Below are 49,558 nucleotides of genomic sequence, written 5' to 3' on the forward strand. Positions count from 1 at the left end.
CGGAGATGTGTATAAGAGACAGAGTCATAACAAACGACATCCAATATAGATTTCAACTGTCAATCATTTCCACTAATCGCCTCGCCAGTTAAGTTTTCACATGCACTTATTGCAGCGACCTCATTCAGCCTAATGTTTATCAGTAATACATTCATTCAGAAGCCATCGCATATCATATTTATTTACATATCTGATTGAAATGAGCTATTTTTTGGGCTTTGATAAATGAAGCTTGTCTATGACAATGCTTATTTCAACCCAAGGATCTAACGTGCAATTCAAACTACCCTTTTACTTGTCTTCTTTGGCTATCGCAGTTGCAGTGGGCGCAGGCTTGTCCACTTTCACACCTACATCGAATGCGGTGGTATCAACTCCAACGCTGTCTGGCTCATGCGGTATTGCCATGTATTTTTCTCGCAAAGGATATCCTCTTTTAGATGGTTATGCGTTGGCGGCGATTGTGTTGATTGTCGGTGGCGCTGTGTTAGGGACCCGCACACCAAAATAGACGATGCTAATTAGATTTCACCATTTCAAGTTGATGAATGACTTCGCCGAGACGGTTTTGCAGTGCGTAATTGGCTTGGTACGCTTCGGAGAGTTCTTCAAAACTGTCGCGTACCAGATTCACTAACGCCGTTTCTTGACGCTCGGTGAGTTGTAAACCGACTAAAGCCCCTTCAACGCGGTGAAGTAAAGTGTCTAATAATGCCATCGTGTTGACTTGGTGATCGCGTTGTTGACGATCAATGTCGTGCAGCATTTGGCCAAGTGAGCCCAAGGTTTGGTGGATGAGATTGCCCCGTTGTTGTGCCAGCTGTTGGTCATATAGGGCTTGTAACCGCACTTCAACGGCTTGTACTAACGTGGCAAGGTGATCGCGTAGCCGCCCACAGCGTTCTTCATCCTCAATCGGTAGATTGTTCACAATCAATTGCACATGAGGATAGTTGATGGACAACCGATTTTTGAATTGGATAATGCGGTCCATGCTGATGATGTGCTGTAACACCGAAATTTCGAGGGCGGTGGCTGGGCCGCGATGGTTAAGTGTCAGTCGTTGATTATCACCATATAACAGTTGTACCACGCCTTCTAATTCAAACAAGCGGATTGAATCAAGGGTATTTGTTGCCAGCGTTTGAATACTTGTGCATTCGTTCAACTGCTTGAGAATCTCCAACAACATACCGGTTTCGCTCATGCTGGTCATTGCCAGCATGGCGGTGTTGGTGGCCCATTGAGCTTGGCTCTTGAGTTGTTGGCGTTCTTCGGCCAGCTCCAATACCTTAGCCACTTTACTCAGCAACATTTTGGGATTGATCGGCTTATTGACGAAGTCTTCCGCCCCGACTTCAAACCCACGCAGGCGATCTTCAAGACTGTCTAGCGCCGACAGAAATAAAACTGGAATCTCTGCCAGCGCCGGATCTTGCTTGATGCGTTGACACAAGGTGTAGCCATCGATATCCGGCATTTGCACATCGGCCAAAATCAGCTGGGGTCGGTGGATTTGTGCTTGCGCTAACAGCTGTAAACCATTGTCTAAGCTAATGACTTGGTATTCTTCACTGAGGGTATCGCTGATGAATTCCAGCATAAATTCATCATCATCCACAATCATGACTAGGGGGCGATCGCCACAGGAGTCAAAAGATAGCATGCTGTTATTCTCCAATTGGGGCTAATTTATACCCTGTTGTTAAGCGCGTGTTGGCTGTGTTGGAAATGGGCCTCGATGAGGGCTAATTGGCTGTAAGCCTCGTGATGATTAGCGAGGGCAGCGGTTTCCATCTCTTGTAAGGTCTGCCCAAGCACCACCGCACCAACTGTGTTCGCAATCGATTTGAGTCGGTGACAGATTTTAGCCATCTGCATTAAGTCTTGTGCAGCACATGCCGCGGTTAACTCAACAAGGCCGTCATTCATGGCGAGGGTAAATTTAGCAATGTATTTTTTATGTCGTTCACTGTTATCACCCAACATAGTATGCAAAATCTCATGGTCTATCCACTGCTTTTCTGGACTCGGACAGCTTGATTGCGTGGCTGTTGTGGCGACCATAGCGGGTTGTGGCGGGGTGGTGATGGGATGGGTAAACCAATAAACCAAAGTCCGATACAGCAAATCAGGTTGGATAGGCTTGCCAATAAAATCGTTCATGCCCGCTTTATAGCATTGCTGTCGATCTTCGACCGAGACATTCGCGGTCATTGCCAAAATGGGGACATGGTCTAAAGCACGGTTTTGCCGCAAATACTCGGTCGCAGAAATACCATCCATCTCTGGCATCTGCATATCCATCAAAATCAAGTCAAAAGTATGTTGTGAAGTTAACATCACAGCATGTTTACCGTGATCGGCAATCACCACTTCAATCCCAACTTGTTCGAGAATTTCCGCGGCGACTTGTTGGTTAAAGGGATGGTCATCTGCTAGTAAAACTTTTTTGCCATGTAAAACGGGGGTGTATGCCTCATGCTGTTCCAAATGGCGATTGCTTTCAGTGCAATACAGGGCATCGCTGACTGTGGTAAAGACTAAAGAAAACGAGAATGTGCTGCCGTGACCAAATTCGCTGTGAACTTGTAACTCTCCCCCCATCAACTGCACCAACTGATGACTGATTGCCAGCCCTAAACCTGTCCCACCATAACGGCGTGAAATCGAACTATCGGCTTGATGGAAAGACTGAAACAAACTCAACAAAGTGCTTTCTGGCATACCAATCCCAGTGTCTTTGACCTCGAATAACAAACGCACTTGTTGTTCAAGATCTTCTGCCATCGAAACTGCCAAACAGACACTGCCTTGTTCAGTAAATTTAATGGCATTGCTCATTAAATTGAGCAACACCTGCCGCAGCCGCAGGGCATCTCCCCGCAAATAACGCGGTAAACAGGCTTGCTGTTCGATTTTCAGGAGCAGTTGTTTTTCCGCTGCTTTTTGGCTGACAAAACTGGATAAATTTTCCAACAACACATACAGATCAAACGGTTGCTGTTCAATTTCTAGTTTGCCCGCCTCGATTTTAGAGAAATCCAGGATGTCGTTAATCAACCCTAAAAGGTGGGTACCAGATAGGGTGATTTTTTGGAGATAGTCGCGTTGTTTGGGTTCTAATGGGGTTTGTAAGGCAAGATGTGCCATGCCCAACACACTGTTGAGTGGCGTGCGGATTTCATGGCTCATATTGGCTAAAAACGCGCTCTTGGCTCGATTAGCGCTTTCTGCCTGTTCGCGTGCTTCTTCTAATTGCCGTGTGCGTTCAATCACCCGTTGTTCGAGTTGGATAGCAAAACGCTTCATTTCTTCTTCGGCTGCCCGCCGTTCAGTAATGTCGCGCACCATCGCAGTGTAAATCGGTTGCCCGTAGTTATCTGAATAGGAAACCGAGACTTCAATCGGGAAGGTCGAACCATCTGAGCGGAAACCCATTACTTGCCGTCCTGGGCGGCCGCGCATCCGGCGTGGTGAGCCCCCCTCGGCAGCAAATTGCTGCATTAAAAACTGATGGTTGGGGGCTTTGGTGATGGGAATTAACCGATCAAGCGGATAACCCAGCATATCTTCGGCACGATACCCGAACATATCTTCAGCCGCAGGGTTGAAAACGATGATATTAAATGCACTATCGACGGTAATAATCGCGTCCATCGCTGTTTCGATCATACTCGACAGCCGCATCTGATTGGCAAGCAGGGCTTGTTCAGTGGCTTTGCTGCGGCTGATATCGGTATGGGTGCCGATCATACGCAAGGGGCGGCCTTGGGCATCGCGTGAAATAATCATGCCTCGGCCGGCAATCCACTTATAACTGCCATCCTGACAACGCAAGCGATATTCCACGACACAAATATCTGTTTCACCACGCAAATGGCGTTGCACTTCGACATAAGCGCGTTGCCGATCATCAGGGTGAACGCGCACAATACTTTCGTTTGCGCTTTCGTAAAGTTCGCTTTTTTGATAGCCGAGTAAACGACACCATGTCTCGGAATAGGTCACTACATTGCTGAGCAAATCCCAATCCCATACCCCGTGTCCAGCGCCTTCAATCGCAAATTTCCAGCGTTCTTCTGCCTGCTGTAGCGCCTCACGGGTATTTTGATAGGCTTCACGGGTGCGAATCGCATTGATTACTTGGCCATAGGTGACTAACACCGGCTGTAGGGTATTGGCCAGAGAAAGATCATAACCTCCCTCTCGGTTTGCTACCCCGATCAGGCCGATCATTTCTTCGCCTCGGATGACCGGAACCGACATAAAGCTATGTAATGGCCGATGCCCTGGGGGCAGGCCTTTGCTACGCGGGTCGTTGGCGGGATCGTTGGAAATCGTGACACTTTTGCTTAACAATGACACGCTAAACAAAGCATCTAGCTGATGAAACTCCATGCCGCCATTGCGGCTGGTTTGGTAAATCGCTCGTGAGGCTTCATCCCATGAAATATCGCTCAGGGCATGGATGCGGACATAGGGTTTTTGTTGTGTGTCGTATAACACCTCACCAACAAAGCCGTACTCACTCTCGGTCAGTTGTAACACCTGTTGCAAGATGGTTTGAAACGTATCTTGTGTGGAAGAACTGATAAAAGTGCTTTGAATTTGTGAGACGGCTTTCAGGTCGGCTTCTAAGAGCGCAAGGTCACTGATGTCTTGCAAGCTGACAGGCACCACTTTTGCCGTTTCGACATCTTGAGGAATCGGAAAAGAAATAATGGCGTAGATACGTTTGCCTTGTAGCGTTTTTAACTCAACTTCAGCCCGGAAAATTTTATCGCCACGCCAAAACGCCAGCAATTCTTCGCGGATTTTGGTGATACAGCCACGGCCAAACAAATGGTTAAAACCATGTAGCAGAAAATCTTCGCGTTGGCTGCCGCCAAATAAACGGACTGTGGCGGGATTGACGTCAATGACTTTAATCAGGCTCATCAGCGAGAACATCATGCCCGGGTTTTGATCGAGATATTGCTCAAGATCTGTAATGCCTTGCATTTTTAGCTGTTGCAAATGCAAAAACAGCGGGCGCATGTCCTGATTCCAAATCGACAGCTCGGCATGGTCGAATAATTGCCGATAGCTCTGTTCACGCTCAACCAAGGCTTGTTGTTGGATAAATTGATGCGTCACATCCAACATCGTGACCAAAAAAGCATTGCCACGCTCTAACGCTAATGGCGCCCGTTTGACGATAGCGATTTTGACATCACCATTTTTGCAACGAATACGGCGCTCTAAAATCGGATAGACAATGTGGTCATCTTGCCGCACTTGGCGCGATTCAATGACCCACTCGCGATAAACCGGATCGGGATAGGCTTGTTCCCACCATTTTTCTAAGGTTGGGATATCGTCTTGTGTATAACCAAAAAGCTCGGAAAACGCGGGGTTAAGGTACAGCACATCGCCTTCTGGCGTGTAAATGCCGGTGGCGACGGGTAAAGCCTCGATCACTGCTTTTAAATTGCGCGCACTGCGTTCGGTGAGGTGATTCAGACTGCGTTCGTGCTGCTGGTGCACCTTATTGCCGATAATGATGGCTGTGTCTGGCGTGGTTTTCGCCAAGGCCAAATACGATACCGGTTCGGTTAAAAAACTGACCTCGCCTGCTTCGACAATCCCGCTATACAGATCACTTTCTGGCACATACCATGCTCGAATCAGAATCGAACGGCTTTTGCTTTCGCTGATATTGATACGGCAGCGACATTCAAAATGGATGCCATGTTTGAGCGCATCTAACCAAGCGGTTAAGACGGTGGCTAACTCTTCTGGTACCACTCGATCGAGCCAAGCGTGGCCGAGGGCATACGAATCTTCCAAGCGAAATAATTTTTGCCATGCACGGTTCACATAGCGATAGTGTCCCTCTCGATCGGCAACAAACGAGGGTAGCGGTTGTGCATCGAGTAGGCTCAGTAAGGCAGCAGCATGTGAATAGGTTGACGTAGGCATGTGGCAAAGGCTTTTCGGCGAAATCAATGTCAAAAGAGAGTTTTGATAATAGAACAAAAACTTTTCAAGATAATATATGATTTATCTGGATTTTTTGATAAAAATCTGCAAATTGCCATTTGCCGTGTCAGTTTTGTGAGACAAATCGTTTCCTTGCTAAATGCACCCCATCCCCCCATTTCTGCTACATCGCTGTTGTTGGCAGCACACTGGTACTTGTCTTGAATTTTTTGGGATGTCTCTGCTATGAAATTGCACCTTAACCAAAACCTCAATCAAAACCGCTTTACGGCCTATTCAGAAACCAGCGTCAGTATCAACAAACAGGAATACACCCCACCGTTGTTGGTCAGTGCAGAACGATTAGAAACATGGCAAGTGGCGGATTTTGCTGCTTTGCAGGCCAGTGATTTTGAGGCGCTATTAGCGTGGGAGCCTGAGGTGCTCTTGCTGGGGACTGGAACAGGGCAAAAATTTCCTCATCCCCGATTGACGGCGGCGTTGTTGGCGGCTGGGGTGGGGGTTGAAGTGATGACCACACAGGCGGCTTGCCGCACATTTAATATTTTGGCCGATGAAGATCGGCGGGTGGTGGCGGCACTGTTTTAATCAGAGAGTGGTTTGAATCGCTGGGTGGTGGTTGAGCCAGACGCTACCCCAATAGGTAGCGTCTGCAACCGATTAAAGCCGGCGTGCTTCTTGGACGCCTGAGACATCGGTAATCCGTGCCAATACGCGATAAAGCTCACTGACATTACGCACCTCAACGGTAAAGCGCATCGATGCTTTGAGATCGCGGCTTTGGGTGTTGACCGCGGTGACGTTGAGTTTTTCACGGCTAAAGATATCGGAAATATCTCGCAGCAAACCATTGCGATCCCGCGCTAATACTTCGATATCGATAGGGAACACACTGCGTTCTTGTTTCCCCCACGCAGCATGAATTAAACGCTCTGGTGCATTTGCAGAGAGTCGTTTCAGGGTCAGACAGTTGGTGCGATGAATCGAAATCCCTCGTCCTCGGGTCACAAAACCGACCACTGCATCGGGCGGTGCTGGCTTGCAGCATTTCGCCAATACAGTCATCAAATTATTGACCCCCTCAATTAACACCCCTTGGCTATCAAAGCTGCCACGACTGGCGCGAATCAATGAATTTGGATCCAGATCTGGCGCGGGTGGTGGCGGATGAATGCTGTGAATCGCCTGTGCCAAGGCCTTAAGCGTGAGTTCACCATGCCCCAGTGCCGCATAGACGTCTTCAATCTTGTGAAAATCTAATTTTTCACTCAACTGCTCCAAATTCGGTTGTACGCTTAAACGCTGGATTTCTTTCTCAAATACCTGTCGTCCAGCCTCAATAGCGACATCAACATTTTGTTGCCGAATCCACTGCCGGATTTTGCTGATGGCGCGGTGGGTTTTCACCCAACCATCATGCAGCCAATCTAATGAAGGGCCGCCTTCTTTTGCCGCCAAAATTTCAACCCGTTGGCCGTTCTCCAACGGTGTAGACAGCGGCACAATTTGCCCATCAATTTTCGCCCCTCGGCAACGATGGCCTAAATCAGTGTGGAGTGAATAGGCAAAATCCAGCGGGGTGGCGCCCTGCGGCAAGGAAATAACCTTACCAGCCGGCGTCAGGACATAAATGGTGTCGGAGAACAGTGCCGTCTGAAATTCGCTGCTCAGCGCGGTGCGGTCGCTGACTTCTTCACGCCATTCTAATAATTGCCGTAACCAAGCAATTTTGGCTTCGTATTGACTGTCGCCTTGTCCGCCTTCTTTATAACGCCAATGCGCCGCCACACCATATTCGGCATGTTCGTGCATTTCAAACGTGCGGATTTGTACCTCGAGCACTTTATCCTCTGGCCCGACCACCGCTGTATGCAGGCTTTTGTAGTCATTCGGTTTTGGGTTGGAAACATAGTCATCAAATTCGCCCGGAATCGGATGCCACATGCTGTGAACTAAGCCCAAGACCGTGTAGCAATCTTTCAAACTGTGCACCAACACCCGTACTGCCCGAATATCGTACAACTCGGAAAAGTCGAGGTTCTTTTTGCGCATTTTTTTCCAGATGGAATAAATATGCTTGGGCCGACCTGTCACATCGGCTTCGATATGGGCGTGAGCCAGTTCTCGCCGCAGGTCGTTTAAGACTCGCTCGATATAATCAATCCGTTCCACCCGCCGTTCATCCAGCAAACGGGCGATTTTTTTATAACTGTCCGGTTGCAGATAGCGGAAAGCAAGATCTTCTAACTCCCACTTCACCTGCCATACCCCTAACCGATTGGCGAGTGGTGCAAACAAATCCATCGTTTCTTGTGCAATGCGCCGTCGTTCAGATTCTTGGGGCACACGGGATAAGAAATGCATGGTTTGGGTACGCCATGCCAATTTGATCAGCACAATCCGAATATCCGCCACCATCGCCAGCAACATCTTACGCATGGTTTCTGCTTGTTGTGCCCGCGCTTCTGGCGTTTCTTCACGGTCTTGCGAAGCCAACAGCGTAATCCGTCGCATCCGGCTTACCCCTTGCACCAGCTCTGCCACAGTGGGGGTAAAGTGTTTCTTCAGCCAATCAACATAATCACCACGGTAATCAGGCATGGCAAACAGCAAGGTGGCCGCAATGGCATCGGCGAGTAATTCCATATCCGCGACGATGGCGGCGGCGGCAACCGCATGGGTGAACAGACGTTCGCCAACCGGCGGCAATGTGTCATCACCGTAGTGTTCTCGTGCAGTGTGGAAAGCCCGTTCGACAAGGCTGGCCCCTTCCGGTGGCAACCCACTGATTAAACCTGCTAACCAACGGTCTGGGTTAGCTGCATGAGCAAGAGAATCCACCAATGGGCGGGTAACAGAAACCATGGCGATTTTTTCCTAAATTCTTTTTCATCAAAATAGAGACGACATCCATGTCTCTAATAAACGTCGTACTGGGGCGGCAAGGCCGATATGCGCTAATTCTGCTGCGTTAACCCAACAGGATGCGGATTCGCGACACTCTGCTTGGGTACGAACGGCAAGCGGATATGGGTAAGCGGTTAAATGAAAATGGGTAAACTGATGCGTGACAGCATGTAAAGGCGCTGGTGCTTCGGCGGCGTTTTCCGCGATCACGGCTAATTCCTGCAACCGTTGCGCTAGCGATGTGTGTTCTGCTGTCCATTCCGGCAAACTCCACAGTCCGCCCCAAATTCCAGTTGGTGGGCGCTTTTCTAAAAAGACACGACCCTCGGTGTCGTAGAGCAATAACCACTTTACCTCGCGTTGTGGTATCTCTCGTTTTGGCCGTGGGGTGGGTAGCTGGCGCTGTCTGCCCTGTTGATTGGCTAAACAATCTTGAGCAAAAGGACAACTGCCACAATCCGGCTGACCACGGCGGCAGACTAAACTGCCAAGGTCCATTAACCCTTGCGTATAGGGTTGAATCTCGGCCGCATCCGGTAACAGCGACTCGGCCAACTGCCATAGCTGTTGCTCAATCGCTTTATTCCCCGGCCAACCCTCAATCGCGAAGACACGGGTGAATACTCGGCGCACATTGCCATCGAGAATAGCCTCACGTTGGCCAAAGGCAAAAGCAGCAATGGCGGCAGCGGTTGAGCGACCGATGCCCGGGAGTTCGGCTAACAGCGCTGCGTGTTGTGGAAATTGGCCGCCATAGTGTGTCGCGATGTATTGTGCTGCACGGTGAAGATTGCGTGCGCGGCTGTAATAACCCAAGCCACTCCACAAGCTGAGCACATCATCAATATCAGCACTGGCTAAAGCCGTGACAGTAGGAAACCGCGCCATAAAACGCGGATAGTAGTTCAAGACGGTGCTGACTTGAGTTTGCTGCAACATAATTTCCGACACCCATACCGCGTAGGCATCTGAAACTTGCCACGGTAAATGATGACGACCATGAATTTTCTGCCATGTTATCAGCTGTTTGGCAAATTGTTTGGAAGAGATAGGCATATTCTTATAGAGGGAACGACAAGACAGGTACAATAGAGAAAGTTTCTTTTTTTTAAGCAAAGTTTATGTTGACTGAACAGTTTTTCGCGCCTTGTCCTCGTGGTTTAGAGCCGGTCTTGACTCAAGAATTGCATACCTTGGGTGCAAACCAGATTGTTGCACGAGATGGCGGTGTCGCCTTTAGCGGGGCATTTTCCTTGATGCGGCGTGTCAATCTACATTCGCGTGTTGCCAGTCGCGTGTTGTTGCGGTTGGCGCATGCGCCCTACCGCAATGAAAATGATGTCTATCGGCTGGCGCGGGGGGTGGATTGGACACTGTTCTTCTCCATCGCTGACACGTTCAAAGTCAAAACTGATGCCATCAAAAGCCCACTGCCAAGTTTGGATTTTGTCAGTCTTAAAGTGAAAGACGCCATCTGTGATGTCTTTCGCGAACGTACCGGTGGACAACGTCCTTCGGTTGATACCGCGCAACCACATCGCCGGATTCATGTTTTCCTCGATGCTAAATACGCCACGTTATATCTCGACACCTCCGGCGAGGCGTTGTTCAAACGCGGTTGGCGACAAAGCACCCGCGAAGCACCTTTGCGAGAAAATTTAGCCGCTGGCATTTTGGCGTTAACAGGGTGGACACCAGAACAGACATTATATGACCCGATGTGTGGAAGTGGGACTTTCTTAGTTGAAGCGGCACATATTGCCCTCAACCGTGCGCCTGGTCGTGGTCGTACCTTTGCTTTTGAACAATTCCCGGGTTTCGATGCCCAAGCGTGGCAGCGTGAAAAACAACAGGCGCAAGCGGCTGAGCTGCCGGTAAAAACATTGCCAATTTATGGCAGCGATGGAGATCGCTATGCGCTTGCTGCAGCCCAAGAAAATTTAACCGCCTGTGGTCTAAACGGTGCGGTTGCTTTGCAGCTTGGTGATATTTTAGAGATGTCGGCACCAACGGCAGAGGGGATTTTAGTGTGTAATCCACCGTATGGTGTACGCTTGGATGAACAAGAACATTTAGCGGCATTTTATCCTGAATTAGGGGCGTGGATGAAACGTGCCTTAGCCGGTTGGCGTGCTTATTTCCTGAGCGCCGATCCGCAATTGGCGAAAGGGGTACGTTTATCTGCATCCAAGCGCACTCCCTTGTTCAACGGTGCTCTAGAATGTCGTTTATTCGAATATAAGATGGTAGCGGGCAGTAACCGCAAACCGCGTTCCGCCGAGTAATTATTTTTTAGGAGCAGTGTGATGCAAGGTCATCCAGAAGTCATCCAACACTTAAACGATCTGTTGGCCGGGGAATTGATGGCGCGGGATCAGTATTTTCTGCATGCCCGCATGTATGAAAATTGGGGTTTTAGCAAGCTGTATGAGCGTATCTGGCACGAAACGCAAGAAGAAACCGAACATGCAGATCGGCTGATTGCCCGAATTTTGTTCCTTGGTGGTGTACCGGCGATGAAACCGCTGGAGGTCAAAGTCGGCCATGATGTGCCATCGATGTTAGCGCGTGACTTAGAAGTGGAATATGAAGTGGTTACCACGTTGCGTGAAGCGATGGCCTGTTGTGAAAAACAACAAGACTACATCACCCGCGATATGTTGTTAGATCTGTTGCGCGATACTGAAGAAGACCACGCGCATTGGTTGGAACAACAGCTGAATCTGATTAAACAGATTGGTTTGCAAAATTATCTGCAAAGCCAAGCTTAATTTTTTAGATAACAAAAAAACGGCCCTAAACAGGCCGTTTTTGCTTTTTTTCTATCGCTATCATACCCAACCATCGAACACCATCACCGTACCAATTGTGGTGATGGCCTCATCACTGCTGGCCAATTGAACTGCCAATGCATCTCGAGCAGCACTGCCGCCTCCTTGTAAAGCCGCTAATCCAACGGAAAGTTCGGCACTGCTGGCTGCGCGATTTAATGTGTGAGCGTACACAGCCTGAATATATTGTTCATTTCCTAAGGCCATTAAAGCCGTATTGCCTGCGTGAAACCATGACAAAATCGCTTCGGAAGATAAACGCCCTGCAAACCAAGCATTCACCGCCTCCTGTACCAAAGGCCATTCGCTAATAGAAACATCTCGATTCAAAAACGTATGGAATAATCGTGCCACAATACCTTCAACTGCGTTATGTGCGAAAAAAACATCTTTGCCTTGGTCAAAATCTAAAATTTCACCATTTCGCACCGTCACCTTCGCACCATCAGCCAAACGGGTAATCAATAACGATCCTGCTTGTTTTGCCAATGACACATCGGAAAAGGCTGCCGATATTTTCAGCTGATCCACGCCCGCTCCAGCATCAATCGTCATTCCATTGGAAAGCGAGAGATAGCCTTGATCATTGCCAGAAGTGCCAACGAATGTGCTGTTATCCGTGCCTACATCGCGAACCAAGCGAACCATATTATCAATACGAATCACATCGCCCTGTGGACCGTAGCCATAGGGGTAATCACTGGCGGAGCCACTTTTGGGATCACTGCGTTGTGAGCCTGCACCATGCACATCCATTAAAGTGTATTGACCATTTTTCTGCATCCATCCCAACGCTCTGCCAAAGGCAATATAAACAGCGTAATCGCCGGTGCCTCCCTCAACATGAGAGGTGCCTGTCCAATAGAAACCATATTCTGGCTTTTGTGTTGTGCCTATATTGGTGGTTTGAAAAATAGGATCGATCGCAGCACTGGCTGTTGTATCAGGAGAACGCGAATAATCAACCAAACTTTGTAACTCTTTCGCATTCGGTAAACGCCAATCGCTATGTCCCGCAGTGTTCATTGACTCGGCATAAGCAAGGGCTTTTTCCCACGTCATGGGTGTGGCACTGTCATTCTTTAACCACATCAAACCAGTGGCTTTGTCTGTGATGGTACCATCACCATTGTCAACAAACTGATTTTTGCCATAGTCCGGATTGCCTCGCACCAAACGAACATCCAAGGTATTGGTGGTGTTACCGATTGAAATAGGGTAGCCCTTGATCCGCCCATCAGCGAAATTCACGCCAAAAGCCGTTGGGTCGCCATTCATAGTCGTGCTGACATACGCCGTTGATGACCATTCTTGTGCATCAATGAAACGTTCGCCGCTCGAGGTGTCACCGTAACTGAAATTAAAATAAGAGGTGTTGATATAAGGTGTTGATGCCGCAGCAGTTTGCGCGGTGTTACCGGTGAATTGAATGAGAGAATAAAGTTCTTTGATCGTCGGTAGGCGCCAGTCGCTTTTCCCTGCGATGATGGCACTGTCAGCATAGCTCAATGCTTGTTGCCATGTCATTTCTTGACTGGCTACGGTTTTTTGCCACATTAAACCCGTATTCAGATCAGATACTGTGCCATCGCCATTGTCTTGGTACGCAGGCTGCAAACCCACATAGTTGGCATCTTGGCCGTAAAAGGCCTGTCCTTCTGTACGCGTCGACACGGTGTTGGTCAACCCATAAAACTGGGTCTGACCTGTATCAACAATGTTATAAGTACCCATACCCAGATCCTTGTTGTGTGTGGAGATCGCCGTGTCTCATGACGCGGTGTTGAAATTCTCCTACGCAAAAAAGTCGGGGACAAGTGAATTGCTGTGGCTATTTGAATTTTGCACGACAAGTTTTTAACTTGATAAAAAAACAAAGCTCTCAAATGCTTGAGAGCTTTGTCTGCGGCCTGAAAAAAACGGTTTTTTCGCTAAAACCGCTTAGCTACGCTTATTAGCGGCATTCGCAGCAATGCGCATCCGCAACGCATTTAAGCGGATGAAGCCATGAGCGTCTTTTTGGTTGTAGGCGCCTTGGTCATCTTCAAAAGTTGCGATAGTCGGATCAAACAGCGAATCGGTTTTCGAATCGCGGCCAACCACAATCACATTGCCCTTATACAATTTCAGGCGAACCCAACCGTTGACGGTTTGTTGTGTATGATCGATCAGCGCTTGGAGTGCCTGACGCTCTGGGCTCCACCAGTAGCCGTTATAAATCAGGCTGGCATAGCGTGGCATCAGATCATCTTTCAAGTGTGCCACTTCGCGGTCGAGGGTGATCGATTCAATCGCACGGTGAGCACGCAACAAGATGGTGCCGCCCGGGGTTTCATAACAACCACGCGATTTCATACCGACATAGCGGTTTTCCACCAAGTCCAGACGCCCGATACCATGTTTGCCGCCCAGCTCGTTCAGCTTCGCCAGCAATTCATGTGCGGCCATCGCTACCCCGTTGATAGCAACCAAATCACCTTTAGCAAATTCAAGGTCGATGTATTCAGCGGCATCGGGAGCTGCTTCTGGGCTAACAGTCCAACGCCACATATCTTCTTCGGCTTCTGCGGCTGGATTTTCCAGATGACGGCCTTCGAAGGAAATATGCAATAAGTTGGCATCCATCGAGTAAGGCGAACCGCCCTGCTTGTGTTTCATGTCGATTGGAATGCCGGCTTTTTCTGCATAGGCGAGTAATTTCTCACGCGACAGCAAATCCCACTCGCGCCATGGTGCAATCACTTTGACACCCGGCATCAAAGCGTAGTAACCCAATTCAAAGCGAACTTGGTCGTTACCTTTGCCGGTTGCGCCATGCGAGACCGCATCGGCACCTGTGGCGCGTGCAATTTCAATTTGCCGTTTGGCGATCAATGGCCGTGCAATCGATGTGCCGAGCAAGTATTCACCTTCATAAATGGTGTTAGCACGGAACATGGGGAACACGAAATCGCGGACAAATTCTTCACGCAAATCATCGATAAAGATATTTTCTGGCTTGATACCGAATTGCAACGCTTTTTTACGAGCGGGTTCCAGTTCTTCACCTTGGCCGAGGTCGGCGGTGAAAGTCACCACTTCACATTGATAGGTGTCTTGTAACCATTTGAGGATGACCGAGGTATCTAACCCACCGGAGTAAGCCAAGACCACCTTGTTCACTTGAGATTCACTCATCAGGAGATTTCCTTAAATATCGCACATAAGAACAGCAACACCGTACCCGTGCGACACGGGTACGGGTTGTTACAGGGGAATCACCCCCGTAGTAAGCGGGATTAACGCGAGACGCGGCCTAATAACAGATATTCGATGACGGCTTTTTGCACGTGCATCCGGTTTTCGGCTTCATCCCATACCACCGATTGTGCGCCATCAATAACTTCTGCGCTGACTTCTTCGCCTCGGTGGGCGGGCAGGCAATGCATAAACATCGCTTGTGGGTGAGCCAAGGCCATCAATTCGGCTGTTACGGTGAATTGTTCGAAGGCCGCAGCACGGGCAGCACTTTCTGCCTCGAACCCCATGCTGGTAAAGACATCCGTGGTCACAATGTCTGCACCCTGCGCTGCTTCGCGTGGATCGTGACAAGCGTAATAGAAACTGCTGTCGTAGATATCATGCGGCAAGGGTTTAATCTCATACCCTTCGGGTGTCGCGACACGCAGTTTGAACCCTAACAGGCGCGCGGCTTGTGCCCAAGTGCGTGCCATATTATTGCCATCACCGATCCATGCAACGGTTTTCCCTGCAATTGGGCCACGTTGTTCCACCCAAGTGAAAATATCTGCCAACACTTGGCAGGGGTGGTATTCGTTGGTCAGACCGTTGATAACAGGAACCCGAGAATGGGCGGCGAGTTGTTCGACATTCGCCTGTTCAAAAGTGCGGATCATGATGATATCGGACATGCGCGATAAAACACGCGCCGTATCAGCAATCGGTTCACCACGTCCAATTTGCGAAGTATGGCCATCTAAGAACAAGGCATGGCCGCCAAGTTGGGCCATGCCCGCTTCGAAAGAAACCCGGGTGCGGGTCGAGTTTTTTTCGAAGATCATCGACATGACTTTGCCGACAAGCGGACGATACAGTTCACCATCATAGTGACGGCGTTTCAGAATTCGCGCCCGTTCGAACAGATGCAAATACTCGTCTTGGCTGAAGTCAGTAAATTGGAGGTAATGCTTTGGCGTTTTCATCAGTTTTACGCGGGAGCATTGGCCTCGATCAGAAGCCTCAAGGTAAGCATGAACAGGGATATGACACCCTATTTTACCTTTGCTTGCTCCCCCTTTTTGTTAGGTCTAGGGTTTAGAAAAAGACCCGTGGTAACGGGTGGGCTGTCGTTGTTGGCGAGAAAAAACTGACTTCTCTCGCCAACACAGGCTAGATCAGCTTGAATGAATCTTCTGCTAATTTGCGTGCTTAGGCAAGGCTGATGCTAAATAGCCGCTTGATTGGGTGCTTTCTGTCGCAAAATTCGCAAACATTCTTCGCCTGTTGTTTGGTCTAGACCGTGTACTTCGATATGTTTTTGGGCTTTTTTTAACCGAACTAAATAGGCAATGATGTCTGCTGTAATCTCTTGTCCGGGGACAAGCACAGGAATCCCCGGTGGGTAAGGCACAATTTGATCGCAGGCAATTTGTCCGACCAACGCTGGATTTGGCGCGCCATTTTCGTCACATAACGGCACTCGCTCACCACGCTGATAAAACGCATCCCGTGGTAAACACAAAAGGCGGCTAAAGTGAGGGATTTCCGGTAGACGCAGTGGTGGCCGTGGTAGTCGTTTTTCTTTTGCTAGTCGGACAATGGCATCGTGCAGCCGTGAGACTTTGCTGCGAGTGGTGCCAAGTGTGAGTAACAGGGTGACTGTATTGAAAGTGGATTTTTCAATTTGAATATTAAAGCGTTCAAACAACACTTCCTGTAATTCATCCGCCGAGAAACCAGAATCGGAAATGTCTAGCGTCAGCTTGCAAGGGTCGAGCAAGATGCCATCTTCCCGTACCTCCTCTGGTAACAATTCTTCTAAAGACAATACCCGAAAAACCCCCGTGGCATTGATTTGCTCGCGCAGTTCAGCGGCCAAATGCAGGGTACGATGTAATAACTTATAGCCTTCCATGACAGCTTGTTTTCTTGCCACATCTAAGCTGGCAATCAAACTGTATTGCGGGCTAGTTGAAGCGTGCATGTTGAAGTTTTCACGGAAAACATGCGGATCGAAGTCGGGGTCGTTGACATGAATCATGCTGGCTTGGGAAAACGCTGACAGCACTTTATGAGTGGATTGAGTGGCATAGTCAGCCCCACATTCCAAAGCCGTGGGGCGTAGGGCAGGATGAAAGCGGGCATGGCCATACCATGCTTCATCCACCAAAACCTTAATCCCTTTCTCATGGGCGGCAGCAATAATGGGCTTGAGGTCGTAGCGCAAACCATCGTAGGTGCACGAAGTTAAAATCAGCACTTTAGCCTGAGGGTAATCTGTCATCGCTTCTAAAATCCGGTGTTTCGGGACAGGGCCAAAAACACCATAGCGGCGGTTGACGGAAGAATCTAAATAAACGGGCATCGCTCCCGACAGAATCACGCCATGATGCACCGATTTATGGCAGTTACGGTCTAACAACAAAATATCGCCCGGGGATAACAGACTTTGGAAGATGACTTTATTCGAGGTTGATGTGCCATTGGTTGCAAAATACGTTTGTTTTGCCCCAAAAGCCCGAGCAGCGCGGGCCTGTGCTTCGGCGATCACCCCTTCTGGATGCAATAAAGAATCGAGCATCGGGACTGACACAGATAAATCTGCCCGTAACACCTGCTCGCCAGCAAAATCAAAAAAATCACCAACCCACGGACTAGAACGTAAGCTATCACCGCCAGAATGACCGGGGGTGTGCCAAGCATCTTTGGCTAAAGCCACATAGCGTTTCAGTTGATCAAAAAAGGGGGTTGCGGCTTTATCTGCGATTTCTGCCTGTAAAATACGAAACCATCCGGCATAATCTTGCTCGGCACGATAAAAATAACCACTGATTCCCAGTTCAGCGAAATGTGCGATGCGTGGGCTATCTTCTTGTTCTAGCAAGACATACAGTGATAGCTCAGGACGATAGCTTGTGAGGTGTCGCAGCAAGGTGGCCGCATTCTCACCGTGACTGGATTGCAAACTGTCATCCACTAAAACAGCTTGAATATCACCATCTTGTTCAATGGCGTGTTGTGCTTGTTGTGCACTTGCCTCGCTGGAAAAAGTGAGGCCAAAAGGATTGTCATAACGCATCAACACTTGAGAAAAACCGGCCAAGGTTTGTTGGCGCCAAGCAGGATCACTGCTGACCAATAGGATACGGCTGAGGATGGGTGTCATCGTTCGTATAAATAAAGTGGGTAAAAGGACATAAGATGCTAGCGAGAACTGTGCCGAGGGTCACGCCGCAACGCACAGTAAGTTGCTCTGGAGTACAATTTAGCCATGCTCTCTGATACTGAAAAACAAGCGCTGCAAGATCTCTATCGTTTGCTGGCGCAACGACTCCCCCACTTTCGCCCGCGTGCCGCCCAACGGCAAATGCTTGCTGAAATTGCCCACACTTTTGCCATTGCCCGTGAACCGTCAACCGATAGCACGGCAGTGACCGATAAACTCAATTCGGGTCGCCATATTGCGGTGATCGAAGGCCCAACTGGCGTCGGTAAAAGTTTGGCTTATTTGTTGGCTGGTATGGTGATGGCGTTATCACGCGGCAAAAAACTGATTGTGAGCTCGGCTACCATCGCCCTACAAGAACAGTTGGTCAATCGTGATTTACCCACGCTGATTGAACACAGCGAGTTAGACGTATCCTATGCCTTAGCCAAAGGGCGAGGACGCTATCTTTGCCCTTACCGTTTACATCAAATGACGGGGCAAGACACTGCAGCGGCTGATTCACCTTTTGACAGACAGTTTGCCATGTGGGATCACAAGCCTTTACAAGGTGAATTGTCCTTACTGCGCTTGCTTGCAGAACAATTTCAAGCCCAGCAATGGTCAGGTGATCGCGATGATTGGCCTGAGGTGATTGATGATCGGTTGTGGCAAAAAATCACCAACGACCGTCATGGTTGTTTGAAAAGCCGCTGTCCACAACGGCCACAATGTCCCTTTTATCTGGCACGGGATGTGCTAGAAAAAGTGGATGTGGTGGTGACCAACCATGATTTGCTATTGGCTGATGCCAGCATGGGCGGTGGGGTGGTGTTGCCTGCACCCAATCAAAGTTTGTACTGCATTGATGAAGCCCATCATTTGGCCAAGAAGGCGGTTGGTCAATTTGCTGCTGAACATAGCCTGTTACAAGCACAATCTTGGCTTAAGAAAACCACAGAGCTGTTGAATCGTTATGTGGGTTTTTTACCATCAGCGGAGCCGGTACTGTTAACGCAAGACACCATGCAAGCCTTGCATGATGAATTAAGTCAATTACATGCCATCTTGCAAAACGAACCTCGATTTACTGAGACAGACAATCCAGCGCCGTGGTTATTTGAACAAGGTGTTTTGCCAGATGGTTTGGCTTTGGTGGCTGGCAATATGGCGTTGATGAGCGCCAGTCTGATGAAGCAGCTCACGACCTGTGGCGAGGCTTTGTTGGAAGTACGCAAACAACACCCTGATGATGAGGTGACGATTGATCACTACAGCAGTGAACTGGGTATGGTAATGGGGCAACATGAGCGTATGGCTGCTGTGTGGCAGCACATGGCACAACACGTCGAGCCGCCGACCCCGCCGATTGCAAAATGGATAACACAAAAACGCGAGGCAAAAAAAGTGGATTTTATGATTTCTGCTTCGCCCATTTCTGCTGCGAGTGCCTTAAGTCAAACCCTGTGGCAAAAAGTCTCGGCGGCGGTGTTGACTTCGGCAACCCTGCGTTCATTGGGTAAGTTTGATTTATTGCTGCAGCAAACTGGCTTGGGGTGGTTAGACGATGTGCGTTGTGTGGCGCTGCCTTCGCCTTTTGATTTTGCACAGCAGGGCGAGCTGTATCTACCGCCAATGCAGGCGAATCCACGCGATAGTGCCGCACATACGGCAGAAATCATCAGCGTATTACCGACTTTAATTGATACCGCAGAAGCCGTGGGGAGTTTGGTGCTGTTTTCTTCACGGCGACAGATGTTAGACGTTGCTGCGGGTTTACCTACTCCTTGGCGTGACTTGCTCTTGGTGCAAGGCGAGTTACCTAAGGCGGTGTTGTTGGCACAACATCAACAGCGTATTGCCACTGGACAAGCCAGTGTGATTTTTGGTTTAGATTCGTTTGCCGAAGGGCTTGATCTACCCGGCGAGCAGTGTGTGCATGTGATTATTGCCAAATTGCCATTTGCGATGCCGGATGATCCTGTTGGACAAACCTTAGCGCAATGGATCACGGCCCGTGGGGGGAATCCGTTTTTAGAAATCAGTGTGCCAGAAGCGTCGATCAAATTGGTGCAAGCGGTAGGACGTTTGATTCGTACCGAACGAGATTATGGACGAGTATCTATTTTGGATAATCGGTTATTAAAACAAGCGTATGGCCGTCAGTTATTGGCTGCACTCCCCCCATTTAGACGAATCTAAGCACCATCATTTTGCGGTAGAATACGACCTCAGAAGCCCCTTACCTTGCGGCGCTTCCATGCTGAATAACAAAGCCTTTTTGGCATCCTAAGAGACACACCATTCGCCATGATCTGCAATCCTTACGAAGTTATCATCCAAGGTATTACCTCTGATGGCCGTACTTTCCGCCCCAGTGATTGGGCCGAGCGTTTGTCCGGTATTTTGGCCAGTTTCGGTAATGATCAGAAAATGTCTTACCACCCCTATGTGCGTCCATTGATGCTGGATAATGTGCGTTGTGTGGCGGTGGATAAAAAACTTGAAAAGATCGACCCGCGTGTTTTTGCCTTTTTAATGTCGTTTGCCAAAGACAACGATTTGCGGGTGATTGACTGTCGTACCCTGATTGATGAGGTCTATCCGAACCAGTTTTTGGGTTAAACCGTATCAAAAAAACAACAATTGCTGCGTTGCAGGACGAAAATGCAACACCGACTTCATCGTTTTTATAGAAACCCTCTGTTATAGTCGGTGCGCTTTCGTCGCATGAAGCCAAACAACAACACGTTTCTACAACACACTCTGTGGAGCTCATTTCTATGAACAAAAAGCTGATCGCTGCTGCTTTAGCCGGTGCTTTCGTTGCCCCAGTCGCTATGGCTGACGTCCAAATCTACGGTTTCATCAGTGCTGGCGTTGAACACGCTAAAGCCACTGGCGCTGCTGGTAACGTTGCTGACAAAGATCAATACGAAGGTCGTATGCGTATTGCTAACGAAAACTCCCGTATCGGTTTCAAAGGCAGCGAAGACCTGGGTAACGGTCTGAAAGCTCACTGGCAAGTTGAACAAGCCATCAACGTTGATGACAGCAACTCCTCCAGCAACTGGGCAACTCGCAACAGCTTCATCGGTTTGGCTGGTGGCTTCGGTGATGTGCGTTTAGGCCGTCATGACGATGCTTACAAACTGGCTATCGATGGCGTGGGTCTGAACGTGATGACCAACACCACCGCTGATAACGGTTGGGGCAACACCACTTGGGGCCGTGCTGGTTCCCGTCGCAACAACACCGCGATCTACTTCTCGCCAAAATTCAGTGGCTTTGGCGTACAAGCCAGCTACTCTGCTGACGAAACCCGTGCTTATGATGGCAACGAGCGCACCGACGCTTCCATCTACGCTTTGGCTGCGACCTACCAATTGGAAGGTCTGAAAGCAGGTTTGGCTTATACCCGTCACAACGACACCAAGACATTGGCTAACAACGACATCGACGCATGGGCGTTGGCACTGTCGTACAAATTCGGTGACACCATGGTGGGCGCTGGTTACGAACGTCTGGACTACGATGTCAAAGGCGGTCAAGACTACGATCAAGCCAGCTGGACCATCGCTGCTGCTCAACAATTCGGTGCATTTGGCCTGAAAGCTTCCTACACCCAATTGGGCAAAGCTAAAGGCTTGGCTGATGCAGACAAATACAAAGCAAACCAATGGGTGTTGGGCGCAACTTACGACCTGTCCAAGCGCACTCAAGTGTTGGCTTACGCAACCCGTATCGACAACAAAGACAAGGCCGCTGTTAACTTCGGCGTGAACCCTGTGACTGTTAAAGCTGGCTCCAACCCACAAGCTGTTGGTGTTGCGCTGAAACACTCCTTCTAATTTCTTGCAACGCATGGCGTTGCCAAGGTTAGAAATCTAAAACGGGCTCCCCTAACGGGTGCCCGTTTTTGTATTTTTTGTTACCATCGTGCGCTTTCCCTATCCTGACTATCAAAAATCCATGACTATTCATTTGAAAACCGCTGAAGACATTGAAAAGATGCGTATTGCTGGTCGTTTAGCGGGTGAAGTATTAGATTACATTACGCCATTTGTAAAAGTAGGCGTCACCACCGCCGAACTCGATCGTTTGTGTCACGAATATATGGTGAACGAACAGGGTTGTATCCCTGCACCATTAAACTATGCGCCCGAAGGCCATACGCCCTATCCAAAATCGATTTGTACATCGGTTAATCAGGTGATTTGCCACGGTATTCCAAATGAAAAGCCGTTGAAAAACGGTGATATTGTGAATCTGGATATCACGGTGATTAAAGACGGTTATCACGGTGATACCAGTCGGATGTTCCTTGTTGGCGATGTTACGCCCCAAGCGCGCCGTTTGGTGAAAACAACATTTGAAGCAATGTGGGTTGGGATTGATTGCGTTAAACCGGGGGCTCACCTTGGTGATATTGGCTATGCCATCCAACGCTATGCAGAAAATGCTGGCTACTCGGTAGTACAAGAGTTTTGTGGGCATGGGATTGGTAAAAATTTCCATGAAGAACCACAAGTTTTGCATTATGGCCGTCCGGGCATTGGTGTCGAGTTAAAACCGGGGATGATTTTTACCATCGAACCGATGATTAACGCAGGTAAGCGCTTTATTAAAATTAAATCGGATGGTTGGACGGTCGAAACCAAAGATCGCAGTTTGTCCGCACAATGGGAACACATGATTTTGGTGACCGAAACAGGACATGAAGTCTTAACACTCTCGGCCGGTGCACCGTCGCATCCTTAATGCCTAGATATAGAAAATCCCATCGCTTTTGATGGGATTTTTTTTCGGTTAGCGCCGTTGATATTCAACAAAGTCGTAGTGCCAAGGGCCTGCCTCATTGAAATGGCGTTCGCGGCTTATTTCTTGCCAGTGTGTGGGAGACACTTCAGGAAAGTACGCATCGCCGACAAAATCAGCATCAATTTCCGTCAGAGATAAACAGGTGGCAACGGTAATAGCTTGTTGATATAGCTCTCCCCCACCGATGATGCAAATTTCGGGCGCAGACGCTGCGACTGTTAGGGCTTCAGTTAAACTGGCGACGACACGAACACCCTCGGCGTACCAATCAGTTTGTCGTGTTAGCACAATATTGTCACGGTTTGGCAATGGCCGGCCAATCGATTCATAGGTTTTACGACCCATCACTACCGGTTTCCCTGTTGTAATGGCTTTGAAATGCTTCAAGTCAGCAGGCAAATGCCACGGCAAGGTGTTATTCAGGCCAATCACACCACCGCGTGCGCATGCGACGACTAATCGAATGGATGGTGTTGTGTTCATACAGCCACCTCGGCTTTGATGTGAGGATGGGGATCATAACCCTCGATAGTGAAATCATCGTAACAGAAGCCAAAGAGATCTTTTACCTCAGGATTTAAACGCAGATGTGGCAAGGGGCGAGGTTCGCGGCTGAGTTGTAGTTTAGCTTGCTCGATATGGTTATGGTACAGATGCGCATCACCTAGCGTATGCACAAAATCGCCCACTTGCAGGCCACACACTTGTGCCATCATGTGGGTTAATAGCGCATAGCTAGCTATGTTAAACGGTACGCCAAGGAAGATGTCGGCGGAACGCTGATAGAGTTGGCAGGATAGTTTCCCATTGGCGACATAGAATTGAAACAGACAGTGACAAGGCGGCAAAGCCATTTCATCCACTAGCGCAGGGTTCCAAGCCGATACGATCAAACGGCGTGAATCAGGATTGCTTTTAATCTGTTCGACAATCTGGCTAATCTGGTCAATGGATTGACCGTTAGGCGCTGGCCATGATCGCCACTGGTAACCGTACACAGGGCCTAGTTCGCCGTTTTCGTCTGCCCATTCATCCCAAATCGAGACACCGTTATCTTTCAGGTATTGGATGTTGGTGTCACCGCGTAAGAACCACAACAGTTCATGAATAATCGAGCGTAGGTGCAGCTTTTTTGTTGTAACAAGTGGAAAGCCCGCTTGTAAATCAAAGCGCATCTGATAGCCGAACACCGAACGTGTGCCCGTCCCTGTACGATCTGACTTGTCAATGCCATGTTGTAAAACATGCTGCATCAGATTCAGATAAGTTTGCATGACTCGCTTTCACAAAAACTCATTATTGTAAATTCTTTTTGTCTTTCCCTGCTTTCGAGCAGTGAGATTTTTGTTGTCGGTGAGACAAACCAACAGAAAACAAAAGAGTTTAGTAGAATTGGCTACCAAAGATTGTTTTTTCCCCATTTTTGCGCGATTGACTGAGATACACACATGGCTGACGACAGCGATCAGGAAAAAACCGAAGCCGCTACCCCGCGTAAGTTAGAACAAGCTCGTGAAGAAGGGCAGGTTCCCCGCTCGCGTGAATTAGCAACATTTGCTGTCACCATGACAGGGGTAGCGATGTTGATGATGACTGGCGCGCAGATTTATCGAACACTTGGCCAAATTTTAGAACGGAGTTTTACTTTTAACGGTAAAACTTTATTGCACGGCGAAAGTATGCTGGCTGAGCTTAAACAGTCCACTTTTGATATTTTATTGGCGTTAGCTCCCATTCTTGGTGCGCTGTTTGTGATCGCGGCAGCCGTGCCCATCTTAATCGGCGGGTGGAATTTTTCTGGTAAGGCGATTGAACCCAAATTTTCTAAACTTAACCCCTTGTCTGGTATCAAGCGCATGTTTTCAGTGTCGGCAGCACTGGAGGGCGGCAAGGCTGTTCTGAAAAGTTTGGTGATCGGTGGTGTGGCAACATGGGTGATTTGGAAAGAACGAGGTGAAATTCTCAATCTGATTACATTGCCAATTGAACGCAGTATGGCGACACTGGTTGGCCTGATGGAATACACCTTTTTAGTTGTCGTCGGTGCGATGTTATTGATTGTGGTAGTGGATGTGCCTTTTCAGCTATGGAACTACCAAAAAAATCTGCGGATGAGCAAAGAAGAAATTAAACAAGAGTATAAACAGAGTGAGGGTAGCCCAGAAATTAAAGGCCGTATCCGGCAGCTACAACGCGAGGCGGCACGAAAACGGATGATGCAGGATATTCCAACCGCCAGCGTGGTGGTGACGAACCCAACTCACTATGCGGTTGCACTAAAATACGAAGAAGGTATGCGAGCGCCTAAGGTCATTGCCAAAGGATCGCTACGTTTAGCCGAGAAAATCATCGAATCGGCAAAAGAACATAAAATAACCCTGATGCGGACCCCACCTTTTGCGCGTGCACTGTATCATCATGCCGAATTAGGAGAAGAAATTCCTCAAGCCCTTTATACTGCGGCAGCGCAAGTTTTGGCTTATGTGTTCCAACTGAAGCAATACCAAGCCCAAGGTGGGTTTGCACCGATTTACCCTGAAAACCTGCCGGTACCGCCCGAACTCGATCCGGCTTCTAAAGACCCTTTGTCGTCATAGCGTATATCAATGGAAAACCTGCTTGCCTCTCTTAGGCAGTTCAATTTTGTTACCCTCTCAGGCCCCATTCTGATCTTATTGATCTTGGGCATGATGGTGTTGCCTTTGCCGGCTTTTCTGCTCGATATGTTTTTCACTTTCAATATTGCCATCTCGGTGATTGTATTGATGGTGAGTTTGAATGTTCGTAAACCGCTTGATTTCTCTGCCTTTCCCAGCGTGTTATTGGTGACAACGCTGTTGCGATTGTCGCTGAACGTTGCTTCTAGCCGTGTGATTTTGTTGGAGGGGCATACCGGCCCCGATGCCGCTGGTCAGGTGATTGAAGCCTTTGCCCACTTTCTGATCGGGGGCAATACTGCGATTGGTATTGTGGTGTTCATTATTCTGACCATCATTAACTTTGTGGTGATTACCAAAGGGGCGGGGCGGATTGCTGAAGTGTCTGCCCGCTTTACCTTGGATGCGATGCCCGGTAAGCAGATGGCGATTGATGCCGACTTAAACGCCGGTTTGATTGGTGAAGATGAAGCACGCATCCGCCGTTCCACTATCTCTGAAGAAGCTAACTTCTTTGGTTCGATGGATGGTGCGTCCAAATTTGTGCGTGGTGATGCGGTTGCCGGTATCTTGATTATGTTGATCAACATTGTCGGTGGCTTGATTGTTGGGGTGGCCCAACATGATTTACCTGTTGGCGAAGCGGCTCACGTTTACACCCTGTTGACCATTGGTGATGGTTTGGTGGCGCAAATTCCAGCCCTGATTATTTCGACGGCTGCGGGTATTGTGGTCAGCCGTGTTGGTACGGAAAAAGACATCTCTGAGCAGATGGTTGGCCAACTTTTTATGCAGCCGAGTGTCTTGTATATGACGGCTGGGGTGATTGGTCTGGTGGGGATTATTCCTAATATGCCGCACGTGGCTTTCTTGCTGATCGCGGCGAGTTTGGGTGGCTTGGCCTATTGGTTAGAACAACGCAAGAAACAGAAGGAACAACAAGTCGAAACCGACACTGCTTTGGAAGAGGTGATGGAAGCGCCTTTGGCCGAGGTCAGTTGGAACGATGTTCAACCCGTCGATCCGGTCGGTTTGGAAGTGGGCTACCGTTTGATTCCGTTGGTGGATCGCTCACAAGATGGCGAGCTGTTGCGGCGGGTACGTGGGATTCGTAAGAAAATCGCGCAAGAAGTCGGCTTCTTGGTGCCGGCGGTGCATATTCGTGACAACCTAGAAATTCGGCCGAATGCCTATCGTATTTTGCTCAGAGGGGTGGAGATTGGCGCGGGTGAAGCTTATATCGGTCAGTTTTTAGCCATTAACCCCGGGCGCGTGTTGGGCCAAGTGCCGGGTACACCGACCACCGATCCAGCTTTCGGTTTACCGGCGGTATGGATCGAGTCATCCAATCGCGATTTAGCACAATCCCTTGGTTACACCGTCGTGGATGCCAGTACGGTGGTGGCAACACATATTTCCAATATTTTACAAACACACTCCTCTGAATTGCTGGGACGCGAAGAGGTACAGGCCTTGCTCGACCATCTGTCCAAAGAGGCCCCGAAACTGGTGGAAGATTTGGTACCAAAAGTAGTGTCGATCAGTACCTTGCAAAAAGTGCTACAGAATTTGCTCTCGGAAGGGATGCACATTCGTGACATTCGCAGCATTATCGAAACCCTGTCTGACCATGTATCGATGACACAAGATATTGATGATCTCACTGCTGTGGTGCGGGTCTCGTTGTCGCGTGCTATCGTGCATCAGCTGTTCCCGGGTATCCAAGAGCTGCCCGTGATGACACTCGACCCTCAACTGGAAAGTATTTTGCTGTCCGCAGTACAGAGCAAAGCCGGTGGTGGATTAGAACCGGGCTTGGCAGAAAGTTTATTACAGTCGGCATCACAAGAGGCTGAGCGTGTGGAACAACAAGGGCACAATCCTGTGTTGTTAACACCGACAGCCCTACGGCCTTTATTGTCAAAATTCTTACGCCGTGCCCTGCCGCAGTTGGCAGTTTTGGCACACAATGAAATCCCTGATAACAAAACCATCCGGATCATTGCAGTTGTTGGCGGCAGGGGATAATTCATCATGTTGGTAAAAAAATACTTTGGACGCACGACCCGCGATGCCCTGCGTCAAGTGCGGGAAGAACTCGGCGCAGATGCCCTGATTCTATCGAATCGCCCCCTTGCCTCGGGTGGAATAGAAATTATGGCGGTAGCCGATGGCGATGTCAGCGCTTTGGCACAGTCTTTGGCAACAGCGGCAGTCAATCGACATGCACCAGAAGCGGCCGAGAGCTTAGCTGCCTTTACGGGTAGCGGTCTAGCCACCCCCGCCACAGCACAAGCCAAACCATTAAACAGTGCGGTGATGGGACACGCTTTGGCGCGAACCTATGCTGTCCCTGTTGAACCGCTTGATGAACCAGAACATATTCCCCCTGCGGCGCGGCCTTTGGTCACGCCTGCTGCATTTCAACCAGACAATCCTTCCCCAAACGCTGAACTCACATCGGCTGTTGCGAAAGCTGGAGTTGCCGAGGTAGAGACTGACGAAAGCCCCTCTGAAACAGCTGAGCCAGAGGAAGAAGCACCGCCTAAGGCCGTGCCATTCCGTGAGTCGGTGATTGGTCGTTATGAAGAACGAGCCGCAGCGGAAATTGCCCCATCTGGACATTTTGCCGATCCAGCGACGACGGCGTTGGCGCAACAAAAAGACAGCCAATCGGTGATACCTAATCATTTGCGGGCACCGGAAACTGACAGTGAGTTGCTTGAACGCAAGGAAGAACCTGATCCTGCATTAGAGAAACTGGATCTTCTGAATGAAGAAATCAAAACCCTGCGTAGCATTTTACAGGGGCAGTTAGCGAGTTTGGCATGGGCGAATTTCGAGAACCATGAGCCAGTACAAGCTGAATTATTTCGGCAGCTCTTGGCGGCAGGGATGAGCCCAGCGCTGTGTCGGCAGCTTGTCGCCAAGTTACCCACCCAATTTAGTGATGAAGCAGCCCTAAAGTGGGCGAAGTCTGCCTTAGCACACAATGTGTTGACCATTCCCGAACAAGAGGATGTGGTTGCGAAAGGCGGCTTGTATGCCTTAGTCGGGCCCACTGGCGTTGGCAAAACCACGACTGTAGCGAAGCTGGCTGCGCGTTGTACGATTCGACACGGCGCAGATCGGGTCGCTTTAATCACGACCGACAGCTATCGTATTGGCGCTCAGGATCAGCTGCGTTTATATGGCAAAATTTTAGGTGTCTCTGTCTATTCGGTACAAAATGAAGCAGATCTCAATCTGACCTTGGCCGATTTGGGTAGCAAGCATCATGTGGTGCTGATTGATTCTGTTGGCATGGGGCAGCGTGATAGCCGTGTGAATGGTCAAATCGAGATGTTTGCTAACTCAGTTGGCCACGGTGGTAAAACCATTTCGCGTATTTTAGTGCTGGCGGCTAACTCTGATGGTCATACGTTAGAAGACGTGGTCCGTCGCTATCGTGGCAATGGTTTGGCCGGTTGTATCATTTCTAAACTGGATGAAGCTGTATCGGCTGGTCCTAGCTTAGATACCTTAATTCGACACCGCTTGCCGGTGTACTACGTGACAAATGGCCAACGTGTGCCTGAAGATTTGCATCTACCGAATGCTCAATTTTTGGTGGATCGTGCTTTTAAAGCCACGCGAGAACCCGGGCCCTACAGCTTGAAACGGGACGAATATCAACTGGTTCAAGCGGCACAAGCGAGTTGGTCATGAGTATGGGGATGGACGATCAAGCAGCGAGTTTACGGCGCCTGTTATCAGCAGGGCGCAAACCGTGTAGTTTTGCCTTTATTGGCGATCAAGGCAGTGGTGTAAGCACTGTGGTCGCCGAGTTTGCGGCTGTGTTGGCATCGGATGGACATCGGGTCATGATATTGGATGCCCATGCAGATATGGGGCAAGCGCGCCGTCTCAAAGTCAATCATGCCCGCCATCTTGATGAAGTCATCGGCTATCAAGGGGCATTAGAAGATGCGATTGTCAGTTTAAGTTCCGGTGCTGAGTTGTTGAACTTGTACGTCCGGCCTTTTACCCTCGCCAATCTGCATACTGGTTTGGCCCACCGTTTGTCACAAGAGTTTTCTTCACGCTTGCGCGACTCGGAATGGATTTTGATTGATGCTTTGCCGCCGCGACAAGAACCTGCCTTGAGTGCCATTGCAGATCATCTGATTTTAGTGTTAACGCCAGAGGCAAAATCGTTGACTGAAGCCTATGGCATCATCAAACAACTATCGGGTGAGTTTGGTCGCCGAGCCTTTAATGTGTTGATTAACCATGCTGAATCGCTGGAAGATGCACAGCATATCTTTCGCCGTCTCACCTACGCTGCCAGTGAATATTTAAATGTCTCGCTGCGTTGGGTCGGTTTTATTCCCGAAGACTATCACTTGCGGCGCGCTTTAGTGATGAAGACTGCCGCCACTTTGGCGTTTCCGAAAAGTGAAGGGGCGATTGCCTGCACTCAACTTGCGCGTGCATTGCCGTTGTGGGCCGGTCGTACACCGACAGAAGGTGATACCCTGTTTGCGCGTTGGTTAGAAACTGTACGTCATCTGCAAGAAGCGGTGACCGCAGACAACCCCCACCCTTAAATCCTCTTACTTTTTCTCTCTATGTCCCGTATCCCAAAACATCTTGCTTATCAAACAGATCAAGAGCCTGTCGCTGAGGATGTCTCGCGGCATACCGGATTGGTGAAACGTATTGCTTACCAAATGATGAGCCGTTTACCCGCCAGCGTTGAAATTGATGATTTGATTCAAGTTGGCCTTATTGGTTTGATGGAAGCGGCCCGACAATTTGACCCTCAGCAGGGGGTATTATTCGAAACCTTTGCCACCCAGCGGATTCGTGGGGCGATGTTAGACGAATTGCGCCGCCTCGATTGGCTACCTCGCCAAGCACGCAAGCAGGCAAAGCAAATTGAAGAGGCCATTTTTCGGCTGGAAAATCAGTTGGGACGCAGTGCACAGGAATCAGAAATTGCGGCTTTCCTTGAGATGGATCTAGAAAGCTACCAACAAGCTTTGTTTGAATGTAAAGGCCATCAAATTGTGTATTTCGAGGACTTTGCGACCGACAGAGAAGAATCCTCACATCCTGCAGAGATGTTGCGCGATGAAGGCCAAGTCAATCCCATTGATATTTTAGGGGAAGATCAATTTCGCTCTGCCTTGGTGGAAGCGATTAAAACCCTGCCAGAACGTGATCAGATGGTGATGAGTTTGTATTACGAACAAGAGCTCAATTTGCGAGAAATTGGCGAAGTATTGGGGGTAACCGAATCTCGGGTGTGTCAACTTCATACCCAAGCGGTGTCTCGTTTGCGTAGCAAACTCAAAGTGTGGTTATAAACACAGATGAAGGTAATACAGGCGATGTATCGTTCTTGATCGCTGTATCAAAGGAGTCAGCAGGGATGGATTTAATCAGTATTTTCGGCATTATCATCGGGATTAGCGCGATCTTGCTGGGGCAGGTGTTAGAAGGTGGGCATATCTCATCCCTGCTACAGATTACTGCGTTTTTGATTGTGATTGGGGGTACGGTCGGCGCAGTGATGTTGCAATCGACAGTATCGCAATTTACTGCTGGTTTGAAGTTGTTGGGATGGGTGTTCAGCCCGCCGGAATTAGACGAAAAACGGGTGATTCGTGATGTGATTCACTGGAGCCAAATTGCGCGAAAGAATGGCTTATTAGCACTAGAAGACAATGTAGGCGGGGTGAAAGACCCTTTTACTAAAAAAGGCCTCCAGATGTTAGTCGATGGGGCAGAACCCGATATCTTGCGCGCAGCTCTCGATCTTGAAATCACCGCTTATGAAAATCAAAAAAAGCAAGCAGCTAAAATTTGGGAAGCCGCCGGTGGATATGCCCCGACGATTGGTATTATTGGTGCGGTGTTGGGGTTGATTCATGTGATGGAAAACTTAAGTGATCCATCAAAATTAGGGAGTGGTATTGCTGTGGCGTTTGTGGCAACGGTCTATGGTGTGGGTTCTGCCAACTTATTTTTCTTACCCGTTGCCAACAAACTGAAAACCCTGATTGCGGCACAGGTGGTGGCAAAAGACATGATGGTCGAAGGGTTGATCTCGATTTGTAACGGTGAGAACCCGCGGATTATCGAAAGCAAACTACAAGGCTTTATTGCCCGTTAGCCGTGGCATTAGGGGCCTGTCGCCGTTGTTGGCAGCGCCCGACTTTCTCGCCTTCACGGCGATAGTTTTCCACCGTGTCAATTTGCCCTTGGTCACGTTCAATACTGGCAATCGCTGTTTGCATCCGTTTTTGCCAGATTTCTAAACGCGCCGTCAGGACTTTCTTGGCGGCGTCTTCATTTGCATATACCCCAACTGGCAGGTGTTCGATTTCATGGCGCAGTGCTTGCCCTTCGGTTTGTAATACCCGCCGCAGGCCACGTTGAAAAATCGCGACATGCTGCATTTCATGGGTGTAAGTCACCTGATACAAACAACTATTGGCTGGCGCATCTTTCGGCATATACACCACCGCCTTGGGTTGGCTGAAGGTTAATTTCACCGTGCCTGCGACACACAGCCGGCCATCCACAGTGGGCTTGGCGTGAAAATTCATATCAAAGCTGGTCGAGACCGACGTTTTGGTAAAGCCACCGACAAAGGCATTCGGCATCCCTTGTAGTGGTTTGATACCAGATTCTTGCTGAATACCGGCATAGTCTAGGCTGTGATTGACTTCAATCACGGTGGGTTCGAGTTGTAACAACAGCCGATTTTTCAGCCCGCTGTTGTCACAACTGACAGCCCATGCTGTGTGGCTCACCATACCGCAGGCCAACGGTAAGAGCAGTGGTAAATAACGACATAACATGGGCGTTCTTTCCTTAAGCTAACAAGCGTTCCATCACTCGCCGATAGACCGCCGATAAACGTGGAATATCTTCGATGGCAACGTGTTCGTTGATTTTATGGATGCTCTCGTTAATCGGGCCAAACTCGACCACTTCACGACAAATATCTTTGATAAAGCGCCCATCCGAGGTGCCACCGGTGGTAGAGAGCTGGGCTTCTACACCCGTGACATCATGAATCGCTGCACAGACGGCATCGGTTAATGCAGCCGGTTCGGTTAAGAATGGGTTACCAGATAATTTCCAATCTAACTGATAGTCGAGCTGGTGGTGATCTAACACCGCATGTACCTTGGCTTTTAATTCATCGGCGGTGTGCTCGGTTGAGAACCGAAAATTAAAACGCAGCTCGGCTTCGCCCGGGATGATGTTGACGGCACCGGTGCCAGAATGGAGGTTAGAAATTTGAAAGGTGGTCGGTGGGAAGTAGGCATTGCCTTGATCCCATTCAATAGCACACAACTCAGCGATAGCAGGGGCAACCAGATGAATCGGATTTTTTGCTAAATGTGGATAGGCAATATGGCCTTGAATACCCTTAACAATCAGATGCCCATTTAACGAACCACGGCGGCCGTTTTTCACTGTGTCGCCAAACACATGCACCGAGGTCGGTTCGCCGACAATGCAGTAATCTAATTCAATATGACGTTCTGCCAGCGTTTCTACCACGGCGCGGGTGCCATGCGTCGCAACACCCTCTTCATCGGATGTAATCAGAAACGCAATCGAACCCCGATGTTGTGGATGTTTTTGCACAAACACTTCACAAGCAGTGACAAACGCCGCCAGTGAGGTTTTCATGTCCGCTGCACCACGTCCATACAGTTTTCCATCACGGACGGTGGGCACAAAGGGGTCGCTCTGCCATTGCGACAACGGGCCCGTTGGCACGACATCCGTGTGACCAGCAAAGCAAAGCAAGGGGCCTTCTGTGCCACGGCGTGCCCAAAGATTATCGACGTCAGCAAAGCGCAGCATTTCAATATCAAAACCGATGGCAGCCAGTCGTTCTGCCATCAATTTTTGACAACCCTGATCTTCAGGGGTGACCGAGGGACGACGAATCAGTGCTTCTGTCAGTTCGCGAGTGGGATCATTGTGCATGGGGGAAACATTCCTGATAACGAGATTCTGAAAACCCAACTTCAATCCGTTGTGCTGTTTGTAGCACCGGACGTTTAATCAGCGTTGGGTATTGTTGTAAGACATCGAGCAGGGTGGCAGGGTTGTCTGCTAAAGCCTGTTGTTCTGCGCTTAGCTGACGCCACGTTGTGCTCTTGCGATTGAGCAATGACAAATCAGGCTGTTGTGCTAACCAACTTTGTAGGCAAGCAAGGCTGAGACCGTCACGGCGAAAATCATGGAACTGATAGGGAATTTCACGTTGATCGAGCCATCGACGCGCTTTTTTCACGCTATCACATTGGCTAATACCATATAAAACATTGGGCATGGCAAGTTGAGAAGGGTGACAAATAGCAACAGTCTAACATACCGCAGAGAGGGCTTTTGTTGTGCTGATAGAGAAAGGGGCTTGACTTATAAATGAGAAGGCTTATCATTTACGTATGGATACACTACGCACCACTTCCCCAGCTTTGCCATCGGCCCTGACACCGCCGGCACCATCGACACCGATGCCACCGGCGTTAGACAGCCGGCATTTGTTTGCGAAAACAAAAGAGATTCTCATCGAGCATCACGGTGAGCTGTATCGCCTTCGTTTAACGCGAAATGACAAAATTATCTTAACCAAATAACCGATTTTGATGGCTGCGTGCCATCGAAAAGCAAGCTCGCCAAGTCGCCACCGGCTTGGCTTCGCCAGCCCACCGCCTTTTGCGGTTAGCCAGCCAGAGCACGATTCCGAATTAAGGAGATGCTATGACTGGCGGCCATTTTTCCCGCTCACATTGGACACTGTCACAGATTGCACTGTGTCTTGTTGCTGCTTTTCCCCTGTCTGCAGCAGCAGATAACGCCACAACCGAACCGCAACAGGTCAAACGCCTACAGGCGGTGTCAGTGGCGGCTTCGCGGACTGAGCAAGCTCTAGATGAAACTGCACCCTCGGTTGATGTGATTGATCGACAACAACTCGACCGCCGGATTGCAGCAGATTTGCGCGATTTGGTCAGTGATGAAGCTGGGGTCAGTGTCAGTCGTGAACCCGGGCGGCGTGGTAATGCCGGCGTAACGATTCGTGGGATTGGTGGCAATCGAATTTTGACCCTGATTGACGGCGTGCGCCAACCCGATCAGTACGGCGGTGGCGGTGGGAATGGTGCAATCTCTGGTGCTGATTACACCGAGCCAGAAAGCTTAAAGGCGGTGGAAATCATTAAAGGCCCTGCTTCTAGCTTGTATGGCAGTGATGCGATTGGCGGGGTGATGGCTTACCGCACTTTATCGGCTGCTGATTTTGTCAGCGCAGATAACCCTTTGTACTTTGGTGTGAAATTAGGCGGTGACAGTGCCGACCAGAGTACAGCAGCAACCTTGACCTTGGCTGGCCGCAATGATCTGGCGTCGGCATTATTGATGTATACCCGTCGTCATGGCCATGAAACCGACAATCAAGGACGCGATGACAGTAGCGACGGCACAGCCGCCAGTCGCCGGACGACGCCTAATCCACAAGCTTGGGACAGCGATAATGTCCTGTTGAAGCTGGGCCTACATCCAAATCCACAACACGACTTATTCTTTACCTATGAGCGTTTCCAACGCCAACAAGATAGCAATGTGATTTCTGCGCGCAGCAGTGGATCACCGACAACTGGCAGTTTGTTAAGTCAAATGGCCGATGATGATCAAACCCGCGAACGTTTTACCTTAGCACATCAATGGCAAGATAAAGATCACCCTTGGATTCAAGCAGCAAAGTGGCAGATTTATCACCAAACGCTCGATCAGACCGAAGATGTGCGTGAGCATCGCTTAGGGCCGAGTAATGCCCGTTTACGGACCTCGGACTATCGCTTTGCACAAACCCTCACCGGTTTGGATGCCCAACTCGAAAGCCGGTTTTTTGCTTTGGGCGCTGCGCATCGCTTGATTTATGGTTTTGATGCTTCGCGTACTGAAACAGAGCGTTTGCGTGATCGTACACAATGGAATGCTGATGGTTCGACGACCAAAACCGTAGGCGGCGAGCCCTTCCCACAGAAAGCGTTTCCAGACAATCGCACCGATCGTTTTGGTTTATTTGTCGAAAACCAAATGCGGTGGGATAACGGTTGGACCGTGACACCTGGGCTGCGTTATGACTACTACCGTTTGAGCCTGCAACAAGACGCGCTATCGCAAAAAATTAACCAAAATGGCCCGCAAGCCAGCGATCTGTCTGACAGTGCTTTATCCCCCAAATTGGCATTAGCGTATGCCTTTAACGACCAAATCACAGGTTTTGCCCAGTTCTCAACCGGCTTCCGTGCACCGCCATTTGATGATGCCACCATGGCTTTTATGAATGCTGCTCATGGCTATGAGGTATTACCCAATCCAAACTTAAAAGCAGAAACCAGCCGTGGGATTGAGCTGGGGGTCAAAGGCCGTTGGCAAGAGGTTGAGCTTGATGTCAGTGTGTTCGCCAATCGCTATCGTGATTTCTTAGAACGCCAATTAGTCGGTCAACGTAGTGTACAAGGCCGTCCCTTGGCAACCTATCAATATGGCAATGTCGGCAAGGTGAGTATCCACGGTGCGGAAGTGAAGGCAGGCTGGCGCTTCGCGCCTCATTGGCAAATCAGTGGCGCGCTTGCTTGGGCTGAAGGGGATAACGACAGCGAAGGTACCCCATTAACCTCGGTAGAACCGTTAAAAGGTCATCTGAAACTGGCCTATAGCACGGAGCCGTTTGGTGCCGATGCCAAGCTGCGTTTTGCTGCGGCTAAGAGTCGCGTGCCGCAATCGACGGATAGCCGAGGTCAGGCTACCGCTGGCTTTGCCCCTGCAGGTTATGGCGTTGTCGATTTAACTGCGTATTGGCAAGTCAATAAACAGCTACGCATCAATGCGGGGGTGTTCAATGTCTTTGATAAAACTTATTGGAATTGGAGCGATGTGAAGGGCTTTGCTGCCAATAGTGCAGTGTTGGACTTCTATTCCCAACCCGGTCGCAGTGTGGCGGGTACAGTGGAATATCGCTTTTTCTAATCGCTATCCATTCACAACATGATAAGGAAGAGAAACTATGGAACGTGCGCCAGAAGCGTTATGGCAAGCTTTTGCTACTTTAAAACGAGATATGCCACAGATGCGAATTCGCGATGCGGCACGGCAGTTAGCCATCAGTGAAGCAGAGTTGGTGGCTGCCGACCCTGATGCGGTGGCATTAAAGGCGGATTGGCCAACTTTGTTGATGGCTATGCGGACACTCGGGCCTGTGATGGCATTAACGCGCAATGAGGCTTGCGTCCACGAAAAAATTGGTTTGTACGACAATATCAGCATTAACGGAAATATGGGTTTGGCATTAAACCCAGAAATCGATTTGCGGTTGTTTCTCTCTCATTGGAAATATGTTTTTGCGGTAGAGCATCGTCAAACTGACGATAAAGTACAGCGCAGTATTCAAGTATTCGATCGCTATGGTGAGGCAATCCATAAAATTTTCCTGACACCGCAAAGTGATGTGTCGGCTTTTAATAGCGTCAAGCAAGATTTACAGACAACCTTGCTGCCATTGGTGATTGATACCGTCCCTGCTTCCTCAGTAGAACTCCCTGATGACGCCATTGATGTGGTGGGGCTACGGGCGGGTTGGTTGGCGTTAAAAGATGTACATGATTTTCATGGTTTGCTGACACAGCATAAGGTGTCGCGGCAACAGGCGTTCCGTCTGGCACCAGAAGGCCATGCGTGGACGGTGGCAAAAGATGCCATCGAGCCGTTGTTACATCGTGCCAGCGAAACTGAAACCCCGATTATGGTGTTTGCAGGCAATCGCGGCTGCATTCAAATTCATACCGGCCCTGTTCATCGTGTGGAGCGTTTAGGGCCATGGTTGAATGTCTTAGATCCTAATTTCAACCTTCACTTGCGTACTGATTTGATTCAAGAAGCGTGGGTGGTCAAAAAGCCGGGTGACTGCGGCATGTTGACGTCGCTGGAACTGTTTGATGCGCATGGTCAATCGATTGTCACGCTGTTTGGTGAACGCAAACCGGGTAAGCCAGAGCTGGCCAGTTGGGTGAAGTTGGTCAGTGAGTTGGCGGTGGAAGATGGTGATGTGGCGTAAGTCTCTTTCGACAGCACTGCTGGCGCTGTTGGCATGTCCTGTATGGGCTGCCGCGCCAGAGCGGATTGTGGTGATGACGGCCGATGTGGCGGATGTGGTGGTGGCCTTAGGCGCCGCGCCAACAGTCATTGGTCGAGATCGCTCTAGCCAACACCCTGCTTTGGCTTCGGCAGCGGTGATTGGTTTTAATCGCTCCTTGAGCGTTGAACCGATTACCCGCTTAAAGCCTCAGCTGGTGTTAGGAAGCAGCTTGGCACAACCGGCGACCATTTGGCCTCAATTACAAAAATTGGGCATTCCTGCGCAACAAGTGAGCCAACATGAAGATGGGCGTGATTTTGCAAATAGTATTCGTGAGATTGGCCGTTTGTTAGAACAGTCGGCGCGTGCGGAGCAGCTGGCGCAGCAATGGCAACAGGGGATGACGGCAAAGACGGCAACGGGTGTGCGCTATTTGTTCACGTATGACGGGAGTTTGGTTGCCGGTAAAAACACTGCTGCCGATACTCTGATTCGTGCTGCTGGTGGTATCAATATCGCCGAACATGATGGTTTTAAGCCCTTATCGCGTGAGGCTTGGCGTAGCTTGAAACCGGATGTGATTGTGGTGGCCGATCACAATCGTGCTATCACTGGCGGTCGTGCCGGTTTGTTGGCGCGTCCTGAAATTGCATTAACACCGGCCGGACAAAAAGGTCGGGTGTATGAATTGCCGGCTGGGGAAATGTTCCGCATTGATTTGGACAGTCCGAAAGCGGTGAGCAAGCTAGGGCAACTGTAATGCGTCATCAAGCCGTGGGGTATGGGTTGGCGGTAGCCGTCAGTGTGTTGGTGGTGATCGTGGCGATCACGGGGCAAGGGGGGCTGTGGGCATGGCCGGATTGGCAAGACCCCTTATTACAAGAACTCCGGTTGCCACGCATTGCCAGTGCTTTGCTGGTTGGTGCGGCATTGGCGGGCAGTGGTGCGGCGCTACAAGCCTTGTTTCGTAACCCATTGGCCGATCCAGGTTTGATTGGGACGTCAAGCGGTGCGGCGTTGGGGGTGGTGTTACTCATTGCGTGGGGTGGGGCCGCCAGTTTTGGCTTACCACTGGCTGCATTTGTCGGGGGCTTATTGAGCACTGGCCTGATTTTATTGTTGTCGCGAGTAGCGGGAAACAGTGAAGCGGCGTTGTTGCTGATGGGTTTAGTGATTGCAGCTTTTATCGGTGCCATTACCAGTTTAGTGCTGTTCTTATCCGATGATCTGACCTTGCGTGGTGCAATGGCATGGCTGGCGGGTAATTTGTCAGGGGCCAGTACCTCGCCGTTAGGTGTATCTGCCGCAGCGATTGCGCTTGCTCTGCTGTTATTGATTGCCTTGGGACGCGATTTAGATTGTTTGGCATTAGGTACAGACAGCGCCCACGGTTTGGGATTGTCTTTAGCGGCAACCCGCGCTTGGGTCATTGTTGCAGCAGCATTAGCAACGGGGGCTGCGGTGGCGTTGTCGGGGGTCATTGGTTTTGTGGGCATGATGGTGCCCAATGCGCTTGCTTTGGTGGTGGGGGGAAGTCGGCGGCGGTTGATTGCGCTGTCGGCTTGGCTGGGTGGTTTATTTTTACTGGCGATGGACACGGTATCCCGTCTGGTGGTGTATCCCATTGAGATTCCCGTCGGCCTGCTGACTGCATTCACTGGGCCACCGTTTTTTATCTGGTTGTTCTGGTATCGGCAAAGAAAGGTCAACTGATGCAACGCGATGCAATTCCCCTGCCTGTGGCCCATGAAACAGCACTGTCTGCATTTCAAATAGACCAACTCTCTTTGCAAATGGGTCATAAAACCATTCTGCAATCTGTCAATACAGTGATTCCCCGTGGCAGCTTGTGTGTCTTGATTGGGCCCAATGGAGCGGGTAAAAGCACTTTGTTACGCCATCTAGCGGGCTTATTACCACCGCAACAGGGCGAGGTGATGTATCACGGCCAGCCGGTCACTCAATTAAAAGCCCGACAACGTGCCCAGCAGATTGCTTGGGTGGGGCAACATCCGCCGAGTGATTGCAGTTTGAGCATTGAAGATTTCGTGATGTTGGGGCGCCGTCCTCATCTTGGCCGTTTTGCGTTGCCGAAGGCAGACGATCGGCAACGGGTACAACAGGCTTTGCAGGCGCTAGAGCTGACCGCTTTGGCTGGACAGCGTTATCAACAGGCGTCTGGGGGGGAGCGTCAGCGTGCAGTGATTGCACAGGCTTTAGCCCAAGATACGCCAACTTTATTATTGGATGAACCGACGAATCATCTTGATTTACGTCATCGCCAGATTTTAATGCAGCGGCTATTTGCCTTGACTGCGCGGGGAAAAACGGTGGTGGCGGTGTTACACGATTTAGAATTGGCGGCAAAGTATGCTGATTGGCTGGTGTTATTGCATCAAGGCCGTGTTTTGCGCGCTGGCCCACCGGCATGTGTACTCGACAGCGAAGCGTTGAGCATTGCCTACGATTGGCCGATTCGTGTGGTGCAAGAAAGTCATGGTTGGCGTTTTGATGTGCTACATGAGGTAAATCATGTTAAAGCCTCTGCATAGTGCGCCTGTCTCGGCATCGGTCACACCTCGCGCCGCCAGTGCTGCTTTGGGGAGTGTGTTATTGCATGGTGGGGTGATTGCACTGTTGACTTGGGGTGTGCAACACACTCGGGTTCCGGCAGTGGCTATCACGCCAATGGTGGCACCCCTGACCGCACAATGGATTGAATTGTTGCCCGCACCGCCTGTTGCCGTTGCTGACACTGTTCCCACTCCAGCCGCGAATGCTGCCCCCTCACGTGCTGCGCCACCGGTGGTTAAGCGTTCAACACCCGCGCCAGCTGCAGCACCAGTGTCATCTACTGCACCTTCTGTTCGTGCACAGACTAAAACCGAGCCTGTGACCAAGACGGTTGCAGAATCGCCACCGGCTGCCTCGGCCGTCCCTGTGGTTGTGACAACTGAGTCATCCTCACGGCCGAGTCACTTTCAAGCACCACGTTTTGATTTGGCCTATTTAGACAATCCCCCACCGCGCTATCCACGGACTGCCCGCCAGATGGGATGGGAAGGCACCGTACTATTGCGGGTAAAAGTCAATTCACAGGGGCGTGCCGATGTGATTCGTCTTGCCCGCAGCAGTGGTTATTCCCCGTTGGATGAAGCTGCGCAAGAAGCGGTGGCGCGCTGGCGTTTTGAACCCGCCCGCGAGGGGGAACAGGCGGTGTCAGCATGGGCGGAAGTGCCGCTTGTGTTTCAATTGCACGCCAGTTAAAACCACACCATATCTGTCCACTGTGGCAAATCACTGCTGCTGGCGAAGCTCACCACTGAAACCGCAGCAAATGCACTGCCGCTGCCATCGGCATCGTAGTATAAGGTTCGCGTTTGGCTATCGAGCAGGTAGCGCGCTGGGCTGCTGGTGGTCAGTGAGGAGACGTTTTGCCAGTCTTGCTGGGTTGCGGCAATAAATACTTTGCTGCTTAACGCGAGTTGATCTTCACCGGCGCGAAAATCCATGAGGGTGGCGGTATCTCCGCTCGCTGCCGCGCGCGTGATTTCAAAGCGATCAGCCCCCGTTCCTCCGCCTAAGGTATCGCGCCCGCCACCGCCATCAAGAGTTTGTGTACCTTCACCAAAACGGATGTTATCGGCGTATGGGCTACCTATTAGATGTTCCACTTGCAATAGCACATCTTGAAATTCACCATGTTTAACCTGCCATAAGTGCGTGTCACCACTGGCTGTGATGGCAGTGCCCACGCCACTGTAGTTCACCTTATCGAGGCCGCTGCCGCCATCGACCATCTTATTGCCTAGGCCAAGGTAAACTTCATCATCACCACCACGCAGCATTACATTGTCTTGCCCTGCTTCGGTGTAAAAGAGGTTATTTTGATCATTGCCGATCAAAGTATCGTCATAGCGGCTACCGTTTATTGCTTGGATGTGGCGGAATAGGCTGACACCGCTTTCATTCCACACCACCCCCACGCTGTCGTTATCGGTTCCGAAAAATACGGTGCTGCCACTGGCGGAGGATTGCAATGAAAGGGTGTTGTTACCACTGCCGCCATCAATCCAATGAGATCCACGTTGTAAGGCAATCCGATCATCGCCTCCACCTGCTAAGACCGCTTGCCCCGTTTGGTTGAGTAAAACCAACTCAGCTGTGTCTTTGCCGATAAGCCACAGATCAGACTGCCAGCGGCCATCTAATAACTGTAAGGTGGTTGGCGGTGTGTCGGCCTGAAACCACTGTGTGGCCGTTTGGTAAGCCGGTTTCCCTTGGACGGTATAACCGCTGTCGCTGTTGTTAAAATTAACACTGGGTTGTGTTTCCCAATTCCACAGATGGATGCCTTGTAAGCCGCTGGTGTGAGTGGAAAATTGACTGAGTGCCGATAACATGCCTTGTAGAGCGGCTTGTTGTTCCTGCACATCAACGGTGGTGTTTTGTTCGTAGTCTTCCGGCTTGAGTGCTGCACCGTCGATGCTACGATAGCCTGCTTCGGTGATTAACACACGATGTCCGGTGGCGTTTTGCAGGGCACTGATTTGGGTTAAGGGTGCTATTTCCCCTCCTACACCAAGGTACCAGCTTTCCATGACTTGTGCTGCGTTAACCGCGTAACTCCCTGCGCTTACTGGATAGGCAGTCACGCTGGCAAAATCAAGCTGATCCCAAAAAGGTACATTCAGGGCGGCGCTCAAGGTGGAACTATAGGTGAGTTGTCCTTGATAGACTGCCCGAATCGCTTGGATGATGTCTGTCCACTGTGTTTGATAACGACTGATAGCCAAGGAGCTGAATTCTGTTCCTAACACAAACACATCCACCTGATTGGCTTGTGCCAATGTTGCTTGTTCAACAATCCAAGTGCGATAGGTCTGAAACCAAGCCTCGGGATCGGTTGGTGCAAAACGGCCACGCCAATCATCAGTTTGTGGGCTGAAATGCGGCTTATAGATGACTTCTACATTCGAATAGCGTTGTGTAGCTTGTAAGATTGTGGCGATATTCGCGGCTGATTCGGTGCGGCCATCGGCAACGATCGTGCTAGAAAAACGATCTTTGGTGTAAGCCGTTGCTACGATAGAGATGCTGTTAGCACCACTGGCGATCAATTCGCGTAGTGATTGTGCGGTATCTTGACTGGCAAAACGCCCATTCCACCATGAGGGTAGGGCAAAGCCTTGGCTAGTAAATGAAGTCATGGAGACAGTCTCGGTAAAGGCCAGACGAGCAAACGCCCCCGAGGTGGGGGCGTATGAGCAAACAACTGTGGTCAGCTTAGCGGGCTTTTACAAAATCTGCACCCATTTCGCGCCGGTAGTATTCATGGAAATGCTGCATTCCATCTTCGGTTGGCGATTGGTAAGGGCCGACTTCGGATTCACCACGTTGCCACAGGGCGCGGCGGCCTTCGTGCATCCGGTAGCAAATCTCATCATCTTCAACAGCGGTTTCAAAGTAAGCTGCTTTTTCTGCTGCGATAAAGTCAGGCTCAAACCACACGATTTCTTCTGGGTAGTAAAACTCAGTGATGACGGTGGTTTTTTCTGGGCCACGAGGAATCGCGACACTGACCACTAACACATGGGGATACCACTCCACCATTATGTTTGGATAATAGGTCAACCAGATTGCGCCAAACTCGGGTTGTTTTTCTTGGTACTGTTTGAGCACTTCTTGGTGCCACTGGCTGTAAACCTGACTGCCTGCCCGTGCCAGACGATTTTTCACGCCAACCGTTTGCACATGGTATTGTCGGCCCCATTCCCATTTCAACTCGCTGCAGTCAACGAAGTTGCCCAAACCAGGGTGGAACGGATCAACATGGTAGTCTTCTGAATACACCTCGATAAAGGTTTTCCAGTTGAAGTCGTATTCAGTGGTGACAGATTCTGAGTAGGCGTATTGATCAAAACTCAGATGTTGGGCGACACCTAGACTGGCTAAATCCTGTTGAATGTCGCGTTTTGCGTCAAACAACAAACCATTCCAAGAGACCAACTGTGTTTTACCCAGATTTAGACAAGGATTATCGGCGAAATGAGGTGCACCGACTAAAACGCCCTGATTATCATAAGTCCAACCGTGGATATTACAGGTGATAAGATCACCATTGCCGCGACCCTTATGGATGAGGGCTTGCCGATGTCGGCAGACATTCGACAATAGCTGCACACCGCTTTCTACTCGTTTGAGCATTTTGCCGTGATCCATCCACGCCAAAGTGTGATAGTCACCGATATTCGGCACCATCAGCTCATGTCCATAGTATTGCGGAGCGTTGCGGAACAAACGTTCTTGTTCCAATTGATAAATGGCCGGATCGAAGTAAACATCGACCGGAAGTTGCGTGGAGGAGGCGCGCAGAGTATGCGCGTTCGCCAGATCAGACATTATTCCCAATCCCCAATATCTGAAGAATCAAGACCAGCCGAATCTCGCTGAAACGAGTTTGCGGATACCTATTTCTTACTTAGCCAATTCAAAGTTGTGGTGTGAGTTGGCTTGAAAGCAAGGGGCCGGATTGTCGCCGTAAGCGTATGGAGATGCAAGCCTTTTGTGAAAAAAACTTGCTAAAAGTAGTTTTTCATCAAAGTTTTAGTAAAAAGCAGGTTAAATCGAGGGATTTTGCTCACATATCTTTAACATCCATGTCGTAAAGTTGGCTTTATCTTCTTGGCATGTCTGGTATCCTAGGCTGGTTGTGCCTTTGGCCTATCCGCCCCCTTTTTGGAGAAATCGATGTCTTCTGTGTTGGTGATTAACTGTGGTAGTTCCTCTCTGAAATTTGTTTTGTTAGACCCAGAAACCGGCGAGGTAGCATTAAAAGGTTTGGCTGAACGGCTGGGACAGCCGGGGGCACATGTGCTATTCAAGGGTGATGAGGGCTACGAATTCGATCTGCAGCAAGGGGCTCACAGTGAAGCCATGCAGGCCGTGTTGGCTGAATTGGACAAACGCGATTTGATGACCAAAGTGCGGGCTGTAGGACATCGTGTTGTTCACGGGGGAGAGCGTTTTCAAGGGGCTATCACCATTGACGATGACGTGTTAACGGCAATAGAGGCGTGTTCTACTTTGGCACCACTGCATAACCCTGCCAACTTAATTGGGATTCATGCGGCTCGCCAACATTTGCCTCACCTACCTCATGTGGCTGTTTTTGACACTGCTTTCCATCAAACCATGCCATCACATGCCTATTTATATGCAGTGCCGATGTCCTTGTATAAGGAACATGGTGTGCGTCGCTATGGCTTCCATGGCACCAGCCATCGCTATGTGTGCCAACGTACCGCTCAATGGTTACGCAAGCCAACCGATGAAATTTGTATGATCAGCGCGCACTTGGGTAACGGTTCGTCTGCTTGTGCGATTGTGGACGGCAAAAGTGTTGATACCACCATGGGCCTGACACCACTAGAAGGTTTGGTGATGGGAACGCGCTCGGGTGATATTGACCCAGGTATTTTGCCGTTCTTATGCGAAGTGTTGAAAACCGATGTGCAGGGTGTGAATGAACTGTTAAACCGCAAGAGTGGTTTGTTGGGGTTATCTGAGTTGAGCAACGATTGCCGAGAATTGTTAGAGGCAGAAGCACAAGGTCATCAGGGAGCTCACTTGGCATTGGAAGTGTTTGTTCATCGTTTAGCGAAAGCAATTGCCGGTTTGATGACCAATTTGCCACGGATTGATGCTGTGGTCTTTACGGGTGGCATTGGTGAAAATGCACCAAGTTTACGTGCTCGTACCTTACAGCGTTTGGGTTTATTTGGTTATCGTGTTGATGCCCAGGCCAATGCAGTGTGCGTGGGAGGTAAAGAGGGGCAAATCACAGCGGCTGGTAGTCCGTTGGCGCTGGCACTTGGCACGGATGAGGAACGCACGATTGCACGTGATACGTTAGCACTTTGCTAGTCGTTGAAAGCTTGTTGACCTGCGGCAGAGACGGTTAACCATTGTAGATGACAGTCCGCCATCGCCGTTTCTGTTTCCAATCGTTGTATATGGCAGCGCGTGGGTGATAACACACCTTCGCGTTGCGTTAAAAAGTCAATTAATTCAAATAGTTGCTTATCTTTTTGTAAGCCAATTTGTAAGGTAACGGTCGTGGTTTGCCACAGATCTTGTTTGTGTCGATCTGCTATTGAAAAACGAAGTTGCCAATTTGCTGAGATCACTTTTCTTTGTTCCAGCTTCTCTAATGTTTGTAAAAGAGAGACTCGGTTTTCTGTTTCGAATAAACGGCTATTTTTCAATTTGTATTTTTTTAGGGACATATTTTGCTTAGTCGAAACAGTAGTCTGTTGATACTGTTGTAACTGATTTTTTAAGTCATAGACTTTGTTATAACAGTAAAAAGCATAACCGGCGAAAAAAATCGACAGTACCATACAAAAAACCAACAACCTGATAGTATTTTTTGGTGGTAAATGTTGATTAATATCTTTGATGTTAAGTAAGAAATACATGGTCGCACTCGCAATAAAAAATCACTGACATTTTGTTATATCTTCAACATCGATAGTCAGTTTGAAAGCGGAATGATTTTTGACTTGATGACTTGTCCAATCTTGATCTACTCGTAGTGGTAGGGGCGATTGCTCAATAGCTGTTGGTAATCCTTGTTTTTTTAGCGAGCTAGTCACGGCTTGTGTCCATACCATTGCATGATGTGGAGTAATATCAGTGATAGTGTCAAGGTCGAGAGTGATTTTTAACTGCGATGTTTTTTCCGTAATCTCATATTGCCAAGTGTAGTGTTTGATTTTTAATGGCCATGCTTTTTTGATCGTCTTTTCAATAATATTAAAACACTTTTCTGGTGGCCTAATAGAGTCGAATTGTTGTAATCTTCTTAACACCTGATTTTGCTGTTGCTGTTTAGCCTTTTGCCTTTCAGCTGTAATGAATTGCTGTTTTTGTAACGCAATCGCTTTTGTAAGTTCTTGCTCTTGTTGGTACAAAAAGCCAAAGCTAGAAATAGATAAGATACTGATAAATAATGTGAGCCAGATGCCTCTATTGCCTCTCTTTATAGCCTGACGATTAAAAAACATCTTGCGTAAATCAGGTAAAGGATAACTATTGATTTTTTTGATGGCTGGATTGAATAAAATGACTATCTCGGCTTTTGATGTAATGGTCAGTATCTTGTTTGTTTGTCCAGTGGACTTTTGCCAGTTATCAATCTCCTGTGTTAACCATTCTGGTTCTTGTTGTAAGTATAAATCTCTCTTCGCTTTCAAGAGGCCATCTTGATAAGTGTAGAAGTGTAATAGTCTCTCGGCTTGATAGCAAATATCGGTATGTTTTGAATTTTTTAGAATCGTATTGGTAAATAAATCGAAGATATTGATAACCTTTGATACCTCAATCCCTACCTCGCTTGCTACTGTAAATATTTTTTCGATCAACTCGTCTTTTTTAATACTATAACAGAACAAATGCTCTCCTTTTAATTGATAGATAGTATCATCTTGTTTTTGAGCATGTCGAAGCCGATATAGTACTCTTTTTTGATCAATGACACTCATTTTAGGCAGTTGTTCTACCTTGCAATCGATTAGCGTGCTACTTAATACAAAGTAAAAAATTGTTCTTTTATTGTTTTGTAGTAGATTCTCCCAATCGTTGAGCCAGTTAGATTGTTGCTGGTTATTTATTGATAAAGCGGCTATTTGATCAATCTTACTGCTGTTTCCTTGAAAAAAGAAGGTTTCTATCTGATGGGGTTCAATAAAAACAATCGCTTTTTTCATTTTTATTGTCCTAATTGGCCACCAAGTTCATATAATGGGCCAAGTGTTGCTACAATGAAAAAAGCGAGTATTGAACCAATCAATAATGTTAAACAGGGCTCGATAAGTTTTTGTATCTTTTGTAGTCGTCGATTAGCTTTTTGACGGTAAAATTCAGAAATGTAATCCAAACAAGGGATGATCCGACCTGTTTTTTCTGCGTTATAAATTAGAGAAACGACAACCTTCGGTAGCAACTGTGACTGGTTTAAAGCGTGATGAAAAGAAAATCCTTGCTCTATCTTCTTATAAATAGAATCAATCTGCTGTTCAGCAAATTTATTTTTACTGATGTGAAAATTGGTAGTAAGAGACTGCTATCTTTTTGTAACCAGTCGGCTATGGTAATTAGTATCATGGTTGTTGTAGGGAGTTCCTGATCTAAGCTTAATAAGAAACTCGCTAATTCTGGCAACATCCAATAACTTAAAAAAATTACAGCGCCCAATCCAACTGACACAGTAAACAATGGATATAACATTGCTTGTTTTATGATTTCTTGATTGGCTTTTTGTTCTTCTAAATATGAATAAGCATATTTTATGCTTGAAATAAGACTGCCACTGTTCTCACCAATTCTGATAAATTCTTTAACCATAGGTGAGAAAACTTCGTTATTGCTTAATGCCTGATGTAATGGTTTACCTTGTTCCAAGCCAATGAGCACCGCTTGCAAAGCATGTTTTCGAATAAGGGTTTCACTAGATTCAATTAGACTTTCTACTGAGGATACAACAGTAATGCCAGACTCTAGTAAGAGTAGCCATTCAAATAGCAACTGAATTTGCTGTTCGATTTTGATTTTTTTATTAAAAGAAAATCTGTTTTCTATACTTTCACTTTTTATTGCATACTCAATCAGAAAAAGATTGCGTGATTTTAATGATTTTTCTAACTCCGCAACACTTTCTACCTGAATACATCCGGTGTGGATTCTTTGATGGTTATCGATAGACCTATAGTAGTAGTTTTTCATGATTTCCCCTATTTAAACAGAGGTGATTTTTTCGTCTAAAAGACCAATCTCTATTTTTCTTCTTATATCTTGCTCGATTGAGAAATAGTTTTCTTGGTTTAGAAGTGTCGTTTCTATTTTTAATAAAGATTCTTTGTTTGAGATGGCAAATGCAATATCTTTGTCTAAAGAGATCACTTCTGCAATAACTATTCTGCCTAATGTCCGAGACCCCTGGCAGATTGGACAAATAGAGCACTTTTCTTTAATGCATCCGCATGATTTTTTGACTAATTTTTGCGAAATTACCCCTATTAAATTCATTGCAATCAGTTCATGGCTAATACCAAGATCCATGAGTCGTGCAACAACGCCCAATCCAGAATTAGCATGTAAGGTTGCATATACCTGATGGCCTGTCATTGCTGCTCTGATTGCCATGGTAGCAGTATCAGTATCCCGAATCTCACCCACTAAAATAACATCTGGGTCTTGTCTCAATAAAGATTTGATACCATCTGAAAAAGAAATTTTACTGTTATCTGTCAATGATGTTTGTCTGATCATAGGCATGATATATTCGACTGGCTCTTCTAAAGTCATGATGTTTATTTTTGGGCTATTTATCTGTTGTAATAAACTATATAAGGTTGTTGTTTTTCCGCTGCCTGTTGCCCCTGTAACAATAATTAAACCTTGTTGTTGCTGCGTAATCTTACTAATAATTTTCAAATGTTCAGGTAAAAAACCAAGTTTTTCTAACTGGAAAATATTGTCGCTAAAATTAAGAATACGAATCACAATATTTTCACCAAATAGAGTGGGATGAACTGAGACACGAAAGTCCATTTTCTTGCCAAAAATATCGGCACTGAAACGACCATCTTGTGCTTTTCGGTTATCGCTGATGTCTAAATTTGCTAAGAATTTTATTTTTCCTAGAAGAGTAGGCCATTTCTTTTGATGAATAAGGGCTATTTCTTGTAGCTCGCCATCTATTCTCCAGCAGAGC

At 48.7% G+C, this 49,558-nt stretch carries 41 protein-coding genes and 1 pseudogene; 22 read left to right on the forward strand and 20 right to left on the reverse strand.

Annotated features, from left to right (window positions below):
• Nucleotides 1-238 precede the first annotated feature (238 nt).
• The gene (locus ACTBZS_RS03225; protein WP_463043257.1) at nt 239-511 is read left to right on the forward strand and encodes a hypothetical protein; all 273 of its coding nucleotides are present in this window, start codon (nt 239-241) and stop codon (nt 509-511) included.
• Between the two features lie 6 nt (nt 512-517).
• Here ACTBZS_RS03225 and ACTBZS_RS03230 read toward each other — a convergent pair whose 3' ends face one another.
• Nucleotides 518-1,666 carry a response regulator gene (locus tag ACTBZS_RS03230; protein WP_463043258.1) on the reverse strand — a complete coding sequence of 383 codons (1,149 nt, stop codon included), beginning with the start codon at nt 1,664-1,666 and terminating at the stop codon, nt 518-520.
• 26 nt (nt 1,667-1,692) lie between these two features.
• A complete protein-coding gene (locus ACTBZS_RS03235; RefSeq protein ID WP_463043259.1) occupies nt 1,693-5,964 on the reverse strand; it encodes a PAS domain S-box protein in 4,272 nt (1,423 codons plus the stop codon).
• A 246-nt stretch (nt 5,965-6,210) separates the two neighbouring features.
• Between ACTBZS_RS03235 and ACTBZS_RS03240 the strand changes: the two genes are divergently transcribed.
• Nucleotides 6,211-6,573, forward strand: a complete 363-nt coding sequence (locus ACTBZS_RS03240) for an Mth938-like domain-containing protein (protein WP_463043260.1) — start codon at nt 6,211-6,213, stop codon at nt 6,571-6,573.
• 72 nt (nt 6,574-6,645) lie between these two features.
• Here the strand turns inward: ACTBZS_RS03240 and ACTBZS_RS03245 are convergent, their stop codons facing one another.
• Both ACTBZS_RS03245 and mutY read right to left on the reverse strand, forming a co-directional pair.
• Nucleotides 6,646-8,850, reverse strand: coding sequence for a RelA/SpoT family protein (locus ACTBZS_RS03245; RefSeq protein WP_463043261.1), 2,205 nt, complete (start codon nt 8,848-8,850; stop codon nt 6,646-6,648).
• A 27-nt stretch (nt 8,851-8,877) separates the two neighbouring features.
• The gene (mutY, locus tag ACTBZS_RS03250) at nt 8,878-9,948 is read right to left on the reverse strand and encodes an A/G-specific adenine glycosylase (protein WP_463043262.1); all 1,071 of its coding nucleotides are present in this window, start codon (nt 9,946-9,948) and stop codon (nt 8,878-8,880) included.
• 65 nt (nt 9,949-10,013) lie between these two features.
• On the opposite strand from mutY, the gene ACTBZS_RS03255 reads away from it, so the two are divergent.
• Together ACTBZS_RS03255 and bfr are read left to right on the forward strand one after the other, a co-directional pair.
• Nucleotides 10,014-11,177, forward strand: coding sequence for a THUMP domain-containing class I SAM-dependent RNA methyltransferase (locus ACTBZS_RS03255; RefSeq protein WP_460429415.1), 1,164 nt, complete (start codon nt 10,014-10,016; stop codon nt 11,175-11,177).
• Between the two features lie 21 nt (nt 11,178-11,198).
• Nucleotides 11,199-11,663 carry a bacterioferritin gene (gene bfr, locus ACTBZS_RS03260; protein WP_022653039.1) on the forward strand — a complete coding sequence of 155 codons (465 nt, stop codon included), beginning with the start codon at nt 11,199-11,201 and terminating at the stop codon, nt 11,661-11,663.
• A 60-nt stretch (nt 11,664-11,723) separates the two neighbouring features.
• Here the strand turns inward: bfr and ACTBZS_RS03265 are convergent, their stop codons facing one another.
• The 4 genes from ACTBZS_RS03265 to ACTBZS_RS03280 form a co-directional block, all read right to left on the reverse strand.
• Nucleotides 11,724-13,457, reverse strand: a complete 1,734-nt coding sequence (locus ACTBZS_RS03265; protein WP_463043263.1) for an Lcl C-terminal domain-containing protein — start codon at nt 13,455-13,457, stop codon at nt 11,724-11,726.
• Nucleotides 13,458-13,664: 207 nt separating this feature from the next.
• Entirely contained in the window at nt 13,665-14,900 is a 1,236-nt protein-coding gene (locus ACTBZS_RS03270) for an argininosuccinate synthase (protein ID WP_460429417.1), read from the reverse strand.
• 101 nt (nt 14,901-15,001) lie between these two features.
• The gene (argF, locus tag ACTBZS_RS03275; protein WP_460429418.1) at nt 15,002-15,925 is read right to left on the reverse strand and encodes an ornithine carbamoyltransferase; all 924 of its coding nucleotides are present in this window, start codon (nt 15,923-15,925) and stop codon (nt 15,002-15,004) included.
• Between the two features lie 242 nt (nt 15,926-16,167).
• Nucleotides 16,168-18,108, reverse strand: a complete 1,941-nt coding sequence (locus ACTBZS_RS03280; protein WP_460429419.1) for an aminotransferase class I/II-fold pyridoxal phosphate-dependent enzyme — start codon at nt 18,106-18,108, stop codon at nt 16,168-16,170.
• Nucleotides 18,109-18,213: 105 nt separating this feature from the next.
• On the opposite strand from ACTBZS_RS03280, the gene dinG reads away from it, so the two are divergent.
• The 4 genes and pseudogenes from dinG (at nt 18,214) to map (ending at nt 22,908) form a co-directional block, all read left to right on the forward strand.
• A complete protein-coding gene (gene dinG, locus ACTBZS_RS03285) occupies nt 18,214-20,349 on the forward strand; it encodes an ATP-dependent DNA helicase DinG (RefSeq protein WP_460429420.1) in 2,136 nt (711 codons plus the stop codon).
• Between the two features lie 108 nt (nt 20,350-20,457).
• A pseudogene (locus ACTBZS_RS03290) lies at nt 20,458-20,745 on the forward strand (DUF3579 domain-containing protein); the annotation flags it as partial.
• A gap of 185 nt (nt 20,746-20,930) precedes the next feature.
• Nucleotides 20,931-21,998: a porin gene (locus tag ACTBZS_RS03295; RefSeq protein WP_460429421.1), complete on the forward strand. Its 1,068-nt coding sequence runs from the start codon at nt 20,931-20,933 to the stop codon at nt 21,996-21,998.
• Between the two features lie 121 nt (nt 21,999-22,119).
• Nucleotides 22,120-22,908 carry a type I methionyl aminopeptidase gene (map, locus tag ACTBZS_RS03300; protein WP_463043264.1) on the forward strand — a complete coding sequence of 263 codons (789 nt, stop codon included), beginning with the start codon at nt 22,120-22,122 and terminating at the stop codon, nt 22,906-22,908.
• Between the two features lie 48 nt (nt 22,909-22,956).
• Here map and ACTBZS_RS03305 read toward each other — a convergent pair whose 3' ends face one another.
• Together ACTBZS_RS03305 and ACTBZS_RS03310 are read right to left on the reverse strand one after the other, a co-directional pair.
• Nucleotides 22,957-23,451: a dihydrofolate reductase gene (locus tag ACTBZS_RS03305; protein ID WP_463043265.1), complete on the reverse strand. Its 495-nt coding sequence runs from the start codon at nt 23,449-23,451 to the stop codon at nt 22,957-22,959.
• Complete coding sequence (locus tag ACTBZS_RS03310; protein ID WP_463043266.1) at nt 23,448-24,242, reverse strand: thymidylate synthase; 795 nt, start codon at nt 24,240-24,242, stop codon at nt 23,448-23,450. The genes ACTBZS_RS03305 and ACTBZS_RS03310 overlap by 4 nt, the downstream gene beginning before the upstream one ends.
• Nucleotides 24,243-24,416: 174 nt before the next feature.
• Here ACTBZS_RS03310 and flhB point away from each other — a divergent pair, with 174 nt between their 5' ends.
• From flhB to ACTBZS_RS03340, 6 genes are all read left to right on the forward strand, one after another.
• Nucleotides 24,417-25,565 carry a flagellar biosynthesis protein FlhB gene (flhB, locus tag ACTBZS_RS03315; RefSeq protein ID WP_460429425.1) on the forward strand — a complete coding sequence of 383 codons (1,149 nt, stop codon included), beginning with the start codon at nt 24,417-24,419 and terminating at the stop codon, nt 25,563-25,565.
• A 9-nt stretch (nt 25,566-25,574) separates the two neighbouring features.
• Nucleotides 25,575-27,653 (forward strand): flagellar biosynthesis protein FlhA, encoded by a 2,079-nt coding sequence (gene flhA, locus ACTBZS_RS03320; protein WP_463043267.1) that lies wholly within the window; start codon nt 25,575-25,577, stop codon nt 27,651-27,653.
• A gap of 6 nt (nt 27,654-27,659) precedes the next feature.
• Nucleotides 27,660-29,333: a flagellar biosynthesis protein FlhF gene (flhF, locus tag ACTBZS_RS03325; RefSeq protein ID WP_463043268.1), complete on the forward strand. Its 1,674-nt coding sequence runs from the start codon at nt 27,660-27,662 to the stop codon at nt 29,331-29,333.
• Complete coding sequence (locus tag ACTBZS_RS03330; RefSeq protein WP_463043269.1) at nt 29,330-30,214, forward strand: MinD/ParA family ATP-binding protein; 885 nt, start codon at nt 29,330-29,332, stop codon at nt 30,212-30,214. The genes flhF and ACTBZS_RS03330 overlap by 4 nt, the downstream gene beginning before the upstream one ends.
• Nucleotides 30,215-30,235: 21 nt before the next feature.
• A complete protein-coding gene (locus ACTBZS_RS03335) occupies nt 30,236-30,976 on the forward strand; it encodes an RNA polymerase sigma factor FliA (protein WP_463043270.1) in 741 nt (246 codons plus the stop codon).
• A 65-nt stretch (nt 30,977-31,041) separates the two neighbouring features.
• Entirely contained in the window at nt 31,042-31,785 is a 744-nt protein-coding gene (locus ACTBZS_RS03340) for a flagellar motor protein (protein ID WP_460429430.1), read from the forward strand.
• On the opposite strand, the gene ACTBZS_RS03345 is transcribed toward ACTBZS_RS03340, so the two are convergent.
• Genes ACTBZS_RS03345 through ACTBZS_RS03355 form a run of 3 tightly spaced genes read right to left on the reverse strand, consistent with a single transcriptional unit; the run spans nt 31,772 to nt 33,972 of the window.
• Complete coding sequence (locus ACTBZS_RS03345; RefSeq protein ID WP_463043271.1) at nt 31,772-32,476, reverse strand: hypothetical protein; 705 nt, start codon at nt 32,474-32,476, stop codon at nt 31,772-31,774. The genes ACTBZS_RS03340 and ACTBZS_RS03345 overlap by 14 nt on opposite strands.
• Before the next feature lie 13 nt (nt 32,477-32,489).
• Nucleotides 32,490-33,623: a succinyl-diaminopimelate desuccinylase gene (dapE, locus tag ACTBZS_RS03350; protein ID WP_463043273.1), complete on the reverse strand. Its 1,134-nt coding sequence runs from the start codon at nt 33,621-33,623 to the stop codon at nt 32,490-32,492.
• Complete coding sequence (locus ACTBZS_RS03355; RefSeq protein ID WP_460429433.1) at nt 33,613-33,972, reverse strand: Spx/MgsR family RNA polymerase-binding regulatory protein; 360 nt, start codon at nt 33,970-33,972, stop codon at nt 33,613-33,615. The genes dapE and ACTBZS_RS03355 overlap by 11 nt, the downstream gene beginning before the upstream one ends.
• A gap of 115 nt (nt 33,973-34,087) precedes the next feature.
• Between ACTBZS_RS03355 and hemP the strand changes: the two genes are divergently transcribed.
• The 7 genes from hemP (at nt 34,088) to ACTBZS_RS03390 (ending at nt 41,049) form a co-directional block, all read left to right on the forward strand.
• Nucleotides 34,088-34,279 (forward strand): hemin uptake protein HemP, encoded by a 192-nt coding sequence (hemP, locus tag ACTBZS_RS03360; RefSeq protein WP_460429434.1) that lies wholly within the window; start codon nt 34,088-34,090, stop codon nt 34,277-34,279.
• Between the two features lie 124 nt (nt 34,280-34,403).
• Nucleotides 34,404-36,677, forward strand: a complete 2,274-nt coding sequence (locus ACTBZS_RS03365) for a TonB-dependent hemoglobin/transferrin/lactoferrin family receptor (protein WP_463043274.1) — start codon at nt 34,404-34,406, stop codon at nt 36,675-36,677.
• Between the two features lie 37 nt (nt 36,678-36,714).
• Nucleotides 36,715-37,761, forward strand: a complete 1,047-nt coding sequence (locus tag ACTBZS_RS03370) for a hemin-degrading factor (RefSeq protein ID WP_463043275.1) — start codon at nt 36,715-36,717, stop codon at nt 37,759-37,761.
• Nucleotides 37,751-38,542, forward strand: coding sequence for a heme/hemin ABC transporter substrate-binding protein (locus ACTBZS_RS03375; protein ID WP_463043276.1), 792 nt, complete (start codon nt 37,751-37,753; stop codon nt 38,540-38,542). Before ACTBZS_RS03370 ends, ACTBZS_RS03375 begins: the two co-directional genes overlap by 11 nt.
• On the forward strand, nt 38,542-39,495 hold the full coding sequence (locus ACTBZS_RS03380) for a FecCD family ABC transporter permease (RefSeq protein WP_022653015.1): 954 nt from the start codon (nt 38,542-38,544) through the stop codon (nt 39,493-39,495). The genes ACTBZS_RS03375 and ACTBZS_RS03380 overlap by 1 nt, the downstream gene beginning before the upstream one ends.
• Entirely contained in the window at nt 39,495-40,334 is an 840-nt protein-coding gene (locus tag ACTBZS_RS03385; protein ID WP_460429439.1) for an ABC transporter ATP-binding protein, read from the forward strand. The genes ACTBZS_RS03380 and ACTBZS_RS03385 overlap by 1 nt, the downstream gene beginning before the upstream one ends.
• Nucleotides 40,315-41,049: an energy transducer TonB gene (locus ACTBZS_RS03390; RefSeq protein WP_460429440.1), complete on the forward strand. Its 735-nt coding sequence runs from the start codon at nt 40,315-40,317 to the stop codon at nt 41,047-41,049. The genes ACTBZS_RS03385 and ACTBZS_RS03390 overlap by 20 nt, the downstream gene beginning before the upstream one ends.
• On the opposite strand, the gene ACTBZS_RS03395 is transcribed toward ACTBZS_RS03390, so the two are convergent.
• Together ACTBZS_RS03395 and ACTBZS_RS03400 are read right to left on the reverse strand one after the other, a co-directional pair.
• Nucleotides 41,046-42,992: a glycoside hydrolase family 113 gene (locus ACTBZS_RS03395; RefSeq protein ID WP_463043277.1), complete on the reverse strand. Its 1,947-nt coding sequence runs from the start codon at nt 42,990-42,992 to the stop codon at nt 41,046-41,048. The two genes, ACTBZS_RS03390 and ACTBZS_RS03395, sit on opposite strands and share 4 nt — an antisense overlap.
• 76 nt (nt 42,993-43,068) lie before the next feature.
• Nucleotides 43,069-44,184, reverse strand: coding sequence for an aromatic ring-hydroxylating oxygenase subunit alpha (locus ACTBZS_RS03400; protein ID WP_460429442.1), 1,116 nt, complete (start codon nt 44,182-44,184; stop codon nt 43,069-43,071).
• Between the two features lie 348 nt (nt 44,185-44,532).
• Between ACTBZS_RS03400 and ACTBZS_RS03405 the strand changes: the two genes are divergently transcribed.
• A complete protein-coding gene (locus ACTBZS_RS03405; protein WP_460429443.1) occupies nt 44,533-45,708 on the forward strand; it encodes an acetate kinase in 1,176 nt (391 codons plus the stop codon).
• Here ACTBZS_RS03405 and ACTBZS_RS03410 read toward each other — a convergent pair.
• The 5 genes from ACTBZS_RS03410 to ACTBZS_RS03430 all read right to left on the reverse strand — a co-directional run.
• Nucleotides 45,705-46,262, reverse strand: coding sequence for a hypothetical protein (locus tag ACTBZS_RS03410; RefSeq protein WP_463043278.1), 558 nt, complete (start codon nt 46,260-46,262; stop codon nt 45,705-45,707). The two genes, ACTBZS_RS03405 and ACTBZS_RS03410, sit on opposite strands and share 4 nt — an antisense overlap.
• Before the next feature lie 21 nt (nt 46,263-46,283).
• Nucleotides 46,284-47,552 (reverse strand): hypothetical protein, encoded by a 1,269-nt coding sequence (locus ACTBZS_RS03415; RefSeq protein WP_460429445.1) that lies wholly within the window; start codon nt 47,550-47,552, stop codon nt 46,284-46,286.
• A 2-nt stretch (nt 47,553-47,554) separates the two neighbouring features.
• A complete protein-coding gene (locus ACTBZS_RS03420) occupies nt 47,555-47,884 on the reverse strand; it encodes a type II secretion system F family protein (protein ID WP_463043281.1) in 330 nt (109 codons plus the stop codon).
• Entirely contained in the window at nt 47,830-48,567 is a 738-nt protein-coding gene (locus ACTBZS_RS03425) for a type II secretion system F family protein (RefSeq protein ID WP_463043279.1), read from the reverse strand. Before ACTBZS_RS03425 ends, ACTBZS_RS03420 begins: the two co-directional genes overlap by 55 nt.
• 12 nt (nt 48,568-48,579) lie before the next feature.
• Nucleotides 48,580-49,558, reverse strand: a 979-nt coding sequence (locus tag ACTBZS_RS03430) for a GspE/PulE family protein (protein WP_463043280.1), incomplete at its 5' end; no start/stop codon positions are given.

It is taken from the genome of Aquaspirillum sp., assembly GCF_055136605.1.

Bases quoted from the DNA above. Each gene is read 5' to 3' on its own strand.
- ACTBZS_RS03225 (WP_463043257.1), top strand. From the start codon at position 239: ATGACAATGCTTATTTCAACCCAAGGATCTAACGTGCAATTCAAACTA.
- ACTBZS_RS03230 (WP_463043258.1), bottom strand. From the start codon at position 1,666: ATGCTATCTTTTGACTCCTGTGGCGATCGCCCCCTAGTCATGATTGTG.
- ACTBZS_RS03235 (WP_463043259.1), bottom strand. From the start codon at position 5,964: ATGCCTACGTCAACCTATTCACATGCTGCTGCCTTACTGAGCCTACTC.
- ACTBZS_RS03240 (WP_463043260.1), top strand. From the start codon at position 6,211: ATGAAATTGCACCTTAACCAAAACCTCAATCAAAACCGCTTTACGGCC.
- ACTBZS_RS03245 (WP_463043261.1), bottom strand. From the start codon at position 8,850: ATGGTTTCTGTTACCCGCCCATTGGTGGATTCTCTTGCTCATGCAGCT.
- mutY (WP_463043262.1), bottom strand. From the start codon at position 9,948: ATGCCTATCTCTTCCAAACAATTTGCCAAACAGCTGATAACATGGCAG.
- ACTBZS_RS03255 (WP_460429415.1), top strand. From the start codon at position 10,014: ATGTTGACTGAACAGTTTTTCGCGCCTTGTCCTCGTGGTTTAGAGCCG.
- bfr (WP_022653039.1), top strand. From the start codon at position 11,199: ATGCAAGGTCATCCAGAAGTCATCCAACACTTAAACGATCTGTTGGCC.
- ACTBZS_RS03265 (WP_463043263.1), bottom strand. From the start codon at position 13,457: ATGGGTACTTATAACATTGTTGATACAGGTCAGACCCAGTTTTATGGG.
- ACTBZS_RS03270 (WP_460429417.1), bottom strand. From the start codon at position 14,900: ATGAGTGAATCTCAAGTGAACAAGGTGGTCTTGGCTTACTCCGGTGGG.
- argF (WP_460429418.1), bottom strand. From the start codon at position 15,925: ATGAAAACGCCAAAGCATTACCTCCAATTTACTGACTTCAGCCAAGAC.
- ACTBZS_RS03280 (WP_460429419.1), bottom strand. From the start codon at position 18,108: ATGACACCCATCCTCAGCCGTATCCTATTGGTCAGCAGTGATCCTGCT.
- dinG (WP_460429420.1), top strand. From the start codon at position 18,214: ATGCTCTCTGATACTGAAAAACAAGCGCTGCAAGATCTCTATCGTTTG.
- ACTBZS_RS03295 (WP_460429421.1), top strand. From the start codon at position 20,931: ATGAACAAAAAGCTGATCGCTGCTGCTTTAGCCGGTGCTTTCGTTGCC.
- map (WP_463043264.1), top strand. From the start codon at position 22,120: ATGACTATTCATTTGAAAACCGCTGAAGACATTGAAAAGATGCGTATT.
- ACTBZS_RS03305 (WP_463043265.1), bottom strand. From the start codon at position 23,451: ATGAACACAACACCATCCATTCGATTAGTCGTCGCATGCGCACGCGGT.
- ACTBZS_RS03310 (WP_463043266.1), bottom strand. From the start codon at position 24,242: ATGCAAACTTATCTGAATCTGATGCAGCATGTTTTACAACATGGCATT.
- flhB (WP_460429425.1), top strand. From the start codon at position 24,417: ATGGCTGACGACAGCGATCAGGAAAAAACCGAAGCCGCTACCCCGCGT.
- flhA (WP_463043267.1), top strand. From the start codon at position 25,575: ATGGAAAACCTGCTTGCCTCTCTTAGGCAGTTCAATTTTGTTACCCTC.
- flhF (WP_463043268.1), top strand. From the start codon at position 27,660: ATGTTGGTAAAAAAATACTTTGGACGCACGACCCGCGATGCCCTGCGT.
- ACTBZS_RS03330 (WP_463043269.1), top strand. From the start codon at position 29,330: ATGAGTATGGGGATGGACGATCAAGCAGCGAGTTTACGGCGCCTGTTA.
- ACTBZS_RS03335 (WP_463043270.1), top strand. From the start codon at position 30,236: ATGTCCCGTATCCCAAAACATCTTGCTTATCAAACAGATCAAGAGCCT.
- ACTBZS_RS03340 (WP_460429430.1), top strand. From the start codon at position 31,042: ATGGATTTAATCAGTATTTTCGGCATTATCATCGGGATTAGCGCGATC.
- ACTBZS_RS03345 (WP_463043271.1), bottom strand. From the start codon at position 32,476: ATGTTATGTCGTTATTTACCACTGCTCTTACCGTTGGCCTGCGGTATG.
- dapE (WP_463043273.1), bottom strand. From the start codon at position 33,623: ATGCACAATGATCCCACTCGCGAACTGACAGAAGCACTGATTCGTCGT.
- ACTBZS_RS03355 (WP_460429433.1), bottom strand. From the start codon at position 33,972: ATGCCCAATGTTTTATATGGTATTAGCCAATGTGATAGCGTGAAAAAA.
- hemP (WP_460429434.1), top strand. From the start codon at position 34,088: ATGGATACACTACGCACCACTTCCCCAGCTTTGCCATCGGCCCTGACA.
- ACTBZS_RS03365 (WP_463043274.1), top strand. From the start codon at position 34,404: ATGACTGGCGGCCATTTTTCCCGCTCACATTGGACACTGTCACAGATT.
- ACTBZS_RS03370 (WP_463043275.1), top strand. From the start codon at position 36,715: ATGGAACGTGCGCCAGAAGCGTTATGGCAAGCTTTTGCTACTTTAAAA.
- ACTBZS_RS03375 (WP_463043276.1), top strand. From the start codon at position 37,751: ATGTGGCGTAAGTCTCTTTCGACAGCACTGCTGGCGCTGTTGGCATGT.
- ACTBZS_RS03380 (WP_022653015.1), top strand. From the start codon at position 38,542: ATGCGTCATCAAGCCGTGGGGTATGGGTTGGCGGTAGCCGTCAGTGTG.
- ACTBZS_RS03385 (WP_460429439.1), top strand. From the start codon at position 39,495: ATGCAACGCGATGCAATTCCCCTGCCTGTGGCCCATGAAACAGCACTG.
- ACTBZS_RS03390 (WP_460429440.1), top strand. From the start codon at position 40,315: ATGTTAAAGCCTCTGCATAGTGCGCCTGTCTCGGCATCGGTCACACCT.
- ACTBZS_RS03395 (WP_463043277.1), bottom strand. From the start codon at position 42,992: ATGACTTCATTTACTAGCCAAGGCTTTGCCCTACCCTCATGGTGGAAT.
- ACTBZS_RS03400 (WP_460429442.1), bottom strand. From the start codon at position 44,184: ATGTCTGATCTGGCGAACGCGCATACTCTGCGCGCCTCCTCCACGCAA.
- ACTBZS_RS03405 (WP_460429443.1), top strand. From the start codon at position 44,533: ATGTCTTCTGTGTTGGTGATTAACTGTGGTAGTTCCTCTCTGAAATTT.
- ACTBZS_RS03410 (WP_463043278.1), bottom strand. From the start codon at position 46,262: ATGTATTTCTTACTTAACATCAAAGATATTAATCAACATTTACCACCA.
- ACTBZS_RS03415 (WP_460429445.1), bottom strand. From the start codon at position 47,552: ATGAAAAAAGCGATTGTTTTTATTGAACCCCATCAGATAGAAACCTTC.
- ACTBZS_RS03425 (WP_463043279.1), bottom strand. From the start codon at position 48,567: ATGAAAAACTACTACTATAGGTCTATCGATAACCATCAAAGAATCCAC.